General features: G+C 30.9%; 53 protein-coding genes, 1 tRNA gene and 1 other annotated feature. Of the genes, 20 read left to right on the top strand and 34 right to left on the bottom strand.

What is annotated here, in order from left to right:
• On the top strand, nt 1-3,089 hold a 3,089-nt coding region (locus ACO6OL_RS00270), incomplete at its 5' end, for a YhgE/Pip family protein (protein WP_485501732.1).
• Nucleotides 3,090-3,370: 281 nt separating this feature from the next.
• Here ACO6OL_RS00270 and ACO6OL_RS00265 read toward each other — a convergent pair.
• The 3 genes from ACO6OL_RS00265 to ACO6OL_RS00255 all read right to left on the bottom strand — a co-directional run bounded on the left by ACO6OL_RS00265 (nt 3,371) and on the right by ACO6OL_RS00255 (nt 6,031).
• Complete coding sequence (locus ACO6OL_RS00265) at nt 3,371-4,501, bottom strand: tRNA(Met) cytidine acetate ligase (protein WP_485501731.1); 1,131 nt, start codon at nt 4,499-4,501, stop codon at nt 3,371-3,373.
• Nucleotides 4,502-4,602: 101 nt separating this feature from the next.
• On the bottom strand, nt 4,603-5,181 hold the full coding sequence (locus tag ACO6OL_RS00260; protein WP_314160353.1) for a sarcalumenin: 579 nt from the start codon (nt 5,179-5,181) through the stop codon (nt 4,603-4,605).
• A 277-nt stretch (nt 5,182-5,458) separates the two neighbouring features.
• Complete coding sequence (locus ACO6OL_RS00255; RefSeq protein WP_485501730.1) at nt 5,459-6,031, bottom strand: hypothetical protein; 573 nt, start codon at nt 6,029-6,031, stop codon at nt 5,459-5,461.
• Between the two features lie 199 nt (nt 6,032-6,230).
• On the opposite strand from ACO6OL_RS00255, the gene ACO6OL_RS00250 reads away from it, so the two are divergent.
• Genes ACO6OL_RS00250 through ACO6OL_RS00235 form a run of 4 tightly spaced genes read left to right on the top strand, consistent with a single transcriptional unit; the run spans nt 6,231 to nt 7,546 of the window.
• Nucleotides 6,231-6,425: a DUF1659 domain-containing protein gene (locus tag ACO6OL_RS00250; RefSeq protein WP_314160355.1), complete on the top strand. Its 195-nt coding sequence runs from the start codon at nt 6,231-6,233 to the stop codon at nt 6,423-6,425.
• Between the two features lie 17 nt (nt 6,426-6,442).
• Nucleotides 6,443-6,655 carry a DUF2922 domain-containing protein gene (locus ACO6OL_RS00245; protein WP_485501729.1) on the top strand — a complete coding sequence of 71 codons (213 nt, stop codon included), beginning with the start codon at nt 6,443-6,445 and terminating at the stop codon, nt 6,653-6,655.
• Nucleotides 6,656-6,695: 40 nt separating this feature from the next.
• Nucleotides 6,696-6,848, top strand: coding sequence for a YvrJ family protein (locus ACO6OL_RS00240; RefSeq protein WP_314160357.1), 153 nt, complete (start codon nt 6,696-6,698; stop codon nt 6,846-6,848).
• Between the two features lie 23 nt (nt 6,849-6,871).
• A complete protein-coding gene (locus tag ACO6OL_RS00235; RefSeq protein WP_485501728.1) occupies nt 6,872-7,546 on the top strand; it encodes an SH3 domain-containing protein in 675 nt (224 codons plus the stop codon).
• Nucleotides 7,547-7,878: 332 nt separating this feature from the next.
• On the opposite strand, the gene ACO6OL_RS00230 is transcribed toward ACO6OL_RS00235, so the two are convergent.
• Nucleotides 7,879-8,913, bottom strand: a complete 1,035-nt coding sequence (locus ACO6OL_RS00230; RefSeq protein ID WP_485501727.1) for a LysM peptidoglycan-binding domain-containing protein — start codon at nt 8,911-8,913, stop codon at nt 7,879-7,881.
• Between the two features lie 356 nt (nt 8,914-9,269).
• Between ACO6OL_RS00230 and ACO6OL_RS00225 the strand changes: the two genes are divergently transcribed.
• Together ACO6OL_RS00225 and ACO6OL_RS00220 are read left to right on the top strand one after the other, a co-directional pair.
• Nucleotides 9,270-9,998, top strand: a complete 729-nt coding sequence (locus ACO6OL_RS00225; RefSeq protein ID WP_314160361.1) for a cytochrome c biogenesis CcdA family protein — start codon at nt 9,270-9,272, stop codon at nt 9,996-9,998.
• A 29-nt stretch (nt 9,999-10,027) separates the two neighbouring features.
• Nucleotides 10,028-10,606 carry a TlpA family protein disulfide reductase gene (locus ACO6OL_RS00220; RefSeq protein ID WP_485501726.1) on the top strand — a complete coding sequence of 193 codons (579 nt, stop codon included), beginning with the start codon at nt 10,028-10,030 and terminating at the stop codon, nt 10,604-10,606.
• A gap of 256 nt (nt 10,607-10,862) precedes the next feature.
• Here ACO6OL_RS00220 and ACO6OL_RS00215 read toward each other — a convergent pair whose 3' ends face one another.
• The 4 genes from ACO6OL_RS00215 to manA all read right to left on the bottom strand — a co-directional run bounded on the left by ACO6OL_RS00215 (nt 10,863) and on the right by manA (nt 15,930).
• On the bottom strand, nt 10,863-11,693 hold the full coding sequence (locus ACO6OL_RS00215) for an acetylxylan esterase (RefSeq protein ID WP_485501725.1): 831 nt from the start codon (nt 11,691-11,693) through the stop codon (nt 10,863-10,865).
• Between the two features lie 195 nt (nt 11,694-11,888).
• A complete protein-coding gene (locus tag ACO6OL_RS00210) occupies nt 11,889-13,442 on the bottom strand; it encodes a sodium:solute symporter family protein (protein WP_314160364.1) in 1,554 nt (517 codons plus the stop codon).
• Between the two features lie 228 nt (nt 13,443-13,670).
• A complete protein-coding gene (locus ACO6OL_RS00205) occupies nt 13,671-14,549 on the bottom strand; it encodes an N-acetylneuraminate lyase (protein ID WP_485501724.1) in 879 nt (292 codons plus the stop codon).
• Between the two features lie 433 nt (nt 14,550-14,982).
• Entirely contained in the window at nt 14,983-15,930 is a 948-nt protein-coding gene (gene manA / locus ACO6OL_RS00200; protein ID WP_485501723.1) for a mannose-6-phosphate isomerase, class I, read from the bottom strand.
• A 197-nt stretch (nt 15,931-16,127) separates the two neighbouring features.
• Here manA and ACO6OL_RS00195 point away from each other — a divergent pair, with 197 nt between their 5' ends.
• From ACO6OL_RS00195 to ACO6OL_RS00185, 3 genes are all read left to right on the top strand, one after another.
• Complete coding sequence (locus ACO6OL_RS00195; protein ID WP_485501722.1) at nt 16,128-16,991, top strand: ROK family protein; 864 nt, start codon at nt 16,128-16,130, stop codon at nt 16,989-16,991.
• A 232-nt stretch (nt 16,992-17,223) separates the two neighbouring features.
• Nucleotides 17,224-17,928, top strand: a complete 705-nt coding sequence (locus ACO6OL_RS00190; protein ID WP_314160367.1) for a GntR family transcriptional regulator — start codon at nt 17,224-17,226, stop codon at nt 17,926-17,928.
• 19 nt (nt 17,929-17,947) lie between these two features.
• Nucleotides 17,948-18,646 (top strand): N-acetylmannosamine-6-phosphate 2-epimerase, encoded by a 699-nt coding sequence (locus ACO6OL_RS00185; RefSeq protein ID WP_314160368.1) that lies wholly within the window; start codon nt 17,948-17,950, stop codon nt 18,644-18,646.
• A 45-nt stretch (nt 18,647-18,691) separates the two neighbouring features.
• Here ACO6OL_RS00185 and ACO6OL_RS00180 read toward each other — a convergent pair whose 3' ends face one another.
• Together ACO6OL_RS00180 and ACO6OL_RS00175 are read right to left on the bottom strand one after the other, a co-directional pair.
• Entirely contained in the window at nt 18,692-18,982 is a 291-nt protein-coding gene (locus tag ACO6OL_RS00180; protein WP_314160369.1) for a PspC domain-containing protein, read from the bottom strand.
• A gap of 140 nt (nt 18,983-19,122) precedes the next feature.
• The gene (locus tag ACO6OL_RS00175) at nt 19,123-19,566 is read right to left on the bottom strand and encodes a MepB family protein (RefSeq protein ID WP_485501721.1); all 444 of its coding nucleotides are present in this window, start codon (nt 19,564-19,566) and stop codon (nt 19,123-19,125) included.
• A 714-nt stretch (nt 19,567-20,280) separates the two neighbouring features.
• Between ACO6OL_RS00175 and ACO6OL_RS00170 the strand changes: the two genes are divergently transcribed.
• Genes ACO6OL_RS00170 through ACO6OL_RS00160 form a run of 3 tightly spaced genes read left to right on the top strand, consistent with a single transcriptional unit; the run spans nt 20,281 to nt 22,740 of the window.
• On the top strand, nt 20,281-20,997 hold the full coding sequence (locus tag ACO6OL_RS00170; RefSeq protein ID WP_485501720.1) for an ABC transporter ATP-binding protein: 717 nt from the start codon (nt 20,281-20,283) through the stop codon (nt 20,995-20,997).
• Between the two features lies 1 nt (nt 20,998).
• On the top strand, nt 20,999-22,081 hold the full coding sequence (locus tag ACO6OL_RS00165; protein WP_485501719.1) for an ABC transporter permease: 1,083 nt from the start codon (nt 20,999-21,001) through the stop codon (nt 22,079-22,081).
• 20 nt (nt 22,082-22,101) lie between these two features.
• Nucleotides 22,102-22,740: a TetR/AcrR family transcriptional regulator gene (locus tag ACO6OL_RS00160; RefSeq protein WP_485501718.1), complete on the top strand. Its 639-nt coding sequence runs from the start codon at nt 22,102-22,104 to the stop codon at nt 22,738-22,740.
• A gap of 195 nt (nt 22,741-22,935) precedes the next feature.
• On the opposite strand, the gene ACO6OL_RS00155 is transcribed toward ACO6OL_RS00160, so the two are convergent.
• From ACO6OL_RS00155 to ACO6OL_RS00095, 13 genes are all read right to left on the bottom strand, one after another.
• Entirely contained in the window at nt 22,936-24,546 is a 1,611-nt protein-coding gene (locus ACO6OL_RS00155; RefSeq protein WP_485501717.1) for an ABC transporter ATP-binding protein, read from the bottom strand.
• Nucleotides 24,546-26,267, bottom strand: a complete 1,722-nt coding sequence (locus ACO6OL_RS00150) for an ABC transporter ATP-binding protein/permease (RefSeq protein ID WP_485501716.1) — start codon at nt 26,265-26,267, stop codon at nt 24,546-24,548. The genes ACO6OL_RS00155 and ACO6OL_RS00150 overlap by 1 nt, the downstream gene beginning before the upstream one ends.
• Before the next feature lie 437 nt (nt 26,268-26,704).
• Nucleotides 26,705-27,121 (bottom strand): type II toxin-antitoxin system HicB family antitoxin, encoded by a 417-nt coding sequence (locus tag ACO6OL_RS00145; protein ID WP_304096556.1) that lies wholly within the window; start codon nt 27,119-27,121, stop codon nt 26,705-26,707.
• Between the two features lie 36 nt (nt 27,122-27,157).
• Nucleotides 27,158-27,349 carry a type II toxin-antitoxin system HicA family toxin gene (locus ACO6OL_RS00140; RefSeq protein WP_485501715.1) on the bottom strand — a complete coding sequence of 64 codons (192 nt, stop codon included), beginning with the start codon at nt 27,347-27,349 and terminating at the stop codon, nt 27,158-27,160.
• A 187-nt stretch (nt 27,350-27,536) separates the two neighbouring features.
• Nucleotides 27,537-29,108 carry an ATP-binding cassette domain-containing protein gene (locus tag ACO6OL_RS00135; protein ID WP_485501714.1) on the bottom strand — a complete coding sequence of 524 codons (1,572 nt, stop codon included), beginning with the start codon at nt 29,106-29,108 and terminating at the stop codon, nt 27,537-27,539.
• A 500-nt stretch (nt 29,109-29,608) separates the two neighbouring features.
• Nucleotides 29,609-30,466 carry a nucleotidyl transferase AbiEii/AbiGii toxin family protein gene (locus tag ACO6OL_RS00130; protein ID WP_485501713.1) on the bottom strand — a complete coding sequence of 286 codons (858 nt, stop codon included), beginning with the start codon at nt 30,464-30,466 and terminating at the stop codon, nt 29,609-29,611.
• Nucleotides 30,463-31,062 carry a type IV toxin-antitoxin system AbiEi family antitoxin domain-containing protein gene (locus ACO6OL_RS00125; protein ID WP_314085050.1) on the bottom strand — a complete coding sequence of 200 codons (600 nt, stop codon included), beginning with the start codon at nt 31,060-31,062 and terminating at the stop codon, nt 30,463-30,465. Before ACO6OL_RS00125 ends, ACO6OL_RS00130 begins: the two co-directional genes overlap by 4 nt.
• 107 nt (nt 31,063-31,169) lie before the next feature.
• Nucleotides 31,170-33,194 (bottom strand): ABC transporter permease, encoded by a 2,025-nt coding sequence (locus tag ACO6OL_RS00120; protein WP_485501712.1) that lies wholly within the window; start codon nt 33,192-33,194, stop codon nt 31,170-31,172.
• A gap of 1 nt (nt 33,195) precedes the next feature.
• A complete protein-coding gene (locus ACO6OL_RS00115; protein ID WP_003147441.1) occupies nt 33,196-33,948 on the bottom strand; it encodes an ABC transporter ATP-binding protein in 753 nt (250 codons plus the stop codon).
• 210 nt (nt 33,949-34,158) lie between these two features.
• Entirely contained in the window at nt 34,159-35,766 is a 1,608-nt protein-coding gene (locus tag ACO6OL_RS00110; RefSeq protein ID WP_485501711.1) for an ABC transporter ATP-binding protein, read from the bottom strand.
• A gap of 542 nt (nt 35,767-36,308) precedes the next feature.
• Nucleotides 36,309-37,295: a sensor histidine kinase gene (locus ACO6OL_RS00105; RefSeq protein WP_485501710.1), complete on the bottom strand. Its 987-nt coding sequence runs from the start codon at nt 37,293-37,295 to the stop codon at nt 36,309-36,311.
• Complete coding sequence (locus tag ACO6OL_RS00100; protein WP_314092831.1) at nt 37,295-37,963, bottom strand: response regulator transcription factor; 669 nt, start codon at nt 37,961-37,963, stop codon at nt 37,295-37,297. The genes ACO6OL_RS00105 and ACO6OL_RS00100 overlap by 1 nt, the downstream gene beginning before the upstream one ends.
• 347 nt (nt 37,964-38,310) lie before the next feature.
• Nucleotides 38,311-39,588 carry an O-acetylhomoserine aminocarboxypropyltransferase/cysteine synthase family protein gene (locus ACO6OL_RS00095; RefSeq protein ID WP_003144273.1) on the bottom strand — a complete coding sequence of 426 codons (1,278 nt, stop codon included), beginning with the start codon at nt 39,586-39,588 and terminating at the stop codon, nt 38,311-38,313.
• Nucleotides 39,589-39,665: 77 nt separating this feature from the next.
• Nucleotides 39,666-39,903: a binding site (T-box leader), on the bottom strand.
• 672 nt (nt 39,904-40,575) lie between these two features.
• On the opposite strand from ACO6OL_RS00095, the gene ACO6OL_RS00090 reads away from it, so the two are divergent.
• A complete protein-coding gene (locus ACO6OL_RS00090; protein WP_314160446.1) occupies nt 40,576-40,857 on the top strand; it encodes a GNAT family N-acetyltransferase in 282 nt (93 codons plus the stop codon).
• Nucleotides 40,858-40,999: 142 nt separating this feature from the next.
• On the opposite strand, the gene ACO6OL_RS00085 is transcribed toward ACO6OL_RS00090, so the two are convergent.
• The 11 genes from ACO6OL_RS00085 to rpmH all read right to left on the bottom strand — a co-directional run bounded on the left by ACO6OL_RS00085 (nt 41,000) and on the right by rpmH (nt 48,392).
• Nucleotides 41,000-41,632, bottom strand: coding sequence for a DUF421 domain-containing protein (locus ACO6OL_RS00085; RefSeq protein ID WP_485501709.1), 633 nt, complete (start codon nt 41,630-41,632; stop codon nt 41,000-41,002).
• Entirely contained in the window at nt 41,632-42,084 is a 453-nt protein-coding gene (locus ACO6OL_RS00080) for a DUF3290 family protein (protein WP_485501708.1), read from the bottom strand. The genes ACO6OL_RS00085 and ACO6OL_RS00080 overlap by 1 nt, the downstream gene beginning before the upstream one ends.
• Nucleotides 42,085-42,166: 82 nt before the next feature.
• Complete coding sequence (locus ACO6OL_RS00075) at nt 42,167-42,679, bottom strand: GNAT family N-acetyltransferase (protein WP_485501707.1); 513 nt, start codon at nt 42,677-42,679, stop codon at nt 42,167-42,169.
• Entirely contained in the window at nt 42,679-43,170 is a 492-nt protein-coding gene (locus ACO6OL_RS00070) for a hypothetical protein (RefSeq protein WP_485501706.1), read from the bottom strand. Before ACO6OL_RS00070 ends, ACO6OL_RS00075 begins: the two co-directional genes overlap by 1 nt.
• 178 nt (nt 43,171-43,348) lie before the next feature.
• On the bottom strand, nt 43,349-44,113 hold the full coding sequence (locus ACO6OL_RS00065) for an exodeoxyribonuclease III (protein ID WP_314160441.1): 765 nt from the start codon (nt 44,111-44,113) through the stop codon (nt 43,349-43,351).
• 245 nt (nt 44,114-44,358) lie between these two features.
• Nucleotides 44,359-45,741 (bottom strand): tRNA uridine-5-carboxymethylaminomethyl(34) synthesis GTPase MnmE, encoded by a 1,383-nt coding sequence (gene mnmE, locus ACO6OL_RS00060; RefSeq protein ID WP_399535955.1) that lies wholly within the window; start codon nt 45,739-45,741, stop codon nt 44,359-44,361.
• A 292-nt stretch (nt 45,742-46,033) separates the two neighbouring features.
• A complete protein-coding gene (locus ACO6OL_RS00055; protein WP_060913362.1) occupies nt 46,034-46,297 on the bottom strand; it encodes a SemiSWEET family transporter in 264 nt (87 codons plus the stop codon).
• A 229-nt stretch (nt 46,298-46,526) separates the two neighbouring features.
• Nucleotides 46,527-46,901 (bottom strand): response regulator, encoded by a 375-nt coding sequence (locus tag ACO6OL_RS00050; protein WP_485501705.1) that lies wholly within the window; start codon nt 46,899-46,901, stop codon nt 46,527-46,529.
• An 8-nt stretch (nt 46,902-46,909) separates the two neighbouring features.
• Nucleotides 46,910-47,785 carry an RNA-binding cell elongation regulator Jag/EloR gene (gene jag, locus ACO6OL_RS00045; RefSeq protein ID WP_485501704.1) on the bottom strand — a complete coding sequence of 292 codons (876 nt, stop codon included), beginning with the start codon at nt 47,783-47,785 and terminating at the stop codon, nt 46,910-46,912.
• Nucleotides 47,786-47,787: 2 nt separating this feature from the next.
• Complete coding sequence (gene rnpA, locus ACO6OL_RS00040) at nt 47,788-48,132, bottom strand: ribonuclease P protein component (RefSeq protein WP_314397492.1); 345 nt, start codon at nt 48,130-48,132, stop codon at nt 47,788-47,790.
• Nucleotides 48,133-48,257: 125 nt separating this feature from the next.
• Complete coding sequence (gene rpmH / locus ACO6OL_RS00035; RefSeq protein ID WP_003144116.1) at nt 48,258-48,392, bottom strand: 50S ribosomal protein L34; 135 nt, start codon at nt 48,390-48,392, stop codon at nt 48,258-48,260.
• Nucleotides 48,393-49,070: 678 nt separating this feature from the next.
• Between rpmH and dnaA the strand changes: the two genes are divergently transcribed.
• From dnaA to ACO6OL_RS00005, 6 genes are all read left to right on the top strand, one after another.
• Nucleotides 49,071-50,555, top strand: a complete 1,485-nt coding sequence (dnaA, locus tag ACO6OL_RS00030) for a chromosomal replication initiator protein DnaA (RefSeq protein WP_314160438.1) — start codon at nt 49,071-49,073, stop codon at nt 50,553-50,555.
• Nucleotides 50,556-50,712: 157 nt separating this feature from the next.
• Complete coding sequence (gene dnaN, locus ACO6OL_RS00025) at nt 50,713-51,852, top strand: DNA polymerase III subunit beta (protein WP_485501703.1); 1,140 nt, start codon at nt 50,713-50,715, stop codon at nt 51,850-51,852.
• A gap of 219 nt (nt 51,853-52,071) precedes the next feature.
• Nucleotides 52,072-53,262 (top strand): MFS transporter, encoded by a 1,191-nt coding sequence (locus tag ACO6OL_RS00020; protein ID WP_485501702.1) that lies wholly within the window; start codon nt 52,072-52,074, stop codon nt 53,260-53,262.
• A 569-nt stretch (nt 53,263-53,831) separates the two neighbouring features.
• Complete coding sequence (locus ACO6OL_RS00015) at nt 53,832-54,785, top strand: L-lactate dehydrogenase (RefSeq protein ID WP_314160435.1); 954 nt, start codon at nt 53,832-53,834, stop codon at nt 54,783-54,785.
• A 259-nt stretch (nt 54,786-55,044) separates the two neighbouring features.
• The gene (locus tag ACO6OL_RS00010) at nt 55,045-56,085 is read left to right on the top strand and encodes a LacI family DNA-binding transcriptional regulator (RefSeq protein WP_314160434.1); all 1,041 of its coding nucleotides are present in this window, start codon (nt 55,045-55,047) and stop codon (nt 56,083-56,085) included.
• 352 nt (nt 56,086-56,437) lie between these two features.
• A tRNA-Gly gene (locus ACO6OL_RS00005) sits at nt 56,438-56,511 on the top strand.
• The last annotated feature ends 59 nt before the right edge of the window (nt 56,512-56,570 follow it).

The following is a 56,570-nucleotide window of genomic DNA, read 5'->3' as shown; positions in this document are numbered from 1 at the left end:
GCCTTGCTACCGGGCTTGGTCGTCTTAGCGAGGGAGGGCAAAAACTTAGTAACGGTGTTGATCAGCTTACTGACGGTTCTAGTCGCCTTGCTGCCGGGCTTGGTCGCCTTAGCGAAGGGGGGCAAAAACTTAGTAATGGCGTTGACCAACTTGCCGATGGTTCTGGTCGCCTTGCTACTGGACTTAGTCGTCTTAGCGAAGGGGGGCAAAAACTTAGTAACGGTGTTGACCAACTTACCGATGGTTCTGGTCGTCTTGCTGCTGGTCTTAGTCGTCTTAGTGAAGGGGGGCAAAAACTTAATAACGGTGTTTCTCAACTTCAAGCAGGAGCTGGAAAATTATCAAACGGTTTAAGTACTTTAAACAATAAGAAAAATGCTCTAATTTCAGGTGTAAACGAACTTGCTGCAGGATCTGATAAACTTACTATCGGATTCGATACATTTATAGCTAAAAGCATTATGTTAACTGACGGAATAGATAAATTACACAAAGGAAGCCAAGCATTTAAAGAAGGTCTTTTAAAATACACTAACGGTGTACTTACACTTAATGAAAAACTACTAGCTAAAAAGGGTGATTTAGAAAAACTTAACGCCGGAAGTACTACACTAAACAACGGCATCGACAGATTATCAGATGGTATTTCTCAAATCAACTCTGGACTAGCTGCTAAACAAGCTGATTTAAATAGATTATCAGCAGGTGGCAACGCACTAAAAGAAGGTGTAGATAAACTTTCTGAGAGTGCCCCTAAATTAGTAGATGGAGCAGATAAAATCAACACTGGATTGAATACACTAAACTCTAACTTACCTAGTGACAGCGACTTAGCTGCCAAAAAATCTAAACTAAATTCGACACTAGACAAACTAAAAGGACTAAAAATAACATACAGAACTAATTTCAATCCTCTATCTAGTGCTTTCACAGAGTTAGGCGCTCAAATAGAAGCTATAAAAGGTATTGTAGAACGTATAGAAACACAGTCTACTGCAACTACAACTACAACACCAGCAATATCTACACCAACACCTACTACTAACTTCTCAGGATTAGAGCAAACACTAGCATCAATGAAGCTAACACCTGAGCAAAAAGCTCAAATTCTAGCTGCTGCCAAAAACGATGTTGCCGTTACACCAACTGCACCGGCACCTCAACCAACTACTACTGTTCAAAATAATAACAATAACAACAATAGTCAGGTGAAAGCAGAACTTACTTCGGCAATTAACAATGCCGCTTCAAAATATTCAAGCATGAAATATCGTGTAGGAAAATTAAACTACATTCAAACTCAACTTGATAAATTTGATGTAAACACATTAGCTACAGATCTTGAAGGAACAATTAGCGGATTCACTAGTATTAAAAGTGCAGTCACTCAACTTGCCGCTGGAAGTGGTCAATTAAAAACCGGTTTAACAGTAATGAACGAAAAAACTCCTACTCTTGCTACAGGATTCAATCAATATAAAGGTGGGGTTGATGCTACCGTATCATCATTAACAACTGGTGAATTAGCAAACGGACTTAACCTACTAGCTAACGCAACTCCACAACTAAAAGCAGGAGTAACAAATTACACTAATGGTGTTAACGCACTTACTACATCTATGACTACAGGAGAATTAGCACAAGGTGTAGGAACTCTTGCAAGTAAAGGAGCCGAATTACAAAGTGGATTCGATAGATTGGCTGGTGGTATCGGTCTAATACACGAAAAACTTCCAGAATTAGCTGGTGGTATCGACGCTTTAGTTAGTGGAAATGCAAGAATCAACGCAGGTCTTAACAAACTAAAAGAAAAACTTCCAGAATTAAGCATCGGAATCCAAGAGCTTGACAACGGAGGTAAGAAATTATATCAAGGTCTAACTGATATGCAAGCTAATGCTCCTGAACTTATCAATGGACTTAATAGTGCTAAAGATGGAGCTGACAAACTTCACAATGGTCTTTCTTCTATGAAAGCCAAAGCTCCTGAACTTATCAACGGACTTAATAGTGCTAAAGATGGAGCTGACAAACTTTCTAACGGTCTTTCTTCTATGAAAGCCAAAGCTCCGGAACTTATCAGCGGACTTAACACTGCTAAAGAGGGCGCTGAGAAACTTCACAATGGTCTTTCTTCTATGAAAGCTAAAGCTCCTGAACTTATCAATGGGCTTAACAGCGCTAAAGAAGGGTCTGAGAAACTTCACAACGGTCTATCTACTATACAAGCTAAAGCTCCAGAATTAATCAATGGAGTTAATACCGCTAAGGCTGGTTCTGAGAAACTTTATGGTGCACTTACAATCATGCAAGCTAAAGCTCCTGAACTACTTGCAGGTCTAGACAAAGCAAAAGATGGATCTGGTTTATTAGCCGAAAAACTTTCTAGCGGTGCTGATAAGTTAAGTTCAGCTAAAACTGGCGATAAAAATGTAGACATGATGTCTAACCCAATTAAAACTAATATAAGTGATATATCTGAAGAAACTAGCTACGGTAATGCAATGGCACCATACTTCTTAGTATTCGGACTACTTATCGCAGCTGCGGCATACAACATTCTATTCCCAGTACGTAAGCAAGAATATGGAGAATCAATAAACAGCCTATTCGGTACACGCTTAGCTTCTATGACTACATTCGCTATTTTTGCAGTAATCATCGAAGTTATAGCAATGAGTTTATTCTTCGACTTTAAAGTACAAAACTTCGGAATGTACTTCTTCGGATTAATAATCTCAGCTATAGTGTTTATGATAATTACACACTTCTTATCATACACATTCGGAAATGTTGGTCATGGTATTAGTATCGGATTTGTAGCATTGCAATTCGTTCTAACTACACCATTATTCCCGAAAGAAATGTTACCTTCTCTATACAGTGGTTTAATTCCTTTCACACCTGTATTCTACGGTGATACCGCTGTTAGACAAGCAGTTCTTGGTGGTCTAACTAATGGAATGTACAACAACGCTATGTTAATCTTAGTTGTTCTTGGAATAATATTCACAACTCTTACTTACATCTCTTACAATAAGAACAACAAAGTAATTAACTCATCAGGACAAAATCACCAAGTAATTTAAACATTCTATTTTTTAGATTACTTAAAAATATATATATTACTATTAAAGTAAAAATCTAAATACCCACTTTACTGAATAAAGCAATATCCTGTAAAGTGGGTATTCTTATATTTAATCTAATATCTTTTCAAAACATCCTTTCGAAATTTCTATAACTATCCTCCTACTTTTATGTGTAAAAAATCTAAGTAGCAGAATATTATCTAGATTTTTAATATAATTTTTCTCATATCCCGAATTTTGACAAAAAACTATTTTTATCAAAACTCTCTACTAAAAACTTAATCTACTATTTTTATATTTTCTCTAAAAATATCCTTATTATTAAATATCAATTCATATATTCTTGCTACTTTAATATCTTGTTCAAAACACATACTATTTTTACTATTCAAAAGAGGATTAAGATAAATCTTCCCTGCTTTATTAATTTCCCTTATCATAGCCGCCTTATCTTTCTTCACAGCCAACACCCTGAATTGATTAGTGGTAAAATATCTCTCATAGTCTTCTTTTGTAGTATTTGTTAAAATATGAAGTAACACCCTTTGAATTTTTTTATTGCTGTATCTTTTAGTCGCTATTAGATCTACTAAATTACTGTAACAATTCGCCTTTAGCACCGCTTCATAAATTCTATTTTCTAATCCCTCATTTACATCATAAATTTTTTCTATTCCCTTTTTACCCAATGACAGAATTTTATATTTTAAATACGGAAACAACTCTTCTTCCGAGGCTATTTTATCTTTTTTCAACACAGAAAACATCTCTTTCGAAAGATATTTCTCTATCCTCTCATCCTCTAAATTTTCCCTTATAGCAGTTGCACTAAGGTGTTTTTTCTCTGTCACTTCAGAACTATTAAACCCCTGACCCTCCCTTTTTATAGGAACCATCTGTATATCTAATGACATATCTTTTATTGCTTTATAATAGCTGTATGCCAAACTAAAATTCGGATTATTCTTTTCTAGTCCATATAAAAGACTATTAATTTTGGCAAAGTTTAAACCTTTTTTTATCAACTTCTTATATTCTTCTTGTAAAGTATTTTGCTGTTTTGCGTATATTTCCTCGAAAATATCCACATCCGTGTTTTCAGTACCAAAAATAAGATGGGTTATCCCTGCCCCTGACAGTATCTCTATACTCTTTTTAGCAAAATCATCTCCATACGCTACACTTCCTAAATAAGGTAAAGCAATAACCAAATCACAACCACATCTTACAGCTTCCTCAGCTCTAGTATACCCATCTACAATAGCAATTTCCCCTCTTTGAGTAAAAAATTCACTCATCACACAAACAACTTCTCCATTATTAGCATCGGCTATTTTTCTAGCACATTCTATTAAATACCTATGCCCACTATGCAACGGATTAAATTCCGCAACTATTCCTATCCGCATATTTTCACCTCACATTCTTACTCTTTATATACAAATATATAAAGATAGCGAGTTTCTCACTCAGTACACTAAGTACCGAATAGCCTCTCGCTCTTTATTTATTATCCTCTATCTTCTCCTGTAGTTTCCCTTAAATTAGAAACTATCTTTTCTTCGTTATTATCTTCAAAAATATCAACAGTCCATCCTACCAGTCTTCCATCTTCCGAGACAACTTTACTAATAGCGAATTGTCTTGGTTTTTTATCTTCATCTACTAGTCTTTTAACTTCTTTTTTTCCGAAATCCAACGCTTCTTTTTGAGATCCAAAAATCTTACCAGTAGTTCCAACCCCTTCTAAATGCGATAATTTTTTTCCTTTATACTCATATACTTTAGGTATATTAGAAACTCCTTCTCCCTTGTTTCGATTTATATCTTTTGTTTCACTTTGTTTAGTTTTCTTTCCTAGTGATTCAGTATTTTCTGTTTTTTGTTCCTGTTCTTTTGTAACCTTATTATTATCTTCGCTATCTTTCGAACGATTTACTTGTTCCTGTTTTTGGGTATTTTGAGATAAATCATTTTTCTGAACTTCCTCTTCCTTACCAAAATAACTGATTGCTAAAAAAATAACACCCGCAATAACCAACGAACAAACACTATATACCAAAATTTTAGTGAGTTTATTTTTTTTCATTGTTCTATATCCTCTTTCACACTTACTCTCTATTATACCACTTCTTATTATATTTTGCGAAGATTTACAGATATATATTCTCCCTATCTTCTTTCTCCCTTTAAGATATTATCACTTTCTGTATCTTATGAGTTATATTTAATAACTTTAGTCAACTAGTTTAAGAATTTATCATTTTCATATAGAAAAACCCATAGCACTCTTGGTAATAGTTCCAAAAAATTCGAACAAATTTTGGAAGATTATTACTTTTTCTAGAGTTCTATGAGTTCTACTATTAACCTTCTGTTATTTTAACAACAACTTCGTTTTTATTATTTCTTTCTAATACATAACTATAATGTTTTTTATTCTCTTTTGCTAATCTATTTATCTCTTCTTTCGCATAGTTATGTGCATCTGCTGTATTACTAAATGTTCCTGGAGATGTTGCTCCTCCATTTGCTTCCGTTACTTCTTTTTTATCTTCTTTATTAGAATTACTTGCTGCATTATCATTATTACTACGATTATTATTATTATTAGTATTATTTACAGCTTTATTACTATTATTTGATTTATTGCTTTCTGATTTAGATGAATTTGTAGAAGAGGAATTATTGCCATTATTAGACTCTTTAGCCTCTCTATATTTCTCTTCATCACTTTTTTCTTTCGTTTTAGATTTTGAACTTTCTTTATCTTTGCTCTTATCTTTATCTTTTGATGATGAAGTAGTTTCGTTGTCTTTTTTCTTGCTACTAGAGCTATCCCCACCTGTAAAATAACTTATACCTATGAATAAAGCACTACATAAGAAAATAGCCAACACAATCCCCCATAATACTTTCAATAATCTATTATCTTTCATTGTATTTCCCTCCTTTGTTCCTAATATATTATAATACTATTTCTTACATATTTCCACTACTTTCTATAATTATAATCTATTAAAATTAAATTTAATTTAAATAAATTTTTATCATTTGAGAAAAACATGTCCACCTTTTCGATATATATAATGTCAGAGGCCAAAGACATAAATATCAAAATAAAAAGGAGATTTCACTATGAAAATTTTAAGAAAAGTTTTACATTTAAACTACAACGAACCAAAGGGAGATAAACACATTGTTAAAAGTTATAACTTTGAAGTTGCTCCAAACGCCGAGGACAACGCTTTAAAAGAAGTTGGCGAAGAATTAAAAAAATTAATCGCTAAGAATATTGAAGATATTGTCACTAGCACTAAAGAATCACTATAATTTAGGAGGAAAAAACAATGGAAAAAAAATTAAACATCTACTTCGCAACAGATAACAAAAAAACTTATCACATCACTTTGGCATATCCAAAAGATGATTTAAATAAAGCTACTGTAGAAGCTGTCGCTCAAAAAATTGTCGACACTAGAGTATTAAATAACGCTAAACATACTCTTACAGCTTTTAAAAAAGCTACTTACACAACTCGTGAAGTAAGCGAACTTCAATAATAGAAGGGAGGGAGGTGCGGTTCATACCGCACCTTTTTTTATGGACATACTAAATTTCATCAATACTGTAGGATTTCCTATTTTTGTTGCAGTATTTTTTCTACTTAAATTAGATAATACTCTTCAAAATATAGGAAAAAGTTTAAATGATCTTACTCGTATTATAGAAACAAAGCTAAATATTAAAGAATAAATCAATATAAAGGAGTAAATATTATGACAAGTCAACAAACAATGGTAAACTGGGCAAAAGATAACGTCTATAAATGGATAGATATGGATGGTATGTACGGCGCACAATGTGTCGACCTTACTATGGCGTACGTAAAAAATTTTGCAGATTTTCAAATTTACGGAAATGCTATCGATTATTTAACTAATCCCATTCCACCCGGTTGGAAAAGATATTACAAAGGAGATGCTGAAATTGCGCCTGGGGATATAGCAATATGGCACTGGGGAAATTGGGATAAATTCGGACATGTCGGCATTGTTATAGATGTAGATGACGATATCATCACATCTGTAGAACAAAATGTTGACGGAACACCTGAACGTGGAGGTATTGCTCGTATTATGAGCCGTGATGATACATATCTAGCTGGTTTTATTAGACCTTGCTATGATTCTAATGAGGAATGGACTCGAGTACCTGAAAATGGGCGTTTCACCGTAAATGTACCTTCTATCAATGTTAGAACTAAACCTAGCAAACTTGGAAAAATCGTCAGTGTTTATCACAAAGGCGAACAAGTCTTCTATGATAGCTATGTAATTAAAGAAGGTTTCGTTTGGATTAGTTATATTTCATATTCGGGCGAACGTCACTATATGGCTATTGGAACTCATAACGGTTCACAACGAACTAGCTGTTGGGGAATTTTTGAGTAATGGCGACTCATTTGCTATACTAAGAAACTAGTTGGAAATTCTGTAACTAAACAAATCAAACTAATTGAAATAACTCATCGGAAAATTGGGCTGACCCAAAAGTCCTAAAATGTAACAAAGTTCAAATGAGAACTCATAGACGTAGTGGTTTATTGATATCTAAATTCGCTTTATAAAAGCTTTTTAGATATCTAATAAACTGTGCGGGGGTAACTCGACAAAATCGATTTCTCCGAAATCACGATTTTTGAGTCACTCCCATTACATTTTAAATCTAAAACGAAAATAAGCGACTGGAAATTCCAATCGCTTATTTCTATTTAATTCTTTAATTATTTAACGCGGATATAAACTGGTCCACTACCTAAGTTTGCAGTATTAAGAACCGTTTGGTTACCTAACCATCCACCGTGAACAGCTTGTCCATTACCTGCGTAAACACCGATGTGTGCTAATCCTGTTCCTCCATTTGCATAGTAAACTAGGTCTCCTGGTTGAGCTTGAGATGCTGGAACTACAGTTCCTAAGCTCATGTATCCTGCTGGCCAGTCGTGGAAGTTAATCCCTACTGCTTTAAGAGCATTTGTTACTAATAATGTACAATCTTGGAATGTACCTAATTGAGCTAATGCAGCTTGGTAGATTGCTGCTCCTTTGTTTGAAGACGTAACTTGCGTTGTTGCCGCCGCTGCTGGAGCTTGAGTTTTAGCAGTTACAGTTGGAGCTGCAGTTGCAACTGCTGGTGTAGCTACTGCTTTCTCTTCTGCTTTTGCTACCGCTGGCGTAGCTACTGGAGCTTCTTTCTTAGCTTCAGCTTTTGGTGCTTCTTTTGTTTCAGTTTTTGCTGGTGCAGCTGTCGCAGCTGCTTTTGGTGCAACTGTTTGAACTGGATCAACCTTAACTACTGTTTTCTCAGCAGTATTTTCTACTACAGTCGCTTTTGGAACTGTTACTTCAGCAGTTTTCGCTGCACTTGCATCTACTTTTAATACTGTTCCTACGTAGATTAGGTTAGGATTTGAAAGGTTGTTTAATTTAACAAGTTCGTCTACTGAAACTCCGAATCTGTTAGCAACTTTTCCTAAAGTATCTCCTAATACTACTGTGTAGTATCCTTGTTCTTTAGCTTGAGCTACTTGAGCTACTGTTGTGTTATAAGTTAATTTATCTCCAGGGAAGATTAATGAACTTGTTAAATTGTTATCTTGCATAAGTTGATCAACAGTTGTTCCGTTGTTTACTGCGATATCCCAAAGAGTATCACCTTTTTTTACTGTGTATGTATCAGCGTCTGCAATTTGCGCTAACCCAACTCCTACTGTCGATACGATTGCCGTTGCGGCTACTAATTTTTGTAATTTACTCATATATTTTTATCTCCTTAAATTAGGTTCGAGTCAAGTGACTCATTTATCTATAATAAATACTGTTTTAATTTCTAAATTTTTAATTTCTATAAACTATTTTTCTAAACTATAAGTGTCATTAACCTCATTCAACTTTTGCTGAACTTCGTTATATAATTTTGACATACTATCATTATATGTTTAAATATCACTTTTTTCAAGGTTTGTAACGATTTTGTAATAATAACGATAACTCTCTGTTACATTGTGCAAGATTCGTAATATTAACGACGTTCTATAAGCAGTTCAATTGCGTTTTAAACGTTTTTATTATATAGTAAACTTGTAATTTAAAATTTAATTTTCAAGGGGGTTTTATGACAGACTTTAATACTGCTAGCTCTGCCTTAAAGATGATTCTCGTCTTCTTAGAGGGGCTTCTTTCTTTTCTTTCTCCTTGCGTAATACCTATACTACCTATCTATATCGGTATTCTTGCAGGAAAAAAAGAAATGAACGAATGCGGAGAACTAGTTTTCAACAAACGTAATACTATTACAAATACACTATCATTCGTTTTTGGTATTTGTTCAACATTTTTCATCCTAGCTTTTGCAACAAGTTTTATTAGTGTTTTCTTAAATGAAAATATTAAAACATTGCAAATCGTCAGTGGTATCTTAATCATCTTTATGGGATTATTACAACTTGGCGTGTTTAAGATAGGATTTTTAAAACAAGAATTTTCAATAAAAAACAAAGTTAAAAGAAAAGGAAATAAAACTACTCCGATTCTTGCTTTTTTAATGGGATTCACTTTTAGCTTTTCTTGGACACCATGTATTGGACCAATCTTAGCTAGTGTTTTCTTATATGCATCTAGTCATACTGGAATAATGAGTGTTCTTTTAATTCTTGCATACTGCTTAGGATTTATATTACCATTTATCCTTGTTGCATTCTTCGCTTCAAAATTATTAGAACTGTTCAAAAAACACACAAACATTTTAAAATACACACAAGTTATCTCAGGTATTATCCTTATCCTAATCGGTATCTTAATCCTGAGTGGATCATTTATCACTTTAACTAGATATTTTTCTTAAACTTGTGATTTGAATTGGAGGAAAATAATATGAAAAAACTAACGATACTTAGTGCAACTCTCCTTAGTAGTGCTCTAATTTTAAGTGCATGTTCTAGCACTTCCGAAAAAAAAGAAGAAACTAACAAACAAACTTCTACTTCTTCATCTAGTGAAACTAAAGCTACTCAAGCTTACGATTTCACTGCTATGGACAAAGATGGAAAAACAGTAAAACTTAGTGACTTTAAAGGTAAAAAAGTTTACATCAATATGTGGGCCAGCTGGTGCGGACCTTGTATGAGAGAAATTCCAGAATTAGAAAAAGTGTATCAAAAATATAAAAATAACAAAGATATCGTCTTTCTATCTATGACTTCTCCTAACGATGCAGAATTCAAAAATCAAAGTCCTCAAGATAAAAGTAAAGATGTAATTCTAAAAAAAGCGAAAGAACTTGGTGCAACTTATCCTGTTCTTTTCGATGTTAACGACCGCTTCATCATAAACTACGCAATTCGTTCATTCCCAACTCACATTTTAATCAATAGTGATGGTACATTTGAAACTAGAATTGCTGGCGCAGTTACTGAAGAATCACTAACTAAAGAAATAGAAAAACTTAAATAATAAAAAATCCGGGAGTGACTCAAAAATCGTGATTTCTTAAGAAACAAGATTTTGTCGAGTCACTCCCGCACAGTTTATTAGATATCTAAAAAGCTTTTATAAAGCGAATTTAGATATCAATAAACCACTGCGTCTATGAGTTCTCATCTGAACTTTGTTACATTTTAGGACCTTTTTATCAGCCCCTTATAGATGAAGACTTCATGTCTCCTATAAATTTATATAACTATTGGATTCGGATTTTTTTTAGTTCATTCTATTCAACTACTCGCTTCAAATCTCTAAGCAACCACTTTTCCAACAACTTCACATGAAGATTCTCTTCTTCACACTCAAAGATCGTAACTTCTTTTAGTTGAAATATATTTTCTAACTTTTTATCAATAACAATATTCTTTTCGTCTAATTTTGAATATCCAAAATAGACCTCCGCATCTACTTGCTGACAATACTGCACCACATCTATTTCTTCCAATCTCGTTAATAAGTACTCTTCTTTTTCAGGATAGTTACGAGCATATTCTCTTATTCCATCATAAACTCCAAAATCAAGATTATTGTCAAAAATATATTTAAAATCAAAGTTTTGTATATTTGAGATAAATAATCTAGCTACCTTTCGTCCGACCGCCGAAGCCATGATTCCTAATGCAGCTCCTTGACCTTTAGCAATAATGTTCACCTCTAAACTCGGAAATTCTCTTTTTAGAATATCCACTAAATCAATCGCATCTTGATAGACATAATTATAATATAACTCCTCGTCCTTATTATTATTTAAAAAAGGAAAGTATATTGAAGGAGGCTGTCTATTTTCACTTCTCCCCCTGTCTCCTCTAATGTGTAATGTTGCAGCACTGTACCCTAAAGCATAATAGTTCATAAGCCCTAAAAAACCTCTCGGTGCCTCTTCATAATCTGGAAACTCTAATATTACCCCTCTACCATCTATTTTTTTCACAACGATTTCTGCAAAAATTTTTGAATAATCTATCGCTTCAAACTCTAACGTTAATAATTGAATATCATCATCGTCTCTTACTACAGTAATCTTATAGTTCAGTTCTCTTTCTTTTTCTAATATCATCTTCTCACCTTCTTAGGATTAGCATTTCAATACAATTATACCTCATTACAGACTATAAGAATAGCAAATCATTCTAGTCTTCTAATTTCAAAAATGAGCATACTTGATAAAGACGGAACAAAAGAAAAAACAATCCCCATATTTGAATTAAGGATTGTTTTTAATTTGTTATGTTTTATTTAAAAGCCGCACTTATTATTTTGCTTCTTTTACGTATTCTTGATCTTTAGTGTGAATAGTAAGACCAGTAATATTTTTAGTAGATTTGAAGAAGAAACTACAGATATAACCGAATACTAATGCACTTAAGAATGAGAATCCTGAGAAGATGAATGGACTTTGTTTAGCATAAGTTGTGAAGTCTTGGATGTACCAACATACAAGCCCTGCAACGACTAATCCTAATAATGCTCCAGCTCCGTTTGCACGTTTAGTGAAGATACCAAGTGCAAATGTACCAGCTAAAGGTACCCCTAGAAGTCCAATATATTTAAGGAATAAATCCCAAGTTTCTTTTTGGTTAGAGTTTACGAAGTATAATGCTGCAATTGTTCCTAATACACCAGCTACGATGATGATAATACGAGCTAATAGAACGTCTTGTTTAGCATCTTTACTTAAACCAAAGAAACGTTGTTTAATATCAACTGTGATACAAGCTGAAATTGAGTTTAAGCTTGATGCGATAGTTGATTGAGCCGCCGCTAAGATGGCTGCGATAACTAATCCTGCAACCCCTGCAGGTAACGCTGTTAAGATGAAGTAAGGTACTAAAGCTGTTGTATTAGCTGCTTTACCTACTACTTCAGCGTTCATGAAGTCTGGTAATTTTGTTACAGCATGGCTACCTTTGTAGAAGCTGTATAAAACTGTTCCCATTCCGTAGAAAATTGGAATAGAGATGAATGCTAATAATCCATTAGTCCAGATTGATTTATTAGTTTCTTTTACAGATTCAGTAGTGCTATAACGTTGAACTACGTCTTGAGAAGCTGTGTATTGTTGTAAACTGTTAAATACTGATCCAATGAAGATAATTGGAATAGTTGATGCTGTTAATGACCAGTTGAATTTCTCAGCAGTTACGATTTTACCATTCGCTAGAGCATCTTGAGTAATTTGTCCAAATCCACCTACGTGGTATGCACCTAAGATAATTACTAAAACAGCTCCTCCAAGTAAGATAATCCCTTGGATAACGTCTGTCCAAATAACTCCTTCTACCCCTCCTAAGAATGAGTAAACTACACAAAGTAATCCGATAACCGCACACACTAAGAATGGGTTAAGTGTCGATACTGATGTAATTGCAACTGTTGGTAAGTAAATAACGATAGCTACACGTCCAATATGGAATAGTGAGAATAACACACTTCCTACTACACGTACACTAGGATTAAAACGTTCTTCTAAATATTCATATGCTGTAGTTACATTTAATTTTCTAAAGAATGGAACATAATAGTGAATCAATATCGGAATAATCGCGATAATTGAGAAGTTCCCTGCTGCGTATGTCCAGTCCCCGTTAAATGCTTTTTCCGGTGTTGCCATAAATGTAATGGCAGATAATGTTGTTGCGTAAATTGAGAATCCTACTGCCCAAGATGGAATATTCCCTCCAGCTTTAAAGAATTCATCCGTGCTTTCACCTGCTTTTTTAGTGAAATACACCCCTATAGCTAGCATAGCTATTAGATAAACTGCTAATACTATACTGTTAAGTGTACCAAATCCTATTTTATCCATGGTACTTCCTCCTTTATACTTTTTAAATTTACTAATATTCTAGAAAGAGGAGTGATTCAAAAATCATGATTTCTTAAAAAACGAGATTTTGTCGGGTTATCCTCAAAAAGTTTATTAGCTAGCTATAGATTACTACGACAATAAGCTCTCAAATAAACTTTTTATAATTTAGGACTTTTTTGTCATCCTCTTTCTTTCCCCCTATATTTACCCCTTATTTTTTAAAAATTATAGGTTATAATCTTTAACTAATTTTTCTACTTCAGCTAATTTAGCTGGATCAAATACTTTCATAGGTTGTTTACAGTATCCTGCATCAATACCTTTAACTTTTAAGATTTCTTTAAGAGTTTGGTATAATCCTAATTCTAATACTTTTTCGATTACATCATTTGCTTCATGTTGAAGTTCGTAAGCTTCAGCAACTTTACCTTCTTTAGCAAGTTTGAAGATTTCTTGACTTCTTTGTCCATTTACGTTGTATGTAGAACCGATAGCTCCATCTACTCCAGTAATAGCAGCTTGAACTAACATTTCATCGAATCCAGACCAAATTAGTTTGTTAGGGAATCGTTTTCTGAATCTTTCTAGTTGATAGAAGTCTGCAGCAGTGTATTTAACACCGATAACTTTTTCATCTTCTAGTAATTCAGCAAATTGATCTAAACTAATTTTAACTCCTGTTAAGAATGGAATGTAGTAAAGAATCATGCTATTATCTGTAGCATCAATAATTGTTTTGTAGTAATGTTTGATTTCGTTAAATGATAGTGGGTAGTAGAATGGAGTAACTGCTGATAATGAGTCATATCCTAATTCTGTAGCATATTTAGCTAATTCTACAGCTTCATTTAAATCTAAAGATCCAACTTGAGCGATAAGTTTAACTCTATCCCCAACTACTTCTTTTACAAATTTAAAAATTTGTTTCTTTTGAGCAGTGTTTAATAAGAAGTTCTCCCCACTACTTCCATTAACATATAAACCATCAATTTTACTTACATTGATGTTATGTTCAATAACCTGTCTTAACCCCTCTTCTTTAACCTCACCATTTTCATCAAATGGAATAAGTAAAGCCGAATATAATCCCTTTAAATCTTTCATTATAATAACCTCCGTTATTTGTTTTTAATATTGTGCATTTATTTAACACATTAAATTTTAATACACTTATATTTTAAAACGTTTTCTTAAGTTTGTCAATAGAAAAAACCTGAAAAAATTTATTTTTTTGAAAACCTTTTAACCATTGCTGCTGTTATCATGTTTACACTATATAATAATACTTAATCTAGTTGACACTTATATAGTATATGTAAATCTATCGTCTAGTCTTATTATCTCTATTTAATACATTAAACTCCTCTTTTTAAAAAATAAAAAACGACTCACAAGTCATCATTTTATAAAAATCAGACTTATGCGGTCGCTTCTGTTAGCCTTTATTTATTACTTAAAAATCTTTAAATTGAACGTTATCAGGTAACAACTAAATACAAAAATTTAACATTAAATTGATTATCTTTATTTCTAATACCTATCTATCATAGCTTCCTATTAAGAACATATCTCCTTTTAATGTGTACTCACTGCAATCAGTTATTAAGATAAAACTATCTCCTTTTTTCACATCATAACTGTTGCCATCTATTTCTACACTTCCACTACCCTTAAGGACAGTAAATAAATTTCCTGTTCTAGTTTTTTCTAGAGAAACTTGTCCCGCTACTTCAACCTTAAACACAGAGAAATACTTCTCATCTGCTAAGTATGTTACTGTAGCGCCTTCTAATTTCTCCTCTTTAGGGCTTGTAGTAACTTTTTTAAATGGAACTTTCGTCACATCTTTTGTTTTCTCTATATGAAGTTCACGCTTATTACCATTTTTATCGACACGATCGTAATCATATACTCGATATGTCGTGTCAGAATTTTGTTGCACTTCGTATATTAATATTCCTTCTCCAATCGCATGAAGAGTTCCCGCTGGAATATAGAAGAAATCTCCCGCCTTAACTTCTTCTTCTATAAACAGTTCTTGCCATTGTTCACCATTTATTTTATCATTGAACTCCTCTTTTGTCTTAGCAGTATGTCCATATACTAGCTTCGAACCTTCTTTAGCATCCAGTACATACCAACATTCCGTTTTACCAAGTTCACCATTCTCATTTTCACGCGCATAATCATCTTCAGGATGTACTTGAACTGATAGATTATCACTAGCATCTAAAATTTTAATTAATAATGGAAACTTATCATACACTTTCTCAGTAAATAAAGTAGGCTGTTTCTCATAAGCTTCTTTTAATGTTAAACCTGCTAACTCACCGTTTTTTATTTTTGAACTACCGTTATCATGGGCGGCAATAACCCACGCTTCTCCAATATTTCCTTGTGGAATAGAAAAATCAAACTTCTCTAAATTACGTCCACCCCAGATTCTTTCACAAAATACAGGCTCTAAAAAAACTATTTTATCCATTTTATTCTCCTTAAACTATACTAACTTCAAATTTATTATACACTAATTACTCTTCTTTATACAGCATATACCTATTATTATTTTACAAGAAACAGTTTTCAAAATATTAATTTTATGGTAATATATCGTTGTATAGAAATTTAAAAAATCATTAATATTAAAGATAAGAATGTCTTTATTTAGAAAGTAGGTATATTATGTTATTAGGTATTGATATTGGTGGAACAAGTATTAAATTTGCTGTAATTGATGATAACTACAAAATCATCCATTACGAAACTTGTAAAACGCCTGACAATGTAACTGTAAAAATTACTGATGAAATGTTCAGAATCGCAAGCAAAATCCGTGAAAGCTATAACTTCTCTGCAGCTGGTATCTCTGCGGCTGGTGTTATCGACAATGTTAACATGGAAGTTATTCGTTCAGCTCCAACTATTAAGAACTATCTTGGAACTAACTTCAAACGTGATTTTGGAGATAGACTAGGTATTCCAGTATACGCAGATAACGATGTTAACTGTGCCTTACTTGGTGAACAATGGCTTGGTGGAGCAAAAGGTTTAGATGAAGTATTCTGTATGGCTTTAGGAACTGGAATCGGCGGAGCTTACTTCCTTACTAGTCTTCCTTTCGGATCTAACTTCGGTGTAGGTGAAATCGGACAATCTCTTTACGATTTCGACACTAAAACTACTTACGAACAACGTGCTTCTACTATCGCTTTAGATAGAAAAATCAAAGCCGAAATGTACGAAGGAATTAGTGTTATCGAATTCTTCGATCTTTGTAAACGTGAAGACACAACTGCACTAAAAGTACTAGATGAATGGTTATTCGAACTTGCTCGTGGTATTGTTAACTTACTATGTATCCTAGATCCTAAGTATATCGTAATCGGTGGGGCTGTTTCTGCTCAAGGAGATTATTTATTAAATAAACTAGAAGCAAAAGTACGTGAACTTCACCCAATCGAAAACAACCAAACTAAATTCCTAGCAGCTGAATTAGGAAATGATGCAGCTCTATACGGAGCTATTAGCCCATTTGTAGAAAAATAAAATATTGAACTTTATCCCCTCTTTACTTAAATAGTAAGGAGGGTTTCTATCTTTCAACAGAACTTCAAACTCTGTTCTAAGTTAATTTATAACTTTTGCAACCGTTTAAATTTTTTTCTAATGTTTTTTAAGTTTTTTCTTTACAAAGTCCTACATAAGTGATAATATAAATTTAAGTTAACACATTAAATTTTGATAAGTATATTTAATATTAAATCGAGGAGGGATCAACTTGAAAAAATACGAAAAGATTATAAATGACATCATCTTAAAGATACAAACTGGTATTTTTAAAGAAGGTGAACAGCTCTATACAGAAAAAGAAATAAAAGAAATATATAATGTTAGTAGTACTACTGCCGTACGTGTACTTAACGAACTAGAATCAGCAGGATATATTTTTAGAATTCAAGGTAAGGGAAGTTTCGTAAACAAAACCCTAGTTAATAAAAAAGTCTTCGTTACAGAAAACAACAATTTCCATAAACATTTCAAAGAATCAGTATCTGAACATTCTGAAGTTATCGAAGCTGAGATTATTCAAGACAAAGAACTTTGTGCTAAATTGAAATTAAAAAATCAAAAACTTCTAAAAGTAGCTCGTATAAAATATATTGGTAATGTCGCTTGGGCTCATCAAACTAACTATATTCCAATTAAATATTTACCTGATGTTAACCTTGACGATATCGACAGTTTTAAAGAACTTGCTACTATGATTAGAAAAAAATATCGTATAGATATTCACCAAGAAAAATCTAAAAAATATATGCAAGTTATAGTTGATACTCCTGAAGAAATTGCCAACTTTATCGCAAAAGATGGTGAACCTTGTTTTGAATTTGATAGGTACACCTACTTTGCAGACGGTAAAATTTTTGAATATGTAAAAATCTATATAAATTACAAATACTACAGCTTAACTATTAAAGATTAAGCTCTGATTGGAGTTAACTATGAATAAAAAAGAAAAAATCTTAAACCAAATTAAAGGCGGAATTATCGTTTCTTGCCAAGCGTTGCCAGGTGAACCACTTTACGTTGAAGAAGGTGGAGTCATGAAACTTATGGCTCTTGCTGCTAAAGAAGCTGGTGCTGTTGGTATTCGTGCACAAGGAATTACTGATATAGTTCAAATCAAAGAAACAGTTGACCTACCTGTTATCGGAATTATTAAACAAAGTTATGAAGGTATGTCACAATTCATCACAGCAACTATGAAAGAAGTAGATGCTCTTGTAGAAACAGGTTGTGAAATAATCGCCTTAGACTGTACTTTACGCCCGCGTTTTGATGGTACAACAATCAATGATTTTATCGCAGAAATCAAAGCTAAGTACCCTGACATTCTTTTAATGGCAGATATTGCTACATTCGAAGAAGGTGTAAATGCGGCTAACATCGGTCTTGATTTTGTCGGAACTACATTGAGTGGTTATACAGAAAATACAAAAGATAGACCGAACGAAGTAGACCTAGGTCTTATCAAAAAGCTATCTGAAACTATTTCTGTGCCAATAATTGCAGAAGGTCGTATCCACTACCCTGATCAAGCAAAAGCAGCTTATGACGCAGGGGCATTCAGCGTAGTAGTTGGCGGAGCTATCACTCGTCCAAAAGAAATCGCAGCTAGATTTATTAATGCAGTGAAATAAACAAAAAGTTCTAATTGATACTTGATCAATTAGAACTTTTTTATATTATTTTTCCCAAGCACGTCCGTCGATGTAGCTTGAATTTCTGTAGTTTTCTTTCGTCGGTTTTACCGGCATTATTATCGATAACAATATATATATCAATATTGGACTACCGAATGAGAAAATACTCGCTAATAAGAATAGTACTCGTAAGAAACTCACACTTATTCCAAATCTTTTACTTAAACCACTGCATACCCCAGAGATTAAAGCTCCTTCGTATGATTTATACATCTCTTTATCTTCTAAAAAATTAAGAAATTTATTCCATAATTTATTTAATCCATCTATCATAATAAATTCCTCCTGACTTTATTGTTGATATTTTATTATTCTGACTTTATAAATATTATATCACATTTCCATGATATATATTAACTATTGTACTCATGCGACTTTAAACTAAGTTTATATTATTATAATTAAGAAAGAAATTATTCTTGTGATTCAATTATTCTAAAAAATTTCAATTGCCATTTTTGTGCTTCTAGCGCTGTTTTATTTAAATCCGTACACCAAGGTGGATAAAATCTCATAGCCATTTTTCCTTCACTATCTTTTGTCGAGAGAATTTTTTTATGGATAGCCTCATCATTTGGAATAATAAAAAGTCCTCTCTTATCGTTATCGATCACAACAATAACGAGTTCATTCCCCAAATCTTCATTTGTATAAGGAATGTTCTTGTTATTTTGGTCTTTTTTCCAAAAAGCTGTAAAATACCCCTCTTTTTTTGGTGTTTTTTTTGCCAAGCGACATCTTTTATATCCTTGCTCTTCCTTTATTTTGATAAGGATACCTTCGTATTTTTCATTCCACTTTTCTTTAATGAATTCAAAATCACCATAACACTCATTTAGAACCTCAAGTATTTTCATTATGACGCACGTCCCCCTTAACAAAATTTTTTTCACTTGAATTACTGCATACCCCTGGTATAATACCCCCCTCGTATGATTTATAATCTTTTTATTTTCTAAAAACTTAATTCATATTTTATTATTCTGATCTTATAAATATTATATCATATTTATATGCTATATATTACTTGTTATACTCAGGTGACTCTAATCTAAGTTTATATTATAAGATTTTTAATAAATATCTCCAAAACCATATTATCTGTGAAATACTTATCTTAAAAAATAAAAGAACACTCCGAAGAATGTTCTTTCATTTTTTGACAAGAGTCTTAAAGGATGGACGGCGTACCCATCATCTCAGGTACTCTATAAAAGAGTGTGTAGAGAGCCTTTTCTACTTCAATAAGACTTTTTTTTATCTTTAATATTATAACAAATATTTTGGTTTGTCAAAATACTTGCCATTTATCCCCCTTTTTAAAATTTTTCAAATTTTCTTCTTGACAAGTGAGTGTTTACTCACTATAATATTGACTATAAGGTGGGTGTTTACTTACCAAAGGTTTGAAATCTTATTTCTAATGGGATATTTCTTAGCACCTATCCTGAACTATATAATAATCGTAGTTCTAAAAACATTAGGTGAATTAATATCTCTCAAATAATCTCAGCTATATTTTTTAATCATAGAGTGAGTGTTTACTCACTTCAGAAAGGAAGATAATTCTTATGAAAAAATTAATACAAATTACTTCATTATCAAAAAGCTTCGGCGATCAAACAGTCCTTGATAACATTGATTTCAACCTAGAAAAAGGTGAAATTGTCGGTCTTATCGGTCCATCAGGATCGGGAAAATCAACATTAATAAAGACAATGCTCGGTATGGAAAAAGCAGATAAAGGTGAAGCCCTTGTTCTAGATAACAAAATGCCAAAAAGAGAAATTCTTTCTAATATTGGATATATGGCACAAAGCGATGCTCTTTATGAAATGCTTACCGGTTATGAAAACTTAGAATTTTTTGGAAAAATGAAAGGTGTTCCTTCAAAACAACTAAAAAAAGAAATAGCTTATATAGCAAAAATAGTTGACCTAACCGACCACTTAAAAAAATTAGTATCGAATTATTCAGGTGGGATGAAACGCAGACTTTCACTCGCCATTGCGTTAATCGGTAGCCCTGAGTTACTTATACTCGATGAACCTACTGTCGGTATAGACCCTAGCCTTCGTCGTAACATTTGGAAAGAATTGTTCAAACAGAGGGATAACGGTGTTGGCATACTAGTAACAACTCACGTAATGGACGAAGCAGAACTTACAGACAAAGTTGGACTCCTTCTTCGTGGAGATATTATCGATTTTGACACACCAAAAGATCTAAAAGAAAAAAATAATGTTATTACTATCGAAGAAGTATTCTTAAAAGTGGAGGAAAAATAACATGAGAATTTTAACTATTTCAAAAAGAGTTTTTAAGGAGTTTTTTAGAGATAAAAGAACTTTAGCTATGATGTTCGTCGCTCCAATTTTTATAATGTGGTTAATTAGCATAGTCTTTTCAGCAAACACAAATTCTGAAATTACTGTTGCTTCTGTAAACACTCCTCAAAGTGTCGTTTCAGTAATGAAAGATATCGACAATGTTCATATAGAGGAATATCAATCAAAAGAAGCTGCTGAAGAGAAATTAAAAAATAACGAGATAGATACTGTAATTTCTTACGATAACAATACCTACACGGTAACTCACGCCAACATAGACACTACAAAAACTATGCAAGCCCAACAAGTTTTAAAAAGTTCTATAAAAGCATCAGAAGCGAAAAATTTGGTGGAAGTTGTAAAAAAAGTAAATCCTAAATTAAGCGAAAACAAACAAGAACCTGAAGTTAAAGAATATTATAACTACGGTAATTCAGATTCAACTTTTTTCAATAAAGTTGCACCTACTTTAATCGGCTATATCCTATTCTTCTTCGTATTTCTAATCTCTGGAATGGCTCTACTAAAAGAGCGTACTAGCGGAACTCTAGATAGACTCTTAGCAACCCCGGTAAAACGAAGTGAAGTCGTACTAGGATATGTACTCTCTTATAGCTCATTAGCCGTAATTCAAACTATTATCGTCACTTTATCATCTGTATATTTATTAAATATTGAAGTTGCTGGAAATCCATTTTATGTTATAATAGTTAATGTATTACTAGCAATGGTTGCCTTAACATTAGGTTTACTAATCTCAACGGTTGCAAAATCAGAATTTCAAATGATGCAGTTCGTTCCGGTAATAGTTATTCCACAAATGTTCTTTTCAGGAATAGTATCTGTTGAGAGTATGGGAAAAATCGCTGTCTATATTAGTAAAATCTTACCTGTTACCTATGCTAGTGACGGTTTAAGCAAAATAATTTTAGAAGGTAAAAATCTTCTTGCGATTACAAATGATATAATAATTCTACTTGCACTTTGCATCCTTCTAATAATTCTTAATATTCTGGGCTTAAAACGATATAGAAAAGTTTAAAAAAACAATAGGAGACTCTTATGACTGAAAACATCTTAAAATCTTACTTTAGCATATCTCATGACGAAACCTTCCCACCTGGTAAGAAAAAAACAATAGAAGCTGCGATTAAATTATTCGCAAAACAAGGATACCACGGTACATCTACGCTTCAAATCGCTAAAGAAGCAGGCATTAGTCAAGCAACAGTATTCAAATACTTTAAAACTAAAGAAGATTTATTACATTTAATAATAGTCCCTGTTATTCCTAAATTATTTTTAAATTTTCTAAAAAGAACTCAAAATACTAACTCACTTGAAGAATTAATCAGTTATGTTGTGGAAGATCGCATGGTTTTCCTAAAAGAAAATAAGGATATTGTAAAAATAATCTACTCAGAAATATTAACAAATGAAAATTTTAAAACACAACTTATTGACTCTTTAAAAATAACATTTGAAAAAATAGATTTCAAAGCTATATTACAAACATATAAAGAAAATAATCCTGAAGTTAACGAAAACTTATCGACAGCTGAGATAATTCGTTCATTCTCAGGACCTATCACTACGTACTCAGTCCAAAGATTTATTCTTTTTGAGAATATTCCATGCCCTACTGAGGAGCATGATCTACAATTTATTAAACAACAAATTTATAAAAACTTAACAAGGTAAGAAAAAGAGGAGCTTACCCAAAAGCCCCTAAAATTTAACAAAGTTCATATGAGAACTCATAGACGCAGTGGTTTATTGATATCTAAATTCGCTTTTTAAACGCTTTTTAGATATCTAATAAACTGTGCGGGGGTGACTCTAAAAAAATCGCGATTTCTCCGAAATCACGATTTTTGAGTCACTCCCTCTTTTTTTCTATTCACCTAATCTAATTACCTTGTCACATATTGATAATGTTGATTTATTATGTGAAATTATTATTGTTATCTTGTCTTTTTTACTTTCTTCTAAAGCTTTTAGCACTTCGATTTCACTGAAGATATCGATGTTCGCTGTTGCTTCATCAAGAATCAGAAGTTTACTATCATTGTAGAATGAACGAGCTACTGATAAACGTTGTTTTTGACCTGAACTTATGTTCGAACTTCTCTCACCAACGATTTCATTTTCACGGCGTTTTAAGTTATCCACAAAACCTCTTAAATTAGTTTTTCTTAACGATGCATCCAACTCTTCTTTATCTAAATCTTCTTCGAAGAATGTAAGGTTATCTTTAATTTTTGCATTGAATAAGTAACTATCTTGCAGAATTATCGAGCTATTTTCTCTAAAATAACGGTTATCTATGTCTCTTAGATCAATATCATCGATAGTGATATTACCTTCCATATTTTCATCTGAGATAAATTTCATAATAAGTTTCGCTATTGTAGATTTACCACAACCACTAGGTCCACTTAATCCGATAATCTCACCTTTTTTCACGTCGAAGCTTAGATTATCCACTACAGTATTATCAGCGTAACGATATGTTAAGTTCTCAACTTTAAGTTCGTTAAAATCAACAACTACTCCACTATTTTCCGCTTCTTCTGATGTATTCATAAGTTCTAAAAATCTCTTTCCACTAGCCATCGTCTGACTTAATGTTGAAGCAAGGTTCCCCATGTATAAAATAGGAATAAACGATACGATAAACATCGCAACTAATGAAACAGTTACAAACTGACTATCAAGCGAAGATGCCACATAGATAAATGCCAACACCCCGATATTGTAAGTTACAACATTTAGAACATTCAGATCTACTAAAAATTTATTTTTTAGATATGAACTTCTTGTCAGTTCTTCAGTTTCCATATCGATATTACGTTTTGCTTCATCGATTTTTCCATATTGTAATGTTTCAAAAATTCCGTAAGCTTCTTCTGATGAATTGTTGTTTACTTGAGTTAGTTTACGACGATAATTTTTACCAACATCTTGCCCAACATTTCTAAAGCTTAACGGATACACAAGTCCGATTACGATATAAATTATTAATGCTACTAATGCTAATTTCACACTAAAGAATAATAGGAAGAAACTAACTACTAAGCTTTGTACGATATAAATCATAAATGGTGTTATCGTATGCGCGTAGAAAACTTCTAATAATTCAATATCAGTCGTAATCATCGTCATGTAATCACCTGAAGTATTTTTCGTAAAATTATCGACAGAGATGCGTTTAAATTTTTCTAAAACTTTAACACGTAAGGCATGTAATACTTTGAATGCCACATAGTGATTTAAAAGTTGCTCAGTATAACTGAATAACCCTTTTAACACGGCTAAAGCAAAGATTACTATAAATAAAATTACAGCTATTGTCGTTATTTTTGTTAAAAAGAATAACGAGATGAAGTAGGTAAATACAACAAGTGTTAAGTGTCCTAAGCTTCCGAATAAAGTCGCTCTAAGCAATGGACGTTTAAAATCCTGAGCAATAGCTAACAGTTGTTTTAATTCTCTTAATGATGTCATTACTCTACCTCCTTAGCTAAAAATTTTGATTTCAGTTGTTGTTGGTCTGTGAACAATCTTCTATATAATGAATTTTCTTCAATCAGCTCATCATGTGTTCCTTCTTCGATAATTTTCTTATCTTTTAGAACATAGATATTATCTGCATTTGTCACAGTCTCTAAATCGTGAGAAATAACGATGATAATTTTCCCTTCTTTAATTGAATCGAAGGCATTAAGTACGATTTCCTTACTGTAATCATCAATATTCGATACAGCTTCATCAAGTATATATAAGTAAGAATCTTTCAAAATTGCTTTCGCTGCAAGTAGTCTTTGTTTTTGACCTCCAGAAAGATTCGCAGCTCCTATCGCAAGCTCATAATCTAGACCTCCATGTTCTTCTACGAAATCTCTAAGATTAACTTTTTCTAAAGCATTGTACATTTCTTCTTCACTTATATTTTTACGAACACTTAAATGCTCTCTTACAGTTCCTTTAACTAAGTAACTATCATTAGTAATAAGTGTCGTAATTTTAGCCATCTCTCTAGTAGGAATACTATCGATATTGAAGTTGTCGTATTTTATACTTCCGCTATAGTTAGAATTTAAACCTAAGATTAATTTGATAATAGTAGACTTACCACTGCCACTTTCTCCTACTAATGCTGTTTTTGTACCAGGTTTAAATATCATATTGATATTTTCTAAAGTTGTCTCCTCACCATAAGAGAAGCTTACATTGTTCAGAACAATATTCTTTCCAGCCTCTACCTCAATAGTTTCATCTTTTTCTTGCTCTGGATGATCAAGAAGTTTATAGATATTATCTAACTCAACATTTCCTTTCATCGAAATATGGAACAAGCCACCTAAAGCACGCAACGGTTTGAAACATTCTAAAGAGGCTACGATTACGAAAACAATAAGTTTCTGATCTTTCACCACAAAAACAGCAATAATCGATAAAACAAATATAGAAATATAAGTAATAGCATCCATCACATTAATAGAATTAAGTTGGTGACGAAGTAACGCCATCGTTGATTTTCTATATTTCGCACTACGAGTATCAACATCGCCCGCTACATTATCTTCTTTACCATAAATTTTTGCCGTTGTGAAACCTGATAATCTATCATAGAATACTTCAGATAAACTTAAGAAATCGCTGAAGTTCTTTTTATTAGCCTTTTTTGACTTCTTAATAATAATCATAATAGACACAGGAATAAGCGGATATAGTAATAACATCGCTATAAATAGTAGGATATGAATCTTTCCATAAATCACAAACGAGCTAAGCACTATAAATAATGTCGCAAACATCTGCGGTACAAACTTATTGAAATAAAACTCGATATTCACAATCGATGAAGAATTCATCACAAGAAGACTACCAGTATTTACTGCTTTTGTGTAATTTAATGAAAGTTTTTCTACTTTGTTGTAAATCTCTTTCCTTAATGTATTTCTAACCTGTTTAGAAATTTTGTGACTGAAGTAATTATCCCCTGTTGTAGCTCCGTAATACACTACTAAACCTATCACCGTCTTCAGGATAAATCCAAATAAAGCACCGCTTCTACTCTCTTCACCTAGTGAATAAAATAGAAAATCTACGAAATTGTAGATAAAAAATAACGAGCACCAAAAGGCAACAAGTTTAAGAATTGCTACGAGATATACTTCTTTTTTGATATTAAAGAGAGCCATCGCTCTACCATCTATCTTCATAATATCTCCTTATTTAATTTCAAATTTAGATTTATTTACACAAAAAGAGTAAAAATGATAATGAAGGATTTTTGTTTTTTTTAATCCAACATTCACTCTTTTTATAAAAAAGGTTCTAGTTACCTACATTGATATTAATTATCAATTATACCTTTTTTATTATACTATATAGATAAATTAAAAGATAGCTTTAATGTTTATTGTTACGAAAATGTTCAAAAATACGAAGAATGTTCGGGAAATAGAGTTTTAGACTCATTCCTAGATATTTATAATTTTTACTTCGTTGTTCTTTTTGAGAGGACAAGCGCTGCAAAGTCTCTTTTTCAAGTTGTCTTTCTTGAACAGACACTTTCCTGCCGTTTTACTCGTTGTGTGTCCATTAGAAAAAGACAACAACTCAGTTTTATTATTTTACTGAATTGCTGTCTTCATATTTACATACTAAATTCTTCTTTTAACGCTTCTTGTAATAACTGGCTTACGTTTATGTTATTTCTTTTTGCTAACTCATTTAGATAACTAGGTATCGATACATTTCTTCTTACTGTTTTTACTTCTGATTTTCTTGCATATTCTAGCATATCAACACCAACTAAACTTACAAAACTAGCCTCTTTTATTGAGAACTCATCTACTTCAATTTCTAAATCTTTTATATCTCTTGCTATCGGAAACTCTTTTCCATCAATATAATACTCATACAACCAAGCACCTAAATAATCACTGGCCATAAAAAATGCATCTTTTAAATCTTCTCCTTCAGTAGCACCAAAATCTAAATCAGGGAAAACCACTGTATATCCGTCATTCTCTATATTTTTATAAAATATAGCAGGATAGACTACATTCATAATAATACCTCCTATTATTAAAATAAGGAGCGGGAACTATTTTAATCCCGCCTGTTTCAAAATCCTATGTTCTAGACCTTTTCCTAAAGCACGATTATGAAGCGGAACTTGTGTTACCCTACCAGTCTTGGGATTCCTAAACTTTCTATGCGAACCATCACCACTTTTTACATAAATGAAGCCATTCGCTTCTAAAAGCTTAATCATCTCTTTAGATGTCATTGGCATTGTATTGTCCTCCTTACCTTTATTATACACATTTATACACATTAATTCAAGAGGAAGGTGCTTCACCGAAAGTCCTAAATTTTAGTTCTTACATTTTCTATTTTATAAGAATAAAAATCCATAGCTACACAACAAAAAAGAAGGTTCAAGATTGTTTTAAATCTCACCCTCTCTCTTATTCAATCATCTAACTACCTAATGTTATTACTTTATCTGCTAAGTTTTCAATTTTTTCACTATTTCTATGAGTTATCATAATAACTGTAGATTCTTTGTCTTTTAATATTATTTCCTCGATATCATCTGCCAACTTACTATCTAAGTTCGCCGTACCTTCATCGATTATGAATACATCTTTTTTATGATATAAACTTCTTGCTAGTCCTAATCGTTGCAACTGTCCACCTGATAAAGCTAAGTTTTTATTGTCTAGTATAGTATTTTCTTTTTCTTCTAAATTATCAACCACATCAACTAACTTACAATTTTCCAGAACTTCTCTAAACAACTTATCGTTATATTCTTTGTTTAAAATAATATTATCCTTAATCGATAAATTTAACAATTGTACTTTTTGATTCATCGTAGAAATTGCCGATTTAATATCAAATTGTTTTAATTCTCTATTATCCCATTCTACACTACCTTCATAGTTCTTCAAATCACCATTTAAAATATTTATCAACGTTGATTTTCCACTACCACTTTTACCTTTTATTAAATACTTCTTGTTTTTCTCAAAAGTTAAATTAGGAAATTCTACCGTCTTATCTGGATAGTTATATTTAACATTAGAAACTACAATTCCCTTATCTAATTTTTCGACTCTCGGTAAACTTTTCTCTTCTTTAATTTCTGGGTACTTATTCAACAACTCATTTGCAGAAGCGAAATTCGGATATAGCTCGATTACTTTTGTCAATCCTCCAAAGAATTCTCCTGTATAACCTGATATCGCAAATATCATCGCAAATTCAATATATCCTTTATATGCAAAATATCCCGCAATAAAAATCAACGCGATTTGGTTTCCTGCATTTATTGTCACATTCAACCCTTGTAAAGTCATAATAGATTTTTTTCTATTAACTTTAGCATTTTTTATATTTTTTGAACCTACATTTACAATTCTATCTAATAAATTCAACGCAGAAAAGTTATTTAGCATTTCTGAACTAGCCAGCGCATTCTCTAAATCCTTATTGAAATCTTCTGTAGCTTTTGAAATGTCTTTTGTCGTTGTTTTTATCGCTTTGTTGAAATACTTAGGTAGAACCATCATTAATAAAGACAATGCAAGTGAGATAATAAATAACGTAATATTCACCTTAAGTAATGCAATTGTTGAGATAACAACTAAAGATATACTGTAAATCGCAAATAAACAATTAGCCGCATATTGCTCAAACTGCTGGATATCAGTAGTATTTAAAGCTATACATTCTGCTCCATTATTGTGTTTCTCGTTATAAACTAACTTTTCCTTGAAATCCGCAATTGCTGTTTTTCTAAGACTTGTAGAAAAATTTTGAATCAACTTTTCAACGTATATCGCTCTGAAATAACCCAATGTATTCAAAACAACATATATCAACATAACTGCAATAGTCGCCGACACCATAAATCTTAAATTTTTATCTACCGTCGCCTGGATAATCAAACTAAATCCATAAGACGTCGCAACCTGTGCTGCTGCGCATAATACCGTAATAATAAATACTAGTATGCTATATTTTTGTTTAAATAATAACTTAAACACAATCTTCACCCCTAATACTAACTTTTAAAATCCTTCTTATATTCTGAATTTAAAGTATATTTATTATGTAAATTTTATCAGAGATAATAAATATAATCAATACAATTTATGAAAATTATCACATTTTATTTTCTAATTTTCAGATTTTTATCGAAATAACTTTTATTTTAAATCTAAAATAGCTTCTCAAACGTACTTTTGGGACTGATCCAGAAGACCTTAATTTTAACAAAGTGTATATAAGAACTCATAGACGCAGTGGTTTATTGATATCTAAAATCGCTTTAGAAAAGCTTTTTAGATATCTAATAAACTGTGCGGGGGTGACTCGACAAAATCGATTTCTCCGAAATCATGATTTTTGAGTCACTCCCAAAAGTCCAAATGCAAATAAAAAGAAATAAACTCCAGATTTTTCCTCTGGAGTTTGTTTTCGTCTATTCTTTTATAATTCTATAGTAAATTTTGATGTTATCATATAAACTATTAGGATATTAAATTTACACCTCTTTTATTTCATCCAAATCTAATATATTTCCAATTTTCTCATATACCTCTACTGTATCTGAAAATTTTATATCCTTTGTATACGGATTATTCTTTGCATATCTGTCCCATATATTTTTTATTGTACGATTAATTTTAAATAGTTCTACTATTTCCTTATATTGTCTAATTGCTTTCAAAGAACTTCTTTGTCTCGCTGTTTTCACTATAGCTTCTCCTAATATTTCTTGATTAATCTTATTATTATACATATTGTATATCATATATAAATCATAAAAATCACGAGCTCTTGTTGTTGTAATGTTTCTACTTGAAATTGTTTCAAATTTTTCCGCAAGTATTGTCTCTATGGTGTATGTAATAATAGAAATTGTCCCTTCCTCTAATATTCTAGAGTAAGAATATTTAATTTCTCTAGGTGTAATAACATCACCAGTAGTTATATCTATATTTAATCTTGCATTAATTTTCCCGAATTTACACTCAATACTTGCACTAAAATCCTCATAGACATCAGCATTTCTTATCGGTGTTAGTTTTATCAATTTATAACTGATTTCTAAATCAATTTCTATATCTAAAATTTCATTAATTATTCTAGTAATAGTTTCTTCATTTACAGGAATACCTTTAATTGTAGTATCCATATCCATTGTACTCCTCATATCAACACCTATTAGAGAAGAGATTAATAACCCACCTTTTAATATGAAATTCTCCCTGTATTTTGACTTAGATAACTTTTCGAGTATCCCTTCAAAAAGACACATTTGTAGCAAAGAATTAGGATTAACACCTTTTTCTTTCGATATATTTCTAATAGCCCCTTTTATTTGTTCTGCTGTCTTCATAATAATACCTCCGTATAAGGTTTCAGCTGTTCTTCCATATTCATATACATGGCATATTTAGATAATTTTAATAAATCTTTATCTTCACCTCCAAAATATAATTTCATAGCTTCACTAAATACGCCAGAATCAACTCTATCTTTATCTCTTATAAGATCTAGTATAGTTTTTTCTTTATCATACACGCTAACTTCTCTACCGAATGGGCTGATTATTCTTTCCTTACCTAAATCATAATATTCTTTTTTACTATATTTAAAGGAAATATCATCCCTGTTTTTCTTAATTCTACTTACATTATCACCTTTCATTACCATCATAACATAGTTGAGTGGCATTCTTGTGGATAAACCTTGCAAGTAGGCTGCAGTTTCATGAGAGAATACTCCCTTTGGTATTCTATGAGAAAAATAAAGATACTCGTCTATTTCTTCATTAGTTAAGACGTATAATCCGTTCGCTACTTTTACTATTTCTTCATCATGCGTAAGTTTTTTTAACGTATCCTTATGGATTCCCAATGATAATGCATCTTTTGTTGTAATAATTCCATTATTTTCCTTCATTTTATTTAGTAGTAATTCTTTTTTACTCATCATTCCCACCGCCTTTTTGTTCTTACATTTTCTATTTTATAAGAACAAAAGTCCAAATGCAAATAAAAAGAAAAACTCCAGATTTTTCCTCTGGAGTTTATTTTCATCTATTCTTTTATAATTCTATAGTAAATTTTTGATGTTATTGCATAAACTATTAGATAAAAGATTGCGAAGACTACGATTGTCACAGCAAGCGCCTGTAAGAATATGCTGCTATCTGTTATTAAGAATAATCTTAAGATTTTCTCGATAAATGGATATGCTACTATCGTGTGTAATGTCGCTATAATTAGCGGTGAGAAGAAGATTAACAGTACTTGCGATCTTATTGATTGTTTAATCTGTTTATCTGTAATACCTACTTTTCTCATGATTTCAAAGTTTCCTTTATCTTCATATCCTTCTGAGATTTGTTTGTAGTACATGATTACCACTTGAGATGTTACAAATATTAAACTTATGAACACTCCAATGAATAGGAATGATGCAAAGACTCCTCTAAATGTAAGTTTATTTTCATCTTTCCCTTCTATTTCTATTCCCACTTGTTTTTCTAATTTTTTAAAACTTTCGATTACCTTGGCTTCTTTAGTAGTGTCTTTAATATTAAATGCAACATAGTTTTGAACTGTAGCTGTTCCAGTTGCTATACTTATTCCTCTACTATCTGGATTTTGTTTACTAAGTTCGTCCATTCTCGCAGCTAATTGTGTAGCTATTTTTTCCGCTTCTTTATCATCTTTTACAACAACGTAGTAAGTATCAATAATATTCGCCGCTGCTGAACCTATTGCTCCTGGAAACTCAGATAATTTTTCTTTAATTTTATAGTCACTACCATTTAGAGAAATACTATTATGGTTGTAATTTCCTTTTTTATCAATATGCAATAAAACCTCATTACTTTCTAATGTTTTATTTTTATTAGCTACCTTGTTATAATCTTTTAATTCAAGGACAGTTATCATTTTCACATTAGCTAAGTCAACCCCTAGATTAGCTTCGGCCTTGAATTTATCATTCAATAGTCTTCCTACCATAGGTACTGAATTATATGAAACCATATCTTCCACTTCAGTTCCTGCTTCTTTAGCTGATAATTTTACATTATTTTCAATTTCTTTTAGTTTATCACTAGTAGAATGATAACCTGCAATCATTAATTGTCTTGGGAATCTCTCATTATAAGATTTTTCCATGCCTGCATATAACGCCGATGTTGTTCCCATAGTTACAAGAACCATAGAAGATAATATACAGATATTCGCTAATCCTACTGCATTTCTCTTCATTCTGTATAATAAACCAGAAACGCTGATAAAGTTTTTAGGTTTATAGTAGAAGTTTTTATTATTTTTCATAATTTTTAGTACTGTAATACTTACTGCCATGAATACTAAATATGTACCTATAATTACCGCAATTACCGCAAAGAAGAATACTGTTATTGCTTTTATAGGATTTTGTACAGTTTGCGCTGTGTAATAACCATAACCGATTAAACCTAATCCAATTATCGCTAAAATCCATCTTGATTTCGGTTCTTTTTCACCTTTATTTTCATCTTTTAATAAGGCTACAATTCTAAGTCTAGCTATTTTTATAACAGTATAAAGTAGTAATAAGAAGAATATTCCTCCGAATAATAATACTGAGAATACTACAGCTATCGGTGTAATACTAAAACCGAAAGTAACCGTTGCTGAGAATAATTTCAATAGTATTAACAGCATAAGTTTATCGAATAAAATACCTAATCCAATACCGACTACTATGGTAGTTATAGCGATAAAAATCGTTTCTAGCACTAAAATTTTCGCTATTTGTTTTTTTGTCATACCTAACACGGCATACAATCCAAATTCTCTCACTCTACGTTTTACTAAAAAACTGTAAGTGTAAAATAAGAATATTGTAGAGAAAATTGCTATTACAATTATTCCCAAACTTAATACCTGTTTAGTCGCCTCAATACCATTTGGAAGTTTGTTTAAATTATCCCCAAAAGCTAAAGATGAAAGTATATAAAACGACATTATTGTAAAAATTGTTGATAATACATAAGGTACTATAAATCTTTTATTTTTAACAAGGTTATTTAAAGCAAATTTGCTATAAAAGAAGCTCATCTTACTCACCTGCCTGCATTAAAGTTAACGTATCATTAATTTTTTGGAACATTTCACTCGTAGTTGCATTCCCTTTTCTAAGTTCGTGGAAAACTACTCCGTCTTTAATAAATAATACACGTTTTGCACGAGCTGCTGTTTTCACAGAGTGCGTAACCATAATTATTGTTTGTCCTGCGTTATTAAGTTTTTCAAAAACTTCTAATAGTTGATCTGTTGATTTTGAATCCAAGGCTCCTGTCGGTTCATCCGCTAAGATTAATGCTGGATTCGTAATAATCGCACGCGCTACTGCAACCCTTTGACGTTGACCACCAGATACTTCATATGGAAACTTGTTGATTAATTTATCAATTCCTAAAGGTTTAGTTACTTTCTCTAATCTTTTTTCCATATCTTTATATTTTTTATTAGCTAACACTAACGGTAATAAGATATTATCTTTTATAGAAAAATTATCCAGTAGGTTGAAATCTTGGAAGACAAATCCTAGATTGTCACGACGGAAATTCGCTAAGTCTTTATCTTTCAATTTGCTTAAATCTAAATTGTTTAAATTCACATTTCCTGATGTCGCTTTATCAAATGTTGCGATAATATTTAATAAAGTAGTTTTACCACTTCCACTCTCACCCATGATTGCTACATATTCACCATTATCTACTGCGAAATTTACATTTTTTAACGCTTCTGTACTTTGAGTACTTAATCTTGTTGTATAAACTTTTCTTACATTGTTGACTTCTAATAACATTTTTATCACTCCTAAATTCTTTTATCTAATTTTCCTAGTTCGAACTTTTCTACAACTTCCTTGTTGTTTATATTTATATTCTACCTTACTTTTCTTACAGATTCTATCGATTTTCCTTACAAAAAAGCTCCCAACCTTACACTTTTGTAAGATTGGGATATTTATTACTTTTTATTTTAAATAATCTTATAAGCTTTATTTCCTGGGAAATTATAATCGTAATATATCTGTAAATCTTTGTTCAGAGTCGCTATCTAGTCTGTGCGTTATTAGAATTACCGTTAATTCTGGATTAGTTAATAGAAGTTCTTCTATTTTCTCTGCATTATCCTTATCTAAATTAGAAGTTATCTCATCTAACAGTACTACTTTTTTCTCTCTAATAATTCCACGAGCAAGGGCTATTCTTTGTTTTTGACCACCTGATAAATTCTTACCACCTTCTACAAGTTCAGTATCTAAGCCATCCTCAAGACTTGCCAGAAACTCTCCTAGTCCTACACTTTCCAACACGTCTTTAACTTTTTCATCAGCATAATCATCACCTAGCGTTATATTAAATCTTAGACTTTCTGTGAAAATATATGGCTCTTGTGGGATATATAGCATCTTATCATACAGGCTATGCTTACTAATACCCTCTAGTTCTTCTCCGTTAAATTTAATTGCACCCTCATAATTTTCTATTCTTCCAGTCAATAATTTTAACAGTGTAGATTTTCCACTACCACTTTCTCCGACAATAGCGTATTTACCATATTTATTAAATACATACGAAATATTTTTTAATACACTTTTCTCTTCATATTTATAAGAAACATCTTCTAATACTATAGTTTCAATTTCTTCATTTAATAATTTTTTGCCAGTATCTTTATCATTAATTGCCTTAGCCTCTTCTTTGAATTTCTCGAATTTATCAAAGATCGGCACTACGATATTTAACTCTACCGTAATATTCATAATATTTCCTACTGAATTAAAAATCGTAGATGTTAGTGACTCGACCGTTAAAATAGATCCAAAGCCTACAATATTTTTTAGAGCCAGTATTCCCGTTAATAATACTACACCAACTTGCCCTACTAAATTTCCTAAGCCACCTAGGACTCCGGCTAATCCGACACTTTTTCTTAGAGACACAGATTCTTTTAGTACTTCATTAGAAGAAGTTGCTACAATTTTTTTCAAAATTCCTAATTTATTGAAAGATAGTAAACTATCAAATCCCTGTAGGTAATTTGTATTTTTACTTATTAATTTTTCTAATGAGCCTGAGTATCTCTGAGCTTTATTCTGAATAGATTTTTGAGCTAAAGCTGGTAAAACTAATGTAAGAACACTCATTACTATAGAGAAGACGATAATCGACCAGTGGAATGCAAGCAGTCCGACTATAGCTAAAAGAGTCTCTATTATCGCTGTAATACTTTGATAAAAATTACCAAACCCTTTTTCCTCAACAATCATCAAATCATTACTAAGCCACGATATGTAATCACCGCTATTTTTCTTATTGAAATTAGCATAGTTATTTTTAGAAATTGCATCAACAACATCACATCTAATATCAGTTATCATTTTTTGCACTACATAGTTTTCATACGGAATTTTTATATAAATAGAAACTAAAAATAATAAAAACACTATACCTGCATAGGCTATATTATAGAAAAAGCCATCGGTATTCGACTTAATTAATTCGTTAAATCCATCCCCTATAAAATACGCAGCGACAACCTTACATGCTCCCCCAAAAATAATCAGTAACATCAACAAACTATTTTCTAAATATCTTTTCTTTAAATACTGCTTCATCTTTTCCCTCCTTATACCTTACTATTATTCTATCAAATAAAATAAACTAAAACAAGATAGTTTTCAGATAATTTATTCTATTAGTTAGAAAATAATTTTATTTACATTATAATATATATATATATATATATATATCAAGTGGCTTTTTAGGTTTTATAAATTTTACATCTAATAAACTTTGAGGGGGGCATCTTGACAAAATTGATTTCTCCGAAATCTCGATTTTTAAGTTGCTCCATCAAGTTACTTTTTGTGATTTTAGCAAATTATTTCTTCTAGTGATTTATTAGATATCTAAAAGTTTTCATAAAGCGAATTTAGATATCAATAACCCCCTGCGTCTATGATTTATAATATACACTTTTTTAAAATTTAAGACTTTTAGTTCAATTCCCTCAAGTAAATTTTGTCGAGTTTATAGCTAACTTACTTTGGGAGTTTATCAATTTATATCCAGTCTCACTTGTTAAATTAAAAAATCCCCTTAAAAGTTAAATTCATAATCTAACTCTCAAGAGGATCCCTTATTGATTTGTTTTTATCTAATCCCTTAAAGTATCTTCTTTTGGGAATGTTATTTCTACTCTAGTTCCTTCACCTACTTTTGAAGAAATTTCAATATGATGCCCTAGCTTATCTAGAGTTTTTTTACATAAATACAAACCTAAACCACTAGATTTTTTTTCATATCTTCCATTAAAACCTGTAAAACCTTTTTCGAAAATTCGAGGTAAATCTTCTTCTTTAATACCCATACCGTTATCTTCTACAATTAGTTTATTTTCACAAGTTTCTATTATAATTTCTCCACCAGTGCTAGTATACTTCACACTATTACCTAGTATTTGTTCGAAGGCGAAGCTCAACCATTTTTTATCACTAATTACCATTGTTTCATGTGAAACATAGTTTAATTTAATTTTTTTGTTAATAAATATAGTCGCATATTTTTTTACACTATCTTTCACTACTTCATCAAGATTAATCTTAGTAATAACGTAATCTGATGACGTGCTATCTAATCTTATGTACGTTAGAACCATCTCAACATAGCGTTCTATTTTAAACAATTCTTGCTGCAAATTTTTTTGATCTACTTCTTCATTGTCTAATAAAAAATTCATTGCCGCAATCGGTGTTTTTATCTGATGAACCCACATACTATAGTAATCAACCATATCTGTATTTTTTTGTCGATTTTCCTGAGCTAATTTCTCTAACTCTTCATATAATTTCTCTATAATTTTATGATAATAATCTATTCTGACATCCAAGCTTTTCGGTAAATCTTCAAGATCATTTAGAATGTTTTTTTCTAGAAATTTTAATTTTTTATAACTCTCTCTATAATTAACAAAATCTGAAAAACTAGCTATAAGTGCTGTTAAAAAGCAAAAACTTCCTGTATAAACTAGAGCTTCTAGTGGTAAATTATATAAATAAAACATAATAAAAAATATAGCAATAAAAACTACGAATAAAATATAGACTTTTGTGTTTTTCTTTAAATAACTTTTTAATATTTCCATTAGACGATGTATCCTTTACCTTTTTTAGTCGTGATAAATTCATCTATTCCTATACTTTTTAACTTAGAACGAAGTCTGTTTATATTAACCGACAAAGTATTTTCATCTATAAAGTTATCACTTTGCCACAAGGCGGTAATTATTTCTTCTCTCGTTACTATTTTTTCTCTGTTTTCTAATAATACTGTAAGAATTTTACCTTCATTTTTTGTTAGTTCAACGAGATTATCTTGATATTTTACCTCATCACGGCTCATATCAAAAATTACATCCTTATACACTACAAGATTCGAAGATCCACTAAAATTATACACTCGACGTAGTAATGCTTCTATTTTTGCCTTTAGGACAACTAACTTAAATGGTTTTTCTATAAAATCATCCGCACCGATATTCATAGCCATAACAATATTCATATCATCATTCGCAGATGAAATAAAAATTATAGGCACTTTCGACAACTTCCTAATTTCCTCACAGAAATAATACCCATCAAAGTAGGGGAGATTAATATCCATTAATACTAAGTCTGGGGATTGTTCCACAAATTCCTTAACTACATTTTGAAAATCTACAACTTCGTGTGTAGCATACTGCCACTTTTGTAAGTATCCTGCTATAGAATTAGAAATTATCTCATCGTCTTCTACTATCATTACTTTATACATATGTTCACCCCTTAGCTACTATTATTACTAAAATTATATCATAAACATATTTTATTTGATATATATCTACAAAAAATTAATATTATCTTCAAAATTCCTGTCTTCAACAAAAAATAGAGATTACTCAGAAGTAGTATTATGAAATTTCCACACTGTTTTGTTTCTATTTCATACTTCTAAATAATCTCTATTCAAAAAGAGAAAATTGTGGATTAAGATAATCTTTATTTAAGTATATTAATATTAAAATAAATGGCTGTCAAGGGTGTTAAAAATTCTTTCTTAATCCACAATTTTTAATAAAATATTAATTATTTTAATTGTATGTTTCTTGTGAAACTTTTCTCTTAGATATTTTCTAACGCTAAACGTAAATCTTCAATTAAATCATCTGCATTTTCTAATCCAATTGATAATCTAACTTGCTGTGGAGTAATTCCTGTATATTGTAATTCCTCCGGACTTAATTGTCCATGTGTTGTTGATGCTGGGTGGATAGCTAAACTTTTCGCGTCAGCTACATTCGCTAAGTTTGAGAAAATTTCTAAACTATCAATTACTTTACGAGCTGCTTCTTCTCCTCCAACAACATCAAATGAGAAGATTGATCCACTACCTTTAGGTAGGTATTTTTTAGCTAATTCATAATATTTGTTTCCCTCTAATCCTGGGTAGTTGATTGATGCTACTTTAGGATGTTTTACTAAGAAGTCTATTACTTTTTGAGTATTTTCTACATGACGTTCTACTCGTAAAGATAATGTTTCTAAACCTTGTAATAATAAGAATGCGTTAAATGGTGATAATGCTGCCCCTGTATCACGTAATAACTGTGTTCTTACATTTGTAATGAACGCAGCAGGTCCTACATCTCTTGTATAACTTAAGTTGTGGTAACTTGGATCTTCATCAACTAATTGTGGGAATTTTCCACTACCTTCCCAGTCGAATTTACCACTATCTACGATAACACCACCGATTGATGTACCGTGTCCTCCAATGAATTTAGTCGCAGAGTGAATAATAATATCTACACCATGGCTAAATGCATTAATTAAGTATGGACTAGCAAACGTGTTATCAACTACTAATGGAATTTTATGTTTATGAGCAATCTCAGCCCATTTTTCTAAGTCAGCAACATTTGCTAATGGGTTTCCTAATGTTTCTACAAATAGAGCTTTAGTTTTATCAGTAATTGCTTGCTCAATTTCTTCAAAGTTATCTGGATCAACAAAAGTTGACTCTACACCATAGCGTGGTAGAGTAAGTTTCAATAGGTTATATGTTCCACCATATACATTTTTAGAAGATACGATGTGATCTCCTGCATGAGCTAATGTTAGGAATACATATGTAATTGCAGCCATTCCTGAAGCTACAGCTAATGCCCCAACTCCACCTTCTAAAGCATTAATTCTTTCTTCAAAGACTGCCGTAGTAGGATTGGTAATACGCGTATAAATATTCCCAGCTTTTCTTAAAGCAAATGAATCAGCGGCATCTTGAGTATCATCAAAAACAAATGATGTTGTTTGATAAATAGGAACAGCTCTTGCTTTTGTATCTCCAACTGTTTGCCCTGCGTGTAATTGTAATGTTTCAAAACTAAATTTTCTTGTCATAAATATTTTTTCCTCTTTTCTACGTTTTGATAAGTTCTGTGTTTTAGATAATAAAAAAACACCCCTATTGCGTTTGCAATAGAGGCGATCATCTTAATTCGCGTTACCACTCTAGTTTATACTAACCTTGCGATTAGTACCTTATTCAGTACATGTTTATACTGTGTGCTATATCGTGCAGCTCACGTGTTTACCTATTAGATAAACAAAACTCTAAGACCATTTTCAACTAATCTTCACCATGTTACTTCACACCACCCAGTAACTCTCTGTTTTAGCTACGTACTAATCTACTTATCTTTTCAACGTTTGTGTATTAAATTAAACTAATTGTACACCCATTTTATATATTTGTCAACAACTTTTTTCAAAAAAATAAACCGTTTTATTTTTCTTCTATAAAGATGTTAAACAAAAAATCTTATAAAAATATGTTAATTTATTTATTATTCGATAAATAAAAATTCAGTAGAATTATTTGTTTTAATTTAAGGAATAGTAATTTTGTAATTTTTTTCAATTGTAAAATGCAAAAAGGGAAACAGGAGATAAAAAACAAAGCAAAATATCAAGAAAAAAATGTAATAAATAACAGGAGCAACTAATAAAAAAGAATAGAGACTACTAAAATGAAAACTAATAGAAATAGTTAGCAAAAAAGGAATAGAAGTATCGAAGAAAAAATGGACAATCTAATATCAAATAACAATGGAATACTAATAAAAAACTATCAGTTTTTATTAAACATATAACAAAAAGAGTAGGTGTGGACCTTAGAAAAGATAGTAGCTTACACATTTCTTTTAACAAATTACTGCTATTAATCATATTTTATTTCTCTTATTACACTTTTAAAGATATTTCTACACTTTATATCTCTGTCCCTCCTTTTTTTCCTCAACCTAAATCTTCATCCTTCTATCATTTTTATGATATAATAGCAATACTAACACTCATATCACTATATGATTATCCCAGGAGGTTTATATGGAATTTACTAAAACAAATGATGGTTTCGTTAAATATGATGAAAATGGTAGAGTTATAGCTGAAATTACCTATGCTACTACTAATAATCCTAACGTAGTTGTCGCTGATCATACTTTTGTTGATCCTTCACTTCGAGGTCAAGGCGTTGCAGGTAAGCTATTAGATGCGCTTGTTAAAGATATGGCTGAGCAAAACAAAAAAATTAAACCAGCTTGTTCTTATGTCGTTAAAAAATTCCAAGAAGATTCTTCTTACGACTTTATTAACGCCGAAAAATAATATTTAAAAAAAGCAGAAAATTGATTTTTCAATTTCCTGCTTTTACTTTCTATTATATTAATCTATATTATTATTTTTTTATTTAGTTGATTTGTTATTATCTTATTAAAATTTAAGTTAGTTATTTAAAAAATAAATTATATTAATATTCTATAATATATAATTGTCCTTTATCGTATTCCGCTAAAAATATTTTAGAGGCATCTTCATATCCCATTTCTAATAAAGTTGCTTTTAACCATTCTTCTGTTTTATCTAGTGATTCTAGTGTATTAATTTGAATGTTACCGTCTGTTATTATCGGATATTTTGGATTTTCATCACCTTCTAATACTATAATTAACTGTCCATTTTGTTCTAACACGGCTCTTTTAACTTTTTGAATACTGTAAACACCTTGACTTCTTAGTTTAAATGCTAAATCATGGGCTGTTAATCCACTCATTCTAGTAGCTTCTACATCTATTCTACCATTTTTCACTACAGTTGTTGGTTCTCCGTCTACTATTTTCTTAAAAAATGAATTGTTTGTTTTTAACCATTTCTGTATAAGTACCAGGATAACCCATATCAATAATATATTTATATATTGTAAAATTGAAATTGCTGGATTATAAATTACACCACCAATTATTCCACCAAGCACATAGTTTTGTACTTGATCACTCGCTGAAGATGGAGCCAAGTTACTTTTCCCTGATATATTTATTACAAATACTAGTGATATTAATCCTAACGCTAGTTTTATTGCGATATCTATGTATGAAAATTGCATTATTTATTTACCTCCACTTTTTCTACTACTGGATCTATTAAGTCAATTTTCTCTAATAAGTAATCATCTTTTTTTCCACTACTTATTACTCTATAGTAAGAATCATCGATTTTCACGAATGAATTTTCTATAGATACCTCACTATTAATATAAATACGTGTCTTTTCTACATTTAAATGATCCGCTATTTTTTCGATAAACTGTACTGAGCTTCTGTATTGATTCGAAGAAATAGATTTATCTTGATAGTTTCCTATACCTATAGTTACCGCTAATATTGTTCCTAGTACTAGTATTATCGACAACTCTCTATATTTTGTGTCTTGTTTATTTTTGTAATATTTAGCTATACTAAAAAGCAATACTAAAAGTAGTACACCTACAATAACTATTCCTACAATGTTATTTTGTTCTATTTTACTTTGTAAGTATTCGTAAGCATAAAATTTCATCGTTTCCCTCCTGAATTTTTGTTTCATGTGAAACCATCACAGAATTTTTTAATTTATGATTATTTCACATGAAACTATTTTATTATTTCACTTTTAATTCGTATGCAATTCTTTCTTTATAATCTAAATTATTTTTCATAGTTAGTTTTATTATTTCTTTTTCTATGAATCCAAAGCTACTTAAAAATTTTCTCATTATATTGTTGTTCAAATGAGTATCTATTCTCAAAAAATTGATATTTTGAGACTTAGCTAAAAGATAGATGTCTTTCATGAATTCACGAGCGATTCCCTGATTACGTAAACCGCTCGCTGTTGAAATACGATGAATAGCTAAGTAACTGCTATTAGCAGTCCAAATAGTAGGGTATCGTTCATAATCTTCGTCAAAAGAAGATATCATTGCTGTTGCTACTATTTCTCCCGATTTTTCAAAGACATAAGAAATACCTTCATTTATATCATTAATAATCATCTCTCTACTAGGTTCTCCATGTTGCCACTGATTTATACCTTGTTCTTTTAAAAAAATACGACCATCTTCTATTATCTTCATAACTTGCTCTAATTCTTCTAATTTTGTTTTTCTTAACATTAGCTCACCTTTTTTATTCTAATAGGTCCATCGTTTATTTTATGCTCTTTATCACGTATTAATGTTCTTATAACCTGCATAGTTTTTTCAAGTGCTTCTAAAGCTGCGAATTCCCATAGTAACGTAGCTTCCATTAGAAGTTGAAATGCATTTTTGAATCCTGTACCTCTTTTTTCACCTCTAGGATCGCCTATAAATAATGCATTGTTCAAAGTAACTTCATCTAATATTATCATTTCAGGTTTATAACCTACTAAGAGCCTTAATTGCTTCGCCAAAAATGGATCTATTATATCTTCTTTTTCTAAGTAATCTATATACTCACTTTCTGTATTAAAAATCGGTAACTTTATATTTCCGTGGACTAAATAATCCCTTTCGTCAGTTAATCTCACGATATCAATTACTCCAAATTCATCGAATTTAATGTAATCGATTGAATATTTTGAATCCCACTCATTTACATCTTCTATATAAAATTTTGGTCCCATAATTACCTCTTTTCTAAAAATTAATAACGGATGCAACTTAACAATATAGTTTATTCTAATTAAGTCGCCTCCGTTCATTTTTATTTAATATATTAAAGATTCTTCTTTAATTATTTAAGCTTTAAAGCCTAATAATTAAAAATATACGTCATGGTTTTTCCACAACGCATATTATATTTTACAATAAATTGTCTTTTAATTCAAGCTCTACAGGACAATGATCACTACCGAATATTTCATTGTGAATAGCAGCACTCTCTAAATACTCTTCTAAATCACGACTTACTAAGAAGTAGTCAATTCTCCATCCTGCATTATTTTTACGTGCATTAAAACGGTAACTCCACCAAGAGTAGGCACCTGTTAAGTCTGGATTATAATATCTAAATGTATCGATAAAGCCAGCATCTAATAACTTCGTGAATTTTTCTCTTTCTTCTGGTGTGAATCCTGCATTTTTCGTGTTTGATTTCGGATTTTTTAAATCTATTTCTGTGTGTGCAACATTTAAATCTCCACAAACAACGACACCTTTTGTTTTGTTTAATTCTAATAAATAGTTTTTAAAATCTTCTTCCCAACTCATGCGGTACTCTAATCGCTTAAGCTCGCTACCTGAATTCGGCGTATACACTGTAATAAAGAAGAATTTATCATATTCTAGAGTAATTACACGACCCTCAGTATCATGTTCTTCGATTCCTATTCCATATGTTACATTTAACGGCTCGTGTTTAGTGTATATAGCTGTTCCTGAGTATCCCTTACGCTCAGCATAGTTAAAATAGCTATAATACCCCTCGAATTGTAAATCTAATTGTCCTGCTTGCATTTTTGTCTCTTGTAAACAGAAAAAATCAGCATCTAATTGTTTAAAATCTTCTTCAAAATTTTTACCAACGATCGCTCTTAGACCATTGACATTAAAACTTATACATTTCATTTCGTTCTCCTTTTTGTTTTATGTGAAACATCTTTATTATCTTGTAGCTTTGTTTCATGTGAAACATTTCTTTCAGCTTTACTTTTGTATCTCGCACAAAACAATGTCTTTTATATTTTTCTTTTATATTTCACGCGAAACAGTTTCTTTCATCTTTTCTTTTATATTTCACGCGAAACAATTTCTTTCGTCTTTTCTTTTATATCTCACGCAAAGCATTTCATTCACTTTTTTTATAATACTGCTTATTTTCCTAAACAGAATCTACTGAATAATTCATTTATTAGTTCATCACCAGAGTTTTCCCCAATAACTTCTCCTAATAGGTTGAATGTATTCGTATAGTCTATAAGTACCATATCTACTTCAAGCCCCATCTCTGCTGCTCCTATAGCATCATTTAAGCTTGTTAACGCACGTTGGATAAGATTGATTTGGCGTGTGTTTGATAAGTACGTCGCATCTTTTGGACGAGCAGCTCCACCGAAGAATAAATCTCTAATGTTTTTCTCAAGCTCATCTATTCCTTTGTATGTTGTCATAGATGTTTTTATTATAGGGTGGTTGTACGCTAATTTTTCAACTTCATCAATATCAATTTTCGTCTCTAAATCTAGTTTATTTAATATTACGATAGTTGTTTTTCCTTCTGTTAGTTTTAATAATTCTTTATCATCTTCTGTTAATTCTTCACTACTGTTTAATAAGAATAATACTAAATCAGCTTTTTCTAAAGCTTCTTTACTTCGTTTAACCCCGATTTGCTCCACGATATCATCTGTTTCACGAATACCAGCCGTATCTATTAATTTAATTGGTACTCCTTTAATGTTCACATACTCTTCTAGTACGTCACGAGTTGTTCCTGCAATATCTGTTACGATAGCTTTATTTTCTTGTAGTAGGTTATTTAACAGTGAGCTCTTTCCAACGTTAGGTCGTCCAATAATAGCAGTATTTATACCTTCTTTAATAATTTTCCCTTGTTTTGATGTTTCTAATAGACTTTCTAAACTATTTCTAATACTTGTTGATTTTTCAAGAATAGTTTTTGTCGTTTCTATTTCTAAGTCATCATATTCAGGATAATCGATATTTACCTCAACAACTGTTAGTATATCTAAAATTTCAGCACGTAGACGTTTAATAAGCGTCGATAAGCGTCCTTGCATTTGGTTGTTAGCTATTTGACTAGCTTCATCTGTTTTACTCTTAATAAAGTCGATTACAGCCTCTGCTTGTGTTAAATCTATACGTCCATTTAAAAAGGCACGTTTAGTAAATTCTCCTGGTTCAGCCATTCTTGCTCCATGTTCTAAACAAAGTGCAAGTACTTTTTGAATCGTTACAATACCACCGTGACAGTTAATTTCTATAACATCTTCAGTAGTATAAGTACGCGGACCTACCATTTTTACAAGCATAATTTCTTCAATTTTTTCATTTGTAGCTGGATCAACTACATTACCATAATTTATAGTGTGACTAGCTAGACTCGCTACCGTTTTACCTTTTGGTAGTCTTACTATTTTTTCAGCAATACTAAATGCTTCATCACCACTAAGTCTAACAATACCTATAGCTCCTTCTCCTAGGGCAGTCGATATAGCGCAAATTGTTTCACTCATTATTCAAACTCCTTCTAACTCTTTATATTAATTAAAAATTCATATCTTATTTATTATACACTATTCCTTTAAATTTTTCTCTATATACGACCAAGCTACATTTTATATACTTTTTTAATAATGGGTTAGGGGAGGGCGAACAAAAAAGGCCCATCAAAAAATCGGACTGATGGAAAAAATCAGTCCGATTAAGATTGTTGAGTTTAGTTCGTTCAAACAAATAGAATGCTTGCAATCAGCATAAAAAACCAGCAACTTTTTTATGAAGTTTCTGGTTTTGTTTATATAATTTTTATAAAGAAGTAATAAAAGTTATACCACCTAATATCACTCCCGCTGCATTGGGAATGATAAGGATCCAGTCTTTTTTAGGTTCTTTTGTCCAACCATAGATTACCCAAATTAAACAAGAAACTGCTGCGAATAGTGGTTGGAATGGTTGAGCTTTTTCTCCTTGTAAGTTAGCGATAATTTGTGGAATATATGCAATAAAAACAAGAATCCCAATAAAAGCTCCAATAGATCCGACAAAGCGATTAATTTTTTGTTTAGACATATAATATACCTCCTGAGGTCTCATTATATCAGAAGAGAAAAGATACTGTCAATAATTATGTTAAACACAAAATATTATACACTAGCAAAAAAAAAGGATTCCTGAGCTTTAAGCTCATGACTCTTCTCATCAGTCCTAAATTTTGTAGAACCACAAAAAATAAGTAGCTTGGATAAATCTCCAAACTACTCATTTTTTATTATTTTATTAAAAAGTTTTTAATAAGATATTAATTCTCTTCATTCATAAGTTCAATTTCTGAAATAGCGAATTCTAAGTCATCTAAATCATACTCTTTTGGCAGTACACCACATGCGCCATTAGCAAATGCCTGTCTTTTATATACTGGTACTTCACCAACGCTACTACAAATAAGCACCTTCGCTCCAGGGAAATTCGTACAAATCTCCTTCGTAGCCTCTAAACCATCCATTATCGGCATACAAATATCCATCGTCACGAAATCTGGTTGTATCCTTCTATACATTCGTACAGCTTGCTCTCCATTTTCTGCAAAATGACACTTATATCCTGCACGACTCACAATTTCTGCCCCACGACTTCTATAATATGAACTATCATCAACTATTAATACTGACTTCATTAGGCCTCCTATTTAGCTGTAATAACTAAATATCTATGTGGCTCTTCACCACGTGATTCTGTTTCAACATTTTTAATTCCTGTTAAAGCATTGTGAATAATTTTTCTTTCGATGCTTGTCATCGGTTCTAATTCAACGGGTTTTCCGATTTTTTTAGATTTTTTAGCTAAGTTTAACGCTAATTCTTCTAATGTTTTCTTGCGATTTTCTCTATAATCATCACAATCAACTTCTATTCTGAAGTAGTGTGCACTGAATTTTTTAGCATAGTTATTAACTAAAAATTGTAAACTATTTAAAGTGATTCCTCGTTTACCAATTATTAAACTAGTATTCTCATCTGTTTTAATATTTAAAGTAAAATGACGATTTCCATCTTCTCTGAAATCTACAGTCGCATCAGGATACCCCATAGCAACAACAATATTTTGTAAATAATTTACAATACTATCTTTATTTTTTACGATGTAATCTTCTCTTTTAACTTTTTTAACCGGTACTTCATTTTGTTCAACTTCTTCAACAGTTTCTTCTACTGCTGGTTTTGTTTCTTCTGCGTGAACTTCTTGTTCAACCACTTTTTCTACAACAACTTCTTGTTCTGTTATTTTAACTTCAACTTCTTGCTCTTTTTCTGCTACTTTCTCAACTACAACCACTTCTTCAGTTGCTTTAGCTAATTCAACAGCATCCTCTTTATTATAATCTTCATCTAATGGAACTAATTTTACTTTTGCTTCTTTTTTAAATAAACCGAAAATACCTGCACTCCCACCTTCGATTACTTCAATTTTTACTGCATCTTCTGTTAAAGCTAGGTCTTTTAACCCTTTTTTTATCGCCTCATCCACAGTAACACCAACATAATAATATTCTTTTTCCATTTTTAACTCCTCTTCGCTTTCATAAGTTTTGATCTATTTAAAACATGATCTATGCTACTGCCAAACTCTAAGAATGGCATATCTTTAGCACTTGGTCTTGCTATCACTATTATATCATAGTTTTTAACAAATTCTTTTCTTGTTTTAAAAGTTTCTCGTATATATCTCTTTATTTTGTTACGTTCAAAAGCTTTTCCTAATTTTTTACTAACAGAAATACCTAAACGCATATGTTCTAAATTATTTTTTTGATAATAAATAACAAACTGTCTATTCGCAAAAGATTGTTTTTTTCTAATAATATTATCAAAATCTTGACTTCTTTTTACTCTATATTCTTTTTTCATTTTAAAACCTTTCTTAACACTAATATTTTAACAGTTTATTTAACTTTTTACAACTATCTTTCTTATTTTTTAGGACCAGTTAATAAAAAAAGAGTACCACTTTCGTGATACCCTTGTAGCAAACATTAAGCTGAAAGAACTTTTCTTCCTTTAGCTCTACGTCTTGCTAATACATTTCTTCCGTTTTTAGTGCTCATTCTAGCTCTAAATCCGTGTACTTTTGAATGTTTTCTTTTATTTGGTTGATACGTACGTTTCATTTTGTCCTCCTCGAGTTTTCTTTTCTTTACTTAGATAGATGTAATAACTGAATTAGTTTAACATATCTAAAATAATTTATCAAGTAAAAACCTCATTTTTTCTAAAAAAAATCTAGACAAGTGTCAATATACTATAAAATATAACTAAATATTATCACTAATTATGATTAAAATTCTTATTTCTTTCATTATAGATAAAAATAATACTCCATGTACTAATAGATAATGTTGTAAATAAGCTGTTAATTTTTGTTTTTCAGTATAAAAAAATATTTAAGTATAACTTCTTTATAGTTTTCCACAGTTTATTATAAGTTATCCACATATCTTTGTTAATAACTATATTAACATCTAGAAAACATTTTCTTTTTTCTTTAGTTTTTAACAAATTTATAAAGTTATTAACAATTTCACATTTAAAAGTTATTCACAGGTGTTAATTGTGTGTGAAAAACTCTTTAAGTATATTTATATCTATCTTGAAAGATGTTAAAAAACTTTTAAATCTTGTTTATTATTTATTTTATTTCTTTTCTTTTTAACATATTAACAGCTTTTTATTCTTCTTTTTTACACATAGTTAATAACTTCTGTTAACAACTTGTTAATAACTAATGTTTTATTTTATTAACAATCTATGCTATAATTATTTATATATTTTTTTAAGGAGGTATTTCATTGAGTAATTCTAATTTCTTATGGGAAATTATTCTTCGTGAGCTAAAAAGTACCGTTGATCCTCATGTTTTTGATACTTGGTTTTCTGGTGCTTCTATAGATAACGTCGATTTTATGAAAAAATCAATAGTTATTACTAGTAAAGAAGCTCTTATTTCTCAATTTATTCAAGGTGCTTATGATCAAAAATTAAAAGAAATACTAAAGAAAAATACTGGTTTTGATTTTAATATAGAATATACTTCACTTGATACTGATATTCCTCTAATTACACCTCATGTTGTTGAAGAAAAACCAGCAGCTGAAAATCTAATTAGACAGAATTTTCTTCAAGGTGATAAACCTTCTGGAGCACAGCATTTCTATCAGAAACAAACTTTTCCTCTAGAAGATTATAAACATCCTGTCCCTAACAAAAATATTACAGCAAGCAAAAAAAATCCTACGCTTAATAAAAACTACACTTTTGAAAATTTCGTAGTAGGGGAAGGTAATGCTTTTACACATAATATAGCATGGAACGTTGCAGTTTCTCCTGGTGGTATCTATAATCCTCTATTTATCTATGGAGGTGTTGGACTAGGAAAAACACACTTACTTCACGCTATTGGTAATGAAATGGAAGCTAATTTCCCTGATTTTAAAATTGAATGTATTTCTTCTGAGAAATTTTTAAATGAATTTCTTGCTTCTATTAAACCGATGAAAGATAAAAACAACTATACTAATGCAGATGAAGACTTTAGAAGAAAATACCGCGACGTTGATGCTCTTTTAATCGATGATATTCAATTCTTATCAGGCAAAACCGAAACACAAAACGCATTTTTCCATACATTTAACGAGCTTCAGATGAATCAAAAACAAATCGTCCTTATAAGTGATCGCTCTCCATCTCAACTTAATGATTTGGAAGATAGATTAGTTACTAGATTTAGTCAAGGGATAACTGCGGATATTACGCCGCCTGACTTCGAAACACGTATGGCAATTATTAAATTCAAATGTGAACAGTTCGATATTAAACTGGATGAAGAGACACTTACTTATATTTCTAGTAATGTATCTTCTAATATAAGAGAGCTTGAAGGTGTTCTTAAACGTATTAAGTTCACAGCAACTTCTAAACATGAACAACCTTCACTTAGTATTGCCGAGGAAATACTAAAAAGTGCGAAAACTTCACCTAGAAAAAATATTTCACCTGAGAATATTATTAATGTTTGTGCAGACTTCTATAAAATCAAGGTTGATGATATTCTTTCATCTTCTCGTAAAAAAGAAGTTGTACAGGTTAGAAATATAGCTATCTATTTATGTAGAGAACTTACTACATTATCATTCCCATCTATAGGTGATTGTTTTAATAAAGATCATACTTCTATTCTTTATTCATTCAATAAGATAGCAAAACTAAGCAAAGACGAAAATCCTGAGATTTTTGAAGATATAGAAGTTATAAAAGAACGTTTAGGAAAAATATAAGAAGCTGTTAAAATCTACTAAAGATATTAATGTGTTTTTCCACAAGTTATAAACAAGGAAAAATTCATAATTTTTTAGTTATCTTTAGTTTTCCACAGTTTTTACAGCCCTTATTATTATTATTTTATTAAATATATATTATATATAAGGAGAAAACATGAAATTTACTATAACTAAATCAAATTTTCTTGATGGCTTAAATCATGTCTCAAGAGTTATTGCACCTAATTCTCTTTTTGAAATTTTAAAAGGAATTAAAATAGAATTAGAAAAAGATAAACTTATATTAAAAGCAAGTGATTCTTTAGTATCTGTAGAATATTCTGTAAATAGTTACGAAGATGAAAAAGAAGTTATTACTATAGAAAAAGAAGGACAAGTAGTATTACCTTCTCGTAATTTTATAGAAATAATTAGAAAAGCACCAACAGATTTAATAGAGATAGAAACAGTTGGTAACAATATTTTAGTTAAATCAGGTAAAAGTGAATTTAACGTAAAAGGATATGATGCAAATGATTATCCAGAATTTCCAGTTATCTCTAAAGAAAATAGTCTTAAATTAGAAGCTAATGTTTTTAATGATATTATAAAAGAAACAGTATTTTGTACAGCTCCTAATGATCAAAGACCTATTCTTGAGGGGGTTAATTTCTCATTAAGTAATAAAATCTTAACAGCTACTGCAACTGACTCATATCGTCTAAGTAGAAGACAAGTTACTCTAAATGATGAAGATAGTAATAAAGAGTTTAACTTAATTATTCCTAGAAAAGCGCTGACTTACTTCCAAAGAATGATTGAAAATGGAAAAGATCAAGTAGAAATCTTCTATGAAAACAATAGAATAGTTCTTTACTACCAAAATGTAGTTTATACAGTTTTATTAATTAGTGGAAACTATCCAAATACTAATAAACTTATTCCTACTGTTTTTGAATGTACATTCGTGGCGAACAGTCGAGAATTTTTTAGTGCAGTTGATAGGGTTGCATTAATGAGTAGAGAAGATAAAGATGATATTATTAAATTAGTAGTAACTGATAATCTATTAGAAGTTTCTTCTCAATCTAAAGACTTAGGAAGTGCTGTAGAGGAATTAAAAGTTTCTTCTACATTAGAAGATGAAAAATTCGAAATTTCTGTATCTGGGAAATATCTAAAAGACGCGGTATCTGCGGTTGCTGCGGAAGAAATTATCGTTAAGTTCTCAGGTGAGCTAACAGCGTTTATTATTCAACCAAGTGATTACCACAGAGAAATTATTGAATTAATTTTACCAGTAAGAACTTACTAATAAAAATAAATATGAAATTGGGAACGGGATTGAAATAATTTAAAACAATTCTCGTGATTAAGTATTAAAATAAAAACGTGATGATCTATAGAAAAACTGAAAAAAATAAAAAATGGCAGGTTATCTATATGATTATACGGGGGTGACTTTGTAAATATGATTTATATAAAATCAGTATTTTTTAGTTACTCCCTTTTCAAAGTTTATTTAGGAGGAACAATGACAAAGAAAAAAAGTAGCATATTAATTTTATTAGGTGTTGTCTTTTTAGGACTTATCCTTAGAACACCTATTACAGCAGTAGGAGCAATCGTTGGACCATTAAAAGCTATATTAGATATAAATAATACGGTAGCAGGATTTATCACAACAATACCATTAATTGCATTTGCAATATTCAGTCCAATGGTAGCGAAATTATCAAATAAAGTAGGATTAGAAAAGACGATATTATTAGCTGCAGTTATTATAACTGTAGGTTTAGGTTTTAGATTTCACATTAATACTTATGTATTCTTCCTTACGACATTTATCGTAGGAGTAGGAATAACAGTAGGTAATGTATTATTACCAGGATTAGTTAAGAAATATTATCCAGAAAAATTGGGAGTTATGACTGGTTTTTATGCAGTTGTTATGAATGTAGGGGCTGCGGTTGCTGCTGGGGTAAGTTATCCACTATTAAGTACAAATATAGGTGGAGAGAAATTCTCAACAGGACTTGCGGTTAATATTTGGATTGTTATTGCAATTATCAATATCTTTATCTACGCAGCTATGTCTAAAAATAATGTAGTAAGTGATGTTGAAGATACTCATGAAAAAGTCCATGGATACTTTAAATATTCTAAAATGTGGACGATTATGTTGAGTATGGGATTACAATCTGCATTATTCTATTGCAGTGTTTCATGGTTTGCTGAAATTATGATTAGTAAAGATTTCTCACCGGAGACAGCAGGACTATTATTATCAATTAGTCAATTCGCTCAATTTCCATCTACTTTTATAGTACCGATTTTAGCGGATAAATTACATAATAAATTAATTATTCCTACAGTAATTACTATTGGATATATCGTGTCACTTGTTGGAATGCTTTCGACAAGTGGGAACTTCGTATTAATGCTAACATTTATAGTTATCTTCGCGTTAGCTGGAGGAGGATCATTCTCATATGTTATGTATCTATTCTCAGCTAAATCAAGAAATGAAAGTGAAGCGGCTGATATCTCAGGATTAGCACAATCAGGGGGATACTTATTAGCGGCAATATTCCCACCATTATTAGGATATATCAGAGATATCTCTGATTGGAATAAAGCTCTGTATGTTTTAATAGCGACTTCAGTAGTATTACTAGTGACGTTAATTCACTGTAGTTCTAAAGGAAATATAATAGAAAAATAATAAAAAAGAGTAACTAGCTAGCTATTTCTGAGAAAATAATAAAGGTTAGTTATTCTTTTTTTCTTTTAAATTATTTACAAAAAAATTCAAAGAAACAAGAATAAAAAATTAAATAATACAGAAAAAATAAGCAAATAGTACTACATATAATTATAGAAATTAATACAAAGTACAGTTTATAGAAAAATAATAGTACAAGAATAAGAAATTTAATATAAAAAAACAGTGATTTTTTAAAAATTAAAATAAAATTGAAAAATTATCTTATAATATTGGTATAAGCAAAAATTAAGATTACAACAAGAAAACGTTTTAAATATTAATGAAAAATAACTTAATAAATTGTAAAAAATATATGGAAATTTGTTTAGATTAATAACAAGAAGGTATAATTCAAAGGGATAAAAACACTTTCTTTTTTTCCAATAGTATGATATAATTTTAAAGGAAATGAGATGTTTATACTATAAAAGGGATACTTGTAGTATTCTATTCTCATAGAAAATAAAATAGTAAAAATAATTACTTAAAAATATCTAAAAATATATAAATTATATGGAGGTTTTCTTATGAAAGCGAAAAATAGAAAAGTTGTTTTAATAGGAGCAGGAATGGTAGGGATGAGCTTTGCTTATCAATTATATTCAAGCGGACTTTGTGAAGAACTAGGATTAATCGACTTCTTCGCTGAAAAAGCTGAAGGTGAAGCGATGGACCTTAATCACGGTGGAGCATTAGTACCACCTATTAAAGTAACTTCAGGTGGATACGAGCAATGTGCTGATGCAGACGTAATCGTAATCGCTGGAGGTCTTCCTCAAAAACCAGGTGAAACTCGTCTTGACTTAGTAGACAAAAACATGAAAGTTGTTAAAGATATGTCAGAACAAATCGTAGCTTCAGGATTCGATGGAGTAATCGTTATCGCATCTAACCCAGTAGACGTATTAACTAACGCTTTACAAAAATTCACTGGATTCCCAAGAAACAAAATCGTTGGATCAGGAACTACTCTTGACTCTTCAAGATTCCGTTACATCTTAGGAGAAAGATTAAACTTAGCACCAAGCAGTGTTCGTGGATATATCATTGGGGAACACGGAGACACTCAACTTGCTGCATGGAGTAATGTAAATGTTTATGGAAAACAATTCGACAGATTCTTAGAAACTTCTAAATTCACTAAAGAAGACTTCGCTGATGTAGAAGAAAAAGTTATGCGTGCTGCATACGAAGTAATTAACCGTAAACGCGCTACTTACTACGCAATCGGTCTTGCTTTATTCACAATTGTTAAAGCTATCTTACGTGACGAAAACGTAGAATTAGCTGTAAGTGGATACTGTGAAGGACACTACGGAATCGACGGATTATACATCGGAACTCCAGCTATCTTAGGACGCGAAGGTGTTCGTGAAGTTGTTGAATTAGAATTAAACGAAGATGAAAAAGCTAAAATGCTACACTCTGCTAAAGTATTAAAAGAAACTTTAGACAACGCATACGCAGCTTTAGAAGCTTAATTAAAGTAAAAATTATAGAAGAATTAGATTCAAATCTTTAATTTAAAGAAGAATTTAATTCTTCTTTTTTTTGTAAAACTTAAGTAAAGGAAATACTATATTTATAAATAAGTAAACGTTTTTTGAAAATAAAAAAATATGAATAATTTTGTTTTCAAGTACTAGACTTATATTAAAAAATTTGTTACAATATAAAAGGATGAAAAGGTTTTAAAAGTTATCAAAATAAATAAACAATAAAAAATAGAGGAGATAGACTATGACAATAACGATATATGACGTAGCAAAAGAAGCAAAAGTATCGATGGCAACTGTATCTAGGGTTGTTAACAATAACCCTAATGTAAAAGAAGATACAAGACTACGTGTCCAAGAGGTTATTAAGAAATTAAGATATACACCTAACGCTGTTGCCAGAGGACTTGCTAGTAAAAAAACAACAACAATCGGTATAGTATTACCAGATATAGCAGACTTATCTTCTGCAGAAATAGTAAGTGGTATTGAATCTGTAGCTAATATGTACAAATACAATATTATCTTAGCAAATTCATGTGATGATCAAGAAATTGAAAAAAATATATTTGCATCATTTGTAAGTAAACAAGTAGATGGGATTATCTATTTAGGACATTCTCTATCAGATAGTTCTAAAAATTACTTACAAGATATTCAAATTCCAGTAGTATTAGCAGGTAACCTAGGTATAGATTCTGACTTTTATTCAGTTAATATTGATTATGAAAAAGCTGCTTATGATGTAACAAAAGAATTCTTATCAAAAGGTGTAAAAAATATATCATTAATTATAGACAAATACGAAAGTCAAAAAACTCAAAGATTAATTAAAGGATATAAAGATGCACTAGCTTCTGAAAAAGTTGAGTTTAAACCTCAAAATATAATAGATGGATATAGAACTTATAAAGAAAGTAACAAGTTATACAAAGCTGTGAGCAATATAGAAGCAGAAGTAGTAATTACAATGTTTGATGAAGTTGCATTAGCAACTATGCAACAAGCATTAGATCTTGGAATGAGTATTCCAGGAGATTTACAAATTCTTTCATTAGAAAATACAAAACTAATTAATATGACAAGACCAAAAATTTCATCTGTATTCCAACCAATTTTTGATATAGGTGCGGTTTCTATGCGTGTCTTAACTAAGATTATCGATATAGAAAAAGCAAAACGTAAAGGTGAAGAAATTGATGAAGAAGAATTAGCAGAACTGAAAGCTCAAGAAAAAGAAATGAATTTACCTTACAGAATAGTTCACAGACAAACAACAAAATAAAAAAAAACTATATTTTATAGAAGAAAAAGTTTAGAAATACCTGAAATGAAATTTTCTAAACTTTTTTTTCATTTTCTATTGACATAATCTATAACTGATGATAGAATAATAAAAGTCTTCTGATAGAGAAGACGAACAATCAAACGTTAATCAAAAATGAATGTTAAGTTTATTTTAAAAAAACTCTTGACAAAAGCAATTGATAATGTTAAAATAATAAAGTCTTAAAAACGAAGTAAAAACTTTAAAGAAAACTTTTAAAAAAATAAAAAAAAGTTCTTGACAAAGACTTCTGAAAATGATAAAATAATTTAAGTGTTGAAGAAATACAATAGATTAAAAATTTAATAATGCGGGTGTAGTTTAGTGGTAAAACCTCAGTCTTCCAAACTGATGTTGTGAGTTCGATTCTCATCACCCGCTCCATTATTTTGAACATTGAAAACTAAACGAATTAAGTCAACGTTAATTCCAAAAAAGGACAG

Source organism: Gemella sp. (assembly GCF_057272915.1).
The sequence above is the reverse complement of the archived record's forward strand: the minus strand, read 5'-3'. Positions and strand labels throughout refer to the sequence as shown.

Excerpts from the sequence above, each read along its gene's own strand:
- ACO6OL_RS00265 (WP_485501731.1), bottom strand. The coding sequence starts at position 4,501 with ATGCGGATAGGAATAGTTGCGGAATTTAATCCGTTGCATAGTGGGCAT.
- ACO6OL_RS00260 (WP_314160353.1), bottom strand. The coding sequence starts at position 5,181 with ATGAAAAAAAATAAACTCACTAAAATTTTGGTATATAGTGTTTGTTCG.
- ACO6OL_RS00255 (WP_485501730.1), bottom strand. The coding sequence starts at position 6,031 with ATGAAAGATAATAGATTATTGAAAGTATTATGGGGGATTGTGTTGGCT.
- ACO6OL_RS00250 (WP_314160355.1), top strand. The coding sequence starts at position 6,231 with ATGAAAATTTTAAGAAAAGTTTTACATTTAAACTACAACGAACCAAAG.
- ACO6OL_RS00245 (WP_485501729.1), top strand. The coding sequence starts at position 6,443 with ATGGAAAAAAAATTAAACATCTACTTCGCAACAGATAACAAAAAAACT.
- ACO6OL_RS00240 (WP_314160357.1), top strand. The coding sequence starts at position 6,696 with ATGGACATACTAAATTTCATCAATACTGTAGGATTTCCTATTTTTGTT.
- ACO6OL_RS00235 (WP_485501728.1), top strand. The coding sequence starts at position 6,872 with ATGACAAGTCAACAAACAATGGTAAACTGGGCAAAAGATAACGTCTAT.
- ACO6OL_RS00230 (WP_485501727.1), bottom strand. The coding sequence starts at position 8,913 with ATGAGTAAATTACAAAAATTAGTAGCCGCAACGGCAATCGTATCGACA.
- ACO6OL_RS00225 (WP_314160361.1), top strand. The coding sequence starts at position 9,270 with ATGACAGACTTTAATACTGCTAGCTCTGCCTTAAAGATGATTCTCGTC.
- ACO6OL_RS00220 (WP_485501726.1), top strand. The coding sequence starts at position 10,028 with ATGAAAAAACTAACGATACTTAGTGCAACTCTCCTTAGTAGTGCTCTA.
- ACO6OL_RS00215 (WP_485501725.1), bottom strand. The coding sequence starts at position 11,693 with ATGATATTAGAAAAAGAAAGAGAACTGAACTATAAGATTACTGTAGTA.
- ACO6OL_RS00210 (WP_314160364.1), bottom strand. The coding sequence starts at position 13,442 with ATGGATAAAATAGGATTTGGTACACTTAACAGTATAGTATTAGCAGTT.
- ACO6OL_RS00205 (WP_485501724.1), bottom strand. The coding sequence starts at position 14,549 with ATGAAAGATTTAAAGGGATTATATTCGGCTTTACTTATTCCATTTGAT.
- manA (WP_485501723.1), bottom strand. The coding sequence starts at position 15,930 with ATGGATAAAATAGTTTTTTTAGAGCCTGTATTTTGTGAAAGAATCTGG.
- ACO6OL_RS00195 (WP_485501722.1), top strand. The coding sequence starts at position 16,128 with ATGTTATTAGGTATTGATATTGGTGGAACAAGTATTAAATTTGCTGTA.
- ACO6OL_RS00185 (WP_314160368.1), top strand. The coding sequence starts at position 17,948 with ATGAATAAAAAAGAAAAAATCTTAAACCAAATTAAAGGCGGAATTATC.
- ACO6OL_RS00180 (WP_314160369.1), bottom strand. The coding sequence starts at position 18,982 with ATGATAGATGGATTAAATAAATTATGGAATAAATTTCTTAATTTTTTA.
- ACO6OL_RS00175 (WP_485501721.1), bottom strand. The coding sequence starts at position 19,566 with ATGAAAATACTTGAGGTTCTAAATGAGTGTTATGGTGATTTTGAATTC.
- ACO6OL_RS00170 (WP_485501720.1), top strand. The coding sequence starts at position 20,281 with ATGAAAAAATTAATACAAATTACTTCATTATCAAAAAGCTTCGGCGAT.
- ACO6OL_RS00165 (WP_485501719.1), top strand. The coding sequence starts at position 20,999 with ATGAGAATTTTAACTATTTCAAAAAGAGTTTTTAAGGAGTTTTTTAGA.
- ACO6OL_RS00160 (WP_485501718.1), top strand. The coding sequence starts at position 22,102 with ATGACTGAAAACATCTTAAAATCTTACTTTAGCATATCTCATGACGAA.
- ACO6OL_RS00155 (WP_485501717.1), bottom strand. The coding sequence starts at position 24,546 with ATGACATCATTAAGAGAATTAAAACAACTGTTAGCTATTGCTCAGGAT.
- ACO6OL_RS00150 (WP_485501716.1), bottom strand. The coding sequence starts at position 26,267 with ATGAAGATAGATGGTAGAGCGATGGCTCTCTTTAATATCAAAAAAGAA.
- ACO6OL_RS00145 (WP_304096556.1), bottom strand. The coding sequence starts at position 27,121 with ATGAATGTAGTCTATCCTGCTATATTTTATAAAAATATAGAGAATGAC.
- ACO6OL_RS00140 (WP_485501715.1), bottom strand. The coding sequence starts at position 27,349 with ATGCCAATGACATCTAAAGAGATGATTAAGCTTTTAGAAGCGAATGGC.
- ACO6OL_RS00130 (WP_485501713.1), bottom strand. The coding sequence starts at position 30,466 with ATGAAGACAGCAGAACAAATAAAAGGGGCTATTAGAAATATATCGAAA.
- ACO6OL_RS00125 (WP_314085050.1), bottom strand. The coding sequence starts at position 31,062 with ATGAGTAAAAAAGAATTACTACTAAATAAAATGAAGGAAAATAATGGA.
- ACO6OL_RS00120 (WP_485501712.1), bottom strand. The coding sequence starts at position 33,194 with ATGAGCTTCTTTTATAGCAAATTTGCTTTAAATAACCTTGTTAAAAAT.
- ACO6OL_RS00115 (WP_003147441.1), bottom strand. The coding sequence starts at position 33,948 with ATGTTATTAGAAGTCAACAATGTAAGAAAAGTTTATACAACAAGATTA.
- ACO6OL_RS00110 (WP_485501711.1), bottom strand. The coding sequence starts at position 35,766 with ATGAAGCAGTATTTAAAGAAAAGATATTTAGAAAATAGTTTGTTGATG.
- ACO6OL_RS00105 (WP_485501710.1), bottom strand. The coding sequence starts at position 37,295 with ATGGAAATATTAAAAAGTTATTTAAAGAAAAACACAAAAGTCTATATT.
- ACO6OL_RS00100 (WP_314092831.1), bottom strand. The coding sequence starts at position 37,963 with ATGTATAAAGTAATGATAGTAGAAGACGATGAGATAATTTCTAATTCT.
- ACO6OL_RS00095 (WP_003144273.1), bottom strand. The coding sequence starts at position 39,588 with ATGACAAGAAAATTTAGTTTTGAAACATTACAATTACACGCAGGGCAA.
- ACO6OL_RS00090 (WP_314160446.1), top strand. The coding sequence starts at position 40,576 with ATGGAATTTACTAAAACAAATGATGGTTTCGTTAAATATGATGAAAAT.
- ACO6OL_RS00085 (WP_485501709.1), bottom strand. The coding sequence starts at position 41,632 with ATGCAATTTTCATACATAGATATCGCAATAAAACTAGCGTTAGGATTA.
- ACO6OL_RS00080 (WP_485501708.1), bottom strand. The coding sequence starts at position 42,084 with ATGAAATTTTATGCTTACGAATACTTACAAAGTAAAATAGAACAAAAT.
- ACO6OL_RS00075 (WP_485501707.1), bottom strand. The coding sequence starts at position 42,679 with ATGTTAAGAAAAACAAAATTAGAAGAATTAGAGCAAGTTATGAAGATA.
- ACO6OL_RS00070 (WP_485501706.1), bottom strand. The coding sequence starts at position 43,170 with ATGGGACCAAAATTTTATATAGAAGATGTAAATGAGTGGGATTCAAAA.
- ACO6OL_RS00065 (WP_314160441.1), bottom strand. The coding sequence starts at position 44,113 with ATGAAATGTATAAGTTTTAATGTCAATGGTCTAAGAGCGATCGTTGGT.
- mnmE (WP_399535955.1), bottom strand. The coding sequence starts at position 45,741 with ATGAGTGAAACAATTTGCGCTATATCGACTGCCCTAGGAGAAGGAGCT.
- ACO6OL_RS00055 (WP_060913362.1), bottom strand. The coding sequence starts at position 46,297 with ATGTCTAAACAAAAAATTAATCGCTTTGTCGGATCTATTGGAGCTTTT.
- ACO6OL_RS00050 (WP_485501705.1), bottom strand. The coding sequence starts at position 46,901 with ATGAAGTCAGTATTAATAGTTGATGATAGTTCATATTATAGAAGTCGT.
- jag (WP_485501704.1), bottom strand. The coding sequence starts at position 47,785 with ATGGAAAAAGAATATTATTATGTTGGTGTTACTGTGGATGAGGCGATA.
- rnpA (WP_314397492.1), bottom strand. The coding sequence starts at position 48,132 with ATGAAAAAAGAATATAGAGTAAAAAGAAGTCAAGATTTTGATAATATT.
- rpmH (WP_003144116.1), bottom strand. The coding sequence starts at position 48,392 with ATGAAACGTACGTATCAACCAAATAAAAGAAAACATTCAAAAGTACAC.
- dnaN (WP_485501703.1), top strand. The coding sequence starts at position 50,713 with ATGAAATTTACTATAACTAAATCAAATTTTCTTGATGGCTTAAATCAT.
- ACO6OL_RS00020 (WP_485501702.1), top strand. The coding sequence starts at position 52,072 with ATGACAAAGAAAAAAAGTAGCATATTAATTTTATTAGGTGTTGTCTTT.
- ACO6OL_RS00015 (WP_314160435.1), top strand. The coding sequence starts at position 53,832 with ATGAAAGCGAAAAATAGAAAAGTTGTTTTAATAGGAGCAGGAATGGTA.
- ACO6OL_RS00010 (WP_314160434.1), top strand. The coding sequence starts at position 55,045 with ATGACAATAACGATATATGACGTAGCAAAAGAAGCAAAAGTATCGATG.